Source organism: Bradyrhizobium sp. UFLA05-153, from assembly GCF_054185185.1.
In genome coordinates, this window is the sequence record NZ_JBBIAM010000014.1 from 57,672 (window position 1) to 114,424 (window position 56,753).

Genomic DNA, 56,753 nt, shown 5'->3' on the forward strand with positions numbered 1-56,753 from the left:
TGAGGGACGCCATGATGAGGCACAGGCGCTATATCGGAAAGCTCTCATAGCAGAACCGGAGAACCAGATGTTGCGCAACAATCTCAAGCTCTCGCTCGCGCTCGATGGGAAGACCGACACTGCGAGCGCCAGTTTGCAACCGCCGCCGCGCGAGCCTGCTACGTTGGCGCGATAGCGCGGCCTTCCGTGGAAGCTGCGGACGCTTGATGCCTGCGTCAGCTCGTTGTCAGCTAGCACGCCTATCAATCTGCGCGGGGCCTGACGAACCCAGGCTAACTGCAAAACACTTCCGATAGGAATGCGAACCAGCATGTATAACCGAAGCGTTGGCTCATCCGATATTCACTCCGCGCGTGTTGGCGAGGCTGACGAAATGAGACGAGCAGCAACCAGCGACGCACAAACTAACGCTGACAGCCACAGATTCGCGGAGATGTTTGCTGATATGCATTTGGCGGGACCGGATTCTTACGCCGGCTCGTCCGCGACAACACGGCCGTACTCCCTCGTTCCCAAACCTCCTATAGTGGAGATCTCAAGGTCGTCATTCGAGGAAAAAGTGCAAGACTTTCACGGCGATGAGATCGAATATATCGCCGCGAACCCACAGCAGTACTCACGATCCGTGTCCTTGAAGGCAGAGCGCACGGCATACGTTGCTTATCGCCACGGCAAGGGATCCGATTCGGAAAGCGCCCGATATTTCAGCTATCAGTTAGGCAACCAAAGTGTCGGACTTCTAAGAACGGATGGGGGATCCAGCATGAGCCGTCTGTTCGAAGGCGAAAGTTGGCGGGAACAGTTTCCGGGGCGAACTGAAACCACATCCACTGTAGATTTTCGAGTTACACATCCGCTTGTCGATAACGCAGGTGACATTCTGCTGGAACACCAACTGCGGCTCGACGGCGAACGGCCGTTGCTCCTCTCAAATCCTGTCAACCCGGAAGCGAAAGCCCGCGCGACGGCGTTGGGTTTTGTCGAAGTAAGTAACTCGACGATGCTGCTCGACCCTACCCAGCATCCCGATAAGTGGACGAAGAACGGCGACGGTGAATGGCAGCGAGCGAACAAGCCCGCACAATATCTTGCCAAGGCTGAGGAAAGTGAGAGCAGTGATGCCGTGGTGTCGGAGAGCGCAGCAAATACCTGGCAGGATTCGTACGATGATGACTTCATGTAAACCGGATGGGTCCGCAAGAAGATAAGCCACGCAATATCTGGCATGATGCCCATCGTCTCCTGCAGGACGTCCAGATGAAATAGAGACGTCGTCCACGGGCTCCACCCCGCGGCAAGTGCCTTATTGTGCCGACGAGAGAAATGGGTCGTGCTCACTATTGCCATCGGGCGTCGTCACATCGAGCGACCCTAGTCAAGCTGGGACGCAGAGCGCCGAGCCATCCGGGTTTGGTCGCCATGTTGAGGCGCTTTGAGTCCAGGCATGAGAACAACGTTACTGCCTGCTTGGGGGCAGCTCTCTCGTCCCTGCGCCTAACAGCGATGTGGGTGCACTCGCCAAGGACCTTCACGGCCCCAGCATTTAGGTGTTGAGGCCATTTCTTTCGCCTATCATCGCGGTCAGCGCTGCCGTCCCGGAACATAGTGTCGTTCTCGCTCCCCAATAAGAGGACAAATTCGCTCACAAGGCTGCGCGGCTCGGAGGATACTTGGTGCGGATCAACGATCCGCCTCGACCGTGGCAGCGCGGATGCGATTTCCTTTCAGGACGCCGACTTCACCCGGCCTCGACTTCAGCATGGCGCACCCTAAAGAGGTCTATTTCGGAACGTCAGCGCTGTTGCGCGCGAGCTTCCGAATGACCTCGCTGAAAGGCTCGGTCTTTACTGGCAACGATCTGCGCGGCCGGGACTTCTATCCGCCACTCTGCACGAGACGCATCTCAATCAGGCGAATCCGGCCGGCGCCAGTCTGCGCAATGCAAATCCAAGGGCGTCTCCATGAAGATCCGCAAGAGACGGATCTGGCGGCAATGTTTGTCCGGCGGCCGGAGCTGTTAGTTCTCGGCTATGGTGGCTATTGAAAGGGCATATGGCTATGCCGACCATGCTCCCTGCCGTCGGTGTCACGGCACTGATGAGCGCAATAGTACTGTTGACTGGAACGTGGAGCGTGCTGCCGTCACAAATTTGTAACTTTCCGACGCCGAACCTTTCTGCTGTTCCAATTCTTCCATATGCTGGGAGCCCTCGTAGATGGGGTAAGTCATGATCGAACGCACGCAAGCAGGTAAGGCGCCGCTTGATCGGCTCTTAGAGGCGGCCCGGAAGGAGCTGCTTGATTTCGAGCGGCGGGAGAACGAGTTTCGCAAGAAGGATCGCGAGGAACGCGCAGCAGAGCTGCGCCTTCCCTTGGACAGGATTAAAGTCCATTAATAGGAAGCCCGAGTTCACAAGATCCCCACATGACATTTCTAGCTTGATCGATGCGACGGGTGTGGCTGTCGCACTGCTCCCCGTCCCCTCGACGGCCTAGACCACCAGACCGGGCGGGGAGCTTGGTTTTGCTTCGGATGTCACCTGCTACCCTGAAACCACCATAGTCCCAGATCGCCGCTTGGACCAGGCGCATTGCTTGCACGGTTTCACCTCTGATTGCCCGAAGCGCAGTTCATCAAACAACGTGCAAGGGGAATGTTTGTTTCTCTTCGTGCACAGTCATGGCGGTGGCGAGTTAGATTTATGGAGCGCGACTAGCCACAAGGCAGTTCAGTTCGAGTTCGTCGCGGGTGCGGCAAGCGGCTGCGCCGCTGCGCGGCCGACGATGACGGTCAGGAGGCCCTGGCCCCAGAGGCGCTTGGCAGCCGCCTTGGCGTCATCCAGCGTCACGGCATCGACGATGGCGTTGCGCTTCTCGATATAATCGATCGGCAGCTTGTCCTGCTGATATTGCAGCAGCGCCTGCGCGAGCTTGGATGAGGTGTCGAGAGCGAGCATCTGCGAGCCCTTGAGGTAGGACTTGGCCTCGTCGAGCTCCTTCTGCGTCGGTCCCTCCTCGGCGATGCGGCGCACTTCCCTCTCGATGGCGTCGATGGTGTCGCCGGCGCGGTCCGCCCGCGTGCCGGTGCTGCCGATGAACACGGCCGAATGCTCCATCCACAGCAGCGCTTCAAACACCGAATAGGCGAGCCCGCGCTTCTCGCGCACCTCGCGATAGAGCCGGGACGGCAGTCCGCCGCCGCCCAGGATGTGGTTGACGACGTAGGCGGCCATGAAGTTCGGATCGCTGCGCTTCACGCCGGGGCCGCCAAAGGTGATCACGGTCTGCGGCACGTCGAGCGGCACGAAGGCGCGCTGCGGCGGTGCGGCTGGCTGGACGTCGGGGACCTGTGTGAGGTTCGCCTTGGCCGGCAGGCTGCCAAACGTCCTGTCGAGCAGCTTGCCGAGGGTTGCCGGGTCGACGTCGCCGACGACCGCGACCTTCAGCGTGTCCCTGGCCAGCACGCGGCCGACATAATCCTTCATGTCGGCGACCGTGATGGTCGGCACGCTTTCCAGCGTCCCGCTGGTCGGCCGGCCGTAGGGATGATCGCCGAAGGCGATCTCGGAAAGTTTACGGCTGGCGAGCGCGGTCGGATTGGTGGTGTCGCGGCGCAGGCCCGAGATGACCTGGGAACGGATACGCTCGACGTCGGCGGTGTCGAAATGCGGCGAGGTCAGCGCCATCCGCAACAGGTCGAAAGCCTCGTCCTTGTTGTCGCGGAGCATGCGCAGGCTGCCGCGGAAGGTGTCGCGGTTGGCGTTGAAGGAGAGCTCGATGGCGCGGCGGTCGAGCCGCTCGTGGAAGGTCTTGGAATCGAGATCGCCGGAGCCTTCGTCGAGGAGGTCGCCGACGAGATTGGCGACACCAGGTTTATCCTTGGGGTCCTGCGACGCGCCGCCGACAAACGAATACTCCATCGCGATCAGTGGCACGGTCGCGTCCTGCACGAACCAGGCTTCGATGCCGCCGGGCGAGGTCAGGTGCTGGATCTTGGCCGCGGCCTGTGACGGCGAGATGGACACCAAAGAGAGAGCCATCGAGGTGACGACGGAGAGCGCAATGCCGCGCACGCGGAGGAAGGGATAGGTCACGAACGCTTCTCCTCGCGCTTGGCGGTGGTGGTGTCCTTGATCAGGTAGCCGGTGACCGAGCGCTTCTTCTCGAGCCATTTTTGCGCGACGGCGCGCACCTGTTCGGCGGTCACGGCGCGGATGCGATCGGGCCAGCTGCGGATGTCCTCGATGGACAGGCCCGTCGTGAGCGCACCACCATACCATTGCGCCAGCACCGCTTGATCGTCCTGGACGTAGATTGCTTCGGCGATGAGCTGGGTCTTGACCCGCTCGAGATCCTCCGCGCGGATCGGGTTCTGCACGATGTCGGCGATCACGCCGTCGATGACCTGCTCGACCTCTGCAAAGCTGACGCCCTGCTTGGGAGAGGCCGCGATCGAGAACTGGCTCGGGTCGAGCGAGGTGCTCGAATAGCTGGCGCTGGCGGAGACCGCGAGCGGCTTGTCGACCACGAGCACGCGGTAGAGATAGGAGTTATTGCCGCCGCCCATGAGTTGCGCCAGCACATCGAGTGCCGCGCTCTCGCCGGGCGCCGCGGTCGCAGCTGAGGGCGCGAGATAAATGCGCTGCACGCTCGGCTGCTCCACGCGCGGATCGGATAGCGTGACGGTGCGCGGGGCGGCCGGCTCCGGCTCCTGCGGTCGGATGCGTTGTGCGGGAATCGCGGGCCGTGCCGGGATCGCGCCGAAATTGTGCTCGACCAGCGGACGCACGTCGGCGACCTCGACGTCGCCGGCGATCACCAGGATCGCGTTGTTCGGCGCATAGAAGCGACGGTAGAATGCTAGCGCATCCTCGCGATCCAACTTTTCGATCTCTTGTCGCCAACCGATGATCGGCCGTCCATAGGGGTGATTGAGGTAGAGCGCTCCCTCCATCTGCTCGTACAGCCGCGCCTCCGGACTGTTGGCAACCCGCATGTTGTGCTCTTCGAGCACGACGTCACGCTCGGCTAGCACATTCTCGTCCTTCAGAACCAGGCCGGTCATCCGGTCGGCCTCGAGGTCCATCATGGTCGACAGTTGTTCGCGCGGGACGCGCTGAAAATAGGCAGTGAAATCAGTGGACGTGAAGGCGTTTTGATCTCCACCGACGCGATGCACGATCTGCGAAAGATCACCAATCGCGTGCTCCTCCGTGCCCTTGAACATGAGATGTTCGAGAAAATGGGCGAGTCCGGATTTGCCCGGCGGCTCGTCTGCAGAGCCTACTTTGTACCAGATCATCTGCGTCACCACCGGTGTACGATGGTCCGGGATCACGACCACTTGCAGGCCGTTACCAAGCGCAAAGCTGGTGAGTTGCATGGAGCTCGCAAGACTCTCTTTTGACACGCCACCTATTACTAAGGCGCACGTCAGGACCCGCGCCAGAAGGCGAACGACTGATCGAGATGGGGACGTCGGAAGCCTTGACCGCAGTCGTAATAGAATTTTCACGAAAGCCAGATCGCGCCGTCGATGAGGCCCGGCATTGTTTTCAAAATGGTTCGTCAACTGCTGGATCGGCATGGCTTTTAACAATTCCCATTGCGATTGGTTCTGGGTAAGGAATGTGGTCATGATCGAAGTCAACTGTCGGATGCTCCATCCTTTTGGCTAACCGATCGACAGATCGACAGATCGCCTTGCTCCGGCAGATATCGTCGGTCAGGCGCCCCGCCAACGAACCCAAAGCATTAGTCGTGCCAAAGGAGAAACTGTTTGAATGCAACGTGCTCGTCTTAAGCAGCCTGTCAGCATCTTCACACATCGTCATGCATCGGACACGGTGAGCGCGCGTTGGAACAAGTGCGGCTATCGGGAGACTCCTCTTGCGAGAGCGCGGTTGGCCCCGTCTAGCCGCGTTGCTGGCACTGCCCACTACGTGTCCTCTGGAATGACATGACCAACTACATGGGGCCGCGATCAACGCCAGTTGAGAACTTGTGCAAGGTCCCCGCAGGATGCCGCTGTTCGGTTTGTGGTCAGCTCAGCGGTCAAGGCTGCAGAACGCTGCCATCGGCGCTTCACACCGCTTAAACCTACGGAAGCATAGAAATGGCGGCTGTGGCGCGTGCGCAGAACGGTCTTGAGACCAGGAGCTTGCATAGAGAAATCGACGCGCGATTTGCCACAGGTGACCGCGATCGAACGCCATCTTATGAAAGGCCAATCAGGCATTTGGGGTGCAGGAGAGCGTAATGGCAGATCTATCGAACGAACTGACTGATAATGTGACCGGCGCGCAAAGTATCAGTTCAAGGACCACCTAAATGATTTCTTGCGCAACATCGACGACACGCCGAGGGTGCAGCGGATCGTCGTTGCAGACCTCGAAGCGCGCGTTGACTTTCCGACGTTATATGCGGAGTGCAGAGAAACGGTCGGACCCGTGGTCGGCAGCGGCACACTACTATGGCCCCAGGACAACACCGTGCGCTGCGGGTTGCCCTGCTTCGGGCGTTGAGCAACGGCGAACTGGACATCTACGATTTTTGCAGGGACTTCTTGTACCGCGACAACAACCACGACATTTAATTTTCCGATGTGTCGCGGCAGATTTTCCTGCCGACAACGCGCGAACTGCTGCGCTACATCGAGGAGCATTTCGATAAGGTCGTGCCGGCATCGGATCGCACCGTCACGATCAACCACAACAGCAAGGAGTATACTGACGCCGACGCAGCGATGGAGAAGTTGGAGAAGACAATCCGCGAGGCCAGCGACTTCGACGATCCGCTAGAGAAAGATCAGCGCGAGGCCGAAGTTTCAGCCGGCCGGCGTCTGTTGAAGGCCACGCGGGTTCGCGTCAATGTACTGTTGGCGCTCCTGAAGCCGATCGTTACCCAGTATGGAACGAAGCTCAAGGACAGCCTGATCGGGATGGCTGTGCAGGCAACGATCGGCGTGCTCGGGCACCTCTTGGGGAAGATATTCTAGCCAGCGATTTAACGTAATGATCGAAAGCTGCGAGGACGTCGGTTTGTTCTCGATTCTGATATTGTAGCGCCTATCGAGCGTCGGCATGGATTCCTCCCAGCGCCACTACGGGCTGGTTATTTTCGTTGGCTGGGAGCGCCGTGCAACGAGGCGAACTAACGAATGTCGCTCGCAGCATCTTGAAGTGAAGGGGTTCGCCTTATAGTGCCCGACTTCTGGAATTTAGCGACCGGACGCGAGAGCTATAGCCCGCTTCGCCCCGACCAGTACCTGATATTCTGGACGCTGCGCGAAATGCGCAAGCGGCCATACAGCCGCGTGGCCGAGCCTTCGGCTCAAATGAAGTGCCCGATCGTTACCCGTGTAGACGGCAACATGGGCGCCCCAGGCGCTCTGATTCCGGTTGAAGAGCAGAAGGTCGAGCGGCTGATATTGATCGACCTCGATCGTATGTTCTGTATCGTCCCACAGATTGCTTGACCGCAAGTTGGGAACGTAACGGCCGAAATGCCGCAGCAATTCGTAGGGCGAAGTTTGGGCAGTTTGCCCCGCATTCAATTCCCAACAGCGTTGGCGAGTCTGCGTCGTGGTTCGGGTCATAGCGTATCTGCCAGAACCATTCGGGAATTTCAGGAACTAGATCTACAACTGACATCGACTTGGGGCATCTGCACAATGAAACGAACTAACTCCCGCAATGTAGCAGAAAAGATCCTCCTCTCCACAATGTTGTGAGGGTCTACCGAATGACTTGATAGCGCTAACTTGAGGAGATCAGTTGCGGCAAGCGTTTGAACCTCTACACGCAAAGGTTGATTGTATGGGAAATAAAGTGGTAAATGTATCTGCTCGGCTCACAGCGAGGTCGCATGACAGAACCTGTACCGCCCATGCTAGCGAAGCCCTCAGGCGATGAGCTTGCACGCGCAAAGATGCTGGCCGAAACGATGGCGGCAGTGCTTATGGACGAAGACGTTACGGACGCGGCAGTTGCCATTGCACTTCTGACATGCAGCGTCGTCAATTACTATGCGCGCGATCGTGCCGACGCCGCCGAACTATTGAGCAAAATCCGCCGAGTCGAAGATTGGCTCTTGGCGAAGGCGGGGCAGGCCGCTAAGCCGACACTGCAATAATGCTCCTCACGTCCTACCGCTGCGTCGGTCGAAGGAAACATTCGGCCGCGGTCAACCCGGGCTCAAACGTCCACAGATCACGAAAACATTTACTGATGGCGGAACGGTGAGGGAAGGATCCAGACGATTTCCGTTCATTCTGGCCTCGGAGGCAACCTGTTTCCAAAATTGACGTATTTAAAGGAGCATGGGTTGCAAGCGGTAGACAAACGTCTCTAACGGACGATTAAAGGCTTCCTTTAGAGATCGTGACCTTCGTGCTCAGGACTTCGATCAGGATCTCCTGGCCCTTGATCTACATTGAAAGCCTTGTGATTTGGCGGCGCCACGCGACAATTTCTCTTCTATCATCTTAGAAGTGACCCCGTGTCGCAGCGTGCGCTGTCTCTCAAAGGCGGCATCTTAGGACCTTCGATTAGGCAATTGCCGCAAGAGTGCCGCCCAGGCTAACGCCAAAACGAACCTTGCTCTTCCGGCGTCTCATTCAGCCAGATCAATGCCTCGCGCGCCTCAAGACGAAGAAGCCTCTCCTCTTTGAGGGCAGAAGAGGACAACTCCTTGGCGAGATAGAGAAGAAATCCGTCGTGATCGCGAAACGGCGCTTCCCGGGCTTCGAGAGCCAAAAGGGACTCCATATCCAGCGCAGGTATACTGCGCGAGAAAATCAACTCCATTGAATTAATCCGCGGCAGAGCTAGGTGACCTGTCGGAATGCGACGCGCGTTCACCACGGGTCCGGCTCGTTACGAATTCGACACCGACTTCGGAGCCGTCCAGCCGGACCAACTCGCATCTGCGGTAGACCAAACCCATTGTCGAAAGCAGCAAGAAGAACTGCCGCGCCTTGAGGACTTCCGGCGATCCATCTATCCGAAGCCGTGCTCCCGTTTGGGAAACATCAAGGAGAACGCAATCGCGGCGCCATTTGCCGTCGGCGCCTACCAAAGTTGCGCGATATCGATGATCGAGCTGAACGCGTTTGGCTTTTCGCTGATCCCAACTCATAGACTTAAAGCGACCTCGGCCGCCCCCTGAAATAATCTTCTGAAAAAACTTAGCCGGTGCCGTAGAGCCAAAACGGCTCCTCGACGGCTTAATCTTAGAAAAAAAGACGACGCGAATCGAACCAGTCAGCCTATTACCAAGCGCAAGTTAATAACCCTTACCAGCACGCAACTATCGACGAACCGACGCACAGTGCGTTGTGACGAACATCGGCGGCAGTGCGAAGAGAATTTGGTTTCGGCTATTGCATTCATTCGGAGAGATACGAGCACCTCCAAAAGGCGCTACGCACAAAAAACGCGCATTTCGAGAAATCGCGAAGAGAAACTGCGTCTCGATATTAGGAACGCTTTATCGCCAGCTCCGGAGTGCAAGGGCATCGAGCTCGCCGCGCGTAACAACACGCGAGGCGACTTTTCACTCGATCCTGCCAGCGCCTATGTGCCGCCCGATGAGCCGGTGCTGACGGCCTAAGATGCGATTTACGACCTGTTGGCGTCTACAGGGTGAGTTGGCGGATGATGCCGTTGGCGAGAGCTCGCGCAGCTCGGTGTGCTCATCGATTCGGAACGCGAGCCTGCGCCCCGCACGTGTATGAAAGTAATGTTAGTATTACCCTGGCTTACAACGGCTTCTGCATCTCGCCCGTCTTCGCCGACATCGCTTCATAGTTTTCGATTTGGCTTTCGTATCGGCCACAAACGATCCGATAGTCACAAGCAGAAAAAACGTCAGCCTATGCAGATTTCCGAGAGCGGAAGCACAGCGCGCGGTGATAGCGCTATCGGCAATCGACCTTGAACTTTGGTTTGTGGATGGCTCCAACGCCGAACAACAATGATCGCGTTTCTGGCTTCGAAACGACGGCCTCCTTGAGAAAAGCGCTATTTGAACATATGAGAGCTCGTGCTAAGCGAGCGCCGTTTCAAGCAGGCCGCGATTACGCTGGATGCGGTTGCGATTGAAGCAGGTCTGAGAACGAAAATCATCGTTTGTGATCGTCGCTCCTCGGCTGTCCTGGCTCGCCGCGTCGGCTGACTCGGGACATCTGGACAAGGATTCAAGCATGCGAGCTCGGCGCGACTTTCTGCTAGGGCTGCTCCGGCATGGAAGTTGCAGCGCTTGTGAGCGTCAAGCGGCGCGATCAGCCAGTGCGCATGCCCTCGCGCCTTGGCGTCGTTCAAGGGACTTTTTGTACCCGCAAGGATCTTTCGTGGTGAAGCTCACCTCCAAAGCGTGGCCTCCAACTATGCGGTACGATCGGATCGACGCCCGCATTCTGGAGATCCTGCAGAAGAACAATCGTCTTACGACGGAAGCCATCGGCGAACTCGCCGGCCTTTCTTCTACGGCGTGTCAGCGCCGTCTCAAACGGCTGCGTTCGGAGGGCATCATCGAAGCCGATATCTCGATCGTTTCGCCAAAAGCGGTCGGCAGATGCATCCAGGCGCTTGTGCTCGTCAGCCTGGAGCGAGAGAGCTCGGAGATCATTGACGGGTTCAAAAAGGCCATCAAGACCTCGGCCCAGGTTGTGAATGGGTTCTATGTGACCGGAGAGGCAGACTTCGTCCTCTACGTTACCGCGCGCACAATGGACGATTATGAACAGTTCACCCGCCGTTTCTTGCAGAAAAACCTCCACATCAAAGGGTTCACAACCATGGTCGTCATGGACCGGGTGAAGGCGGGCTTTGCCATTCCGGTGGAGCCTCCCCTCGCCGACTGACGACATGCTCATGCGAGATGTCTCGGGCCCCGGTGGCAGATGGTGGTCGGGCCTAGGCGAAGGGCGAAAAGGGCTTCGACTGATGCGCCAGCTCGATCTGTGGCTTCAAGATCCTGCTGTTGTGCAGCGACAGGCTAATATGATTGCTTGCCCCTACCGAATTGCATCGATGACTGAAGTCTCGACCTCCGACGACCACGCCGCCCATAGCGCGCTCACCGATCCCGGCCCTTACGCCGCTTTTGATCAGAAGGATGCCACTGGATATTCCAGCGTTGTGTCGCATTTTGCATGGTCTTGCCGCCTTAGCAGCGCGGCGGGGCAATATCTCGTTTGAGGTTGTCGAACCGAGAACGTCATGCGTCGATAGCTTATGCTGCGGAACTCGGTTTGGACATCGACGGAGTCGTCGACGTCGCCGACAAATTGAAGGCTGCAGGTGAATCATGTCCTATTATCCACCTCAAGAGCTGACTTTTCGACACGATTCGAGCATTTCAACAAATCATTCTTAAAAATCCGCACAAGAACCGGATTTATATGAACGGTTCAAAGAGCTCCGCCCAGGTCCGATGCGTTGTATCCGCCTCGCCTGGGGAGAGTTACGTCGACAAGCGTCAACTGCTCTCGTTACCAAAGCCACGAGGTCATCCAAACGCAGCCGACTTGCGACCGGTAATCCATGTGCAATGAGGAGGGGCTGGAAAAATCGCGGAATGTACAAGGACATCCCGACGACTAAGGGAACGCCGCTTGTCCGCGAATAGCGACAGGAGCGTTTGTAGGTCCACTAAAGAACGAGTCGCCGGGGTTATAAGAGCGCTCGATTCAACGACTCGATTTTGTAAGTTGATGCCCCTCATAGAAAATCAGCGGCCAGGTTTTAGGCCAAACATTAACGCCGCGAAGATTTCGCCGTGAGTACCGTTAGCGGTTTTGCGGTGACTGCAAACCGTTTTTGATCGGAATCAAATCGCCACCAACCGCTGCGCTGCCGGCAATGCTGGCGGCGCCGATCGCGATGCTAATCCTGGTGCTGGTGTTGGTGCTGCTGCTGGCGATGACGATGACGATGCCGGTGATCGTGGCAGTCATGATGATCTTCGTCACGTCGATTATGGCGATGATCATGCCGACGAGCAGCAGCATCGTGCCGATCATCATCGTGGCGCCGCCGATGATCGGCGCCGGCTTTGACGACCTCATTCTTGTCGAGCCTGACTGCTAGGCTCGCGCCGCGGTGTCTTTCTTAACGAAAAACGGCGCCGCGCTGTCTACCACTTCTTTCGGAAGCATCCCTAACTGCTCTGCGTCGAATGGCAGGTGAGTGAGATAGTTTGCCACTAGAGCACTCACGGCTTCCGCCTGCGCTGCATCTCGTTGGTCCCTCTCCGCACGCCGGGACAACCAAAGCTTATGGGCGGCCCAAACCCGCGGATCTGGAGCGACGATGCGCACCGGTTCGCCCTTTTCGTCGATCGCGACCGCCTCGAAAGCCGGAGAATTCTGCAGCCAGTCGAGTCCTTCGATTTGAACGGCTGTCAGGTCTTCCGGGTCCGAGCCGATCTTGTCCGGAGCCTTCTTCCAAGAAGGGCTCTGCATCGGCTTGATCAGATCGACGAGATAGCCGTCCCGGTTCACAGCCCGGAACGTCTGCTTGGCGCGTTCGAAGCTGGTGTCGACACGTTGGAGTATTTTCAGGAGCGAAGACTCGGAGACGTCGTCGTCCGCCACGAACGTAAGTGCGCGGCGCGCGTCGAGCAGAATATCGATGTCTTCCGTCGTTGCTAAGCCCGGATCGATCCTGACGCCGGAAGAGGCCTCATAACCGTAGATCGCGTTCGTTTCGAGAATCCGAATGCCTGAACCTAACATCCCGAAGCGGTCGAGAGCGCGCATGATCCGAGCTCCAATCAGCGGTACGCGACCCAATTCGAGCGCTCGATTGACTGCGGCTTGTCGCTCCATCGTGTCGCGCAAATTCTTCAATCGGCCTTCTGCCGCAGCGCGCTTAGCGTCGAAGTCAGCCTTCATTTTTTCGGTTTCGGGAGAGCGCACGCCGAGCGAGCTTTGCTTCCGGAGGCCCGCTTTGTTGTAGTAGCTCCGGACGAGGTATTCACGACCTTTGGACACCGCCCAAGTCAGGGAACCGCGATGAGCGTCGTACGCGCCCTTGGCGTCCCGCAGGGCCTGAAAGCGCTGCTGGCTGTTGACCAGCTCGCGGCGCTGATCATTGTTAAGTTCTCGAAAGCCCATGGTTTCAACGCTCGGATCTATTCTAGATCGCCGCTGTTGAAACCGTATTTCTCTAAAAAATCAAGAGTTTCAGCAGTTTCTCCAGAAACAGGCCAAAACTGTTGAAACTGGGAACTTTTACCTACTTCCCGGCGACCCTTCGTGCCGCCTTGGAGCTGACATCTAAGCGGGTATTCGGCGAAACCGAATGGGTAGGCCCCCCAGAGAACCTCGTGGCCAGCGCCGCCGCGATCCGACATGCGTTTTGCGACGTGATCGCCCGTCGCACGCTCGATATCGCTTCAGGCCATAACTGCCCCTTGTGCGGTTGATCGCCTTGCGACGCGGATACTTTTAACGGAATTCGGCTGCGCGAATGGACTCAACCACGGCCTAGTCGTCCAGCATTTCCGCCCGGCTCGTTTAAAAACACGCATCTGCCTCCTGGAAAGTCTCGTCGCGGTTGCTAACCGTCCGGTATCAGAACCGGATGAGAGCGGGCTCCAAGTCCATCGCCCATCGAGTCGCGCCGTGCCCCCTGACGGATAAGACTAAAGACGCGATGTCCTCGCGCCAGTGCGTCTCGTCGTTCAAGTCGAGATCGTACGTCCCCGCCCGAGCGGATTGAGCAGGCGGACGATCTCACAGGCCGCAACGAGGCCGATCAGCCATGCGGCGCTACGCAGGCCGATCCTTGCCACGATCTCGACGACGAAGGCACCTTGTCCGCCCAGGAACGGCGTAGCGGCGAACAAGGTGAGTTCGTACGCGGCGAAGGCACAGACGAATGCAAGCGCTAATGCCAGAGCCGTGCGGTTTTGCGGGAGCGCACCGAGAACGACCGCCGAGGCGGCAGTCGCTCCCAGCGCCGCCGCGCCGATGACGAAGCCCCAGGCGATCGTGTTTGCATCCACCGGATAGTGCAACGCGCCGAATCCGATCGTTTGATTGACCAGCCACGCCCCGGTGACGATGAGCAGAGCCGGACGCAGCCTCAACGTCGCGGCGACGATGACCGCAAATGCCGCAAACGGTGTCGCACAGGCGAACGTGAAGCTTGCAAGCGCGCAGGACACCGTCAGAAGCGCAAAGCAGAACATGGCGGCGTAGCGCCGCTCAACCGGATACAAGCGGAAACGGTCAGCATTGGGCGGCAGAAGGTTGACCATGGGCTAAATCTCCTTTCCGGCAATTCTAGCTGCATTTGGCGCCGAGGGACAACTTTTTGCCGGTCAATGCAGGGCTTCCATGAGATTTTCGGACGCGGAAAGGTCGATCCGATCATACGCGGCGAGCACTCCACCAGTGTTGAGGACAGTGGCTTGGTTGCAGCCACTGCCAGAGACGGTCGCCGATGCCGCCAGGAAGGTGCTCAAGCGCGTCGACTGGCTGAAACTGGCTCGCCAGGCCGGCGGCTTCGCCTTCACCGCGGCGACCGGCGCGTTCGACCAGGTCAAGGGACTCTATGAGTTCGCCAGCTCGTTTCTGTCCAAGCCGCAGGAGCACGTCTCGATCGAGGACCTGAAGAGCGTTGCGAACAAGGCCGGCGAGTTCATCAAGGAGGCGCCGGAGGAGAGCGACAATCTGCCCGAGCACATCCATGCGTTCCGCGATGAATTCAAGGAGTTGCTCGATGCCGCCGACATCGACCAGCTCATCGTCATCGTGGACGATCTCGATCGCTGCCTGCCGAAAACGGCAATCGCGACACTGGAGGCGATCCGGCTGTTCCTCTTCGTCGAGCGCACAGCCTTCGTGATCGGGACCGACCAGCTCATGATCGAATATGCGGTGCGGGAGCACTTCCCGGACCTGCCGCGCCGAGCTCGGGCCCGGTCAGTTATGCGCGGAACTATCTCGAGAAGCTGATCCAGGTCCCGTTCCGAATCCCCGCGCCCTCTGACAACGGGGAGCGAGCTTCGGAAGCCGCGCTAATGCGGACAGCCCGACGGCGAGACATGTGACTCACATGCTCGATATGCGCTGCCAAGAGCACGGGAACGAACATCGACTGACCAAATCAAACATCCCTGGACCAATGACCAGATCGAGCGCATGAACCACAGGTCAAGGAAGCGACTGTCCAAAGCTGCGATTTCTTTCAAGTATAATCTGCCGCTTAAACGGTGCGGACATCCTTGGCACGGAATTAGCTCTCTCATTGAGGAGGATGGCACGGCTGGTTACGCTATTGCTGTCCCCGGAAAGCACGAAGGCGCGGTGGTATCCGGCATCGCCGACGGGAGACCCTGAGAATGCCAGTGCATATGTCCAAAAGGGGCGAGGTGAATACCAACTCAACTGACTCGGCAGGACAACAACCGAGCACCACGAGTCCACAGGCCAGCTCACTAGCACACTCGCCCTCTGTGTTGATGGCACCCGAGGTTGGATTGCCCCCGGCAGAGACGAAAGGCGACGTGAGAGCGCGCGCGATCCCGGCAGGGGAACGGTGCAGAGCCTCGTCATTCGTTAAAGCGCGCGCTCAGCTTGCCGCAACACTGACCGGCGCGAGCGTTGCGGCGCTTAGGAACGACATCGAGCTGGCCGAGCAGCGATCAGCTCAATGGTCGACAGCGACAGGGTCTTCGACCAGCAGCGTCGATGGCGATGGCATTTTCGACGATGTGGTGGCATCGTCGTATGTAAAGCTGCAGCGTTTTCAGAACGATGCCAGCCATTGCAAGCCACGCACGGAAGACAAGACGAACGCAATATCGCACGTGCGTACCCTGGCGCGCGAACATTCTCCCGCTAGCCATTCTCTGGAACAATATCCTCTGGATCTGGCGCGCAGGGCCGGACGGCACATGCGCGGTCTGACGAACTCACCTTTCGTTTCGTTGGTCAAGGACGCCTCAAAACTGGTCGTTTCGCGAGACCATTGGGCGAGGGCAATCGCCAATAACGCGACGATGTTGTATAGCTACACGGTACCGAGGGCGACCATCTGGACGCCCGAAGGGATCATCAACAGCATTTCGCTCCGAATGGACGTCCAAGATAGGGACGAGATAATAGATGCGGATATAAACCTCATGGTGGCACTGAGCAAAACACCAATGGACGAGACCGAGGTATTGTTTCGCGGCGGGAATCTGGACGAGTATCGGACGGCCAGCGAACCGAATCCGTACACCGCCGGTCCAAGCGACAATCAAGGGGCTCGACGATCGGCCGAGGACGATTCGAACTGGGCGCGTTGCGTGCATGACGCCTCGGCTAGCCGCCGGTAACGCGAAAACCCACCGCAATTTGCCTGGTTACCGGGGGGAACGGGAAAGAGAACGCGATGCAGTCAGCGCAACGAGGGCTACCGTGTTCGGCAGGAACATTTGGCTTTCGTGCCGGTGTGTTGACCACGGCTGCCACGTGTGCATCTCTCCATCAACTGCCAAGGCTGGTAGTGGACTTCAGTCGCAATGCGTTGCTAGAGAAGTAGGCACCTAGCTCGATTGGATTATTCGGGGGGCCAGCGCTTGGGCAATCCCGAGCTCTCTTTGTCGATACGGAGAACTCCACTTGAGCTCTTGCGCTCTCGGCGTTTCGCCGAATGTCCATTGGCAGGGCGGCCAGGCCTTCAGCGAATCGGGCCGAAGAGCCTGTCAACGCTGAATTCGCGAACCCTGCAGCCGGTTGCGATGCTCAGCGATGAGGATGATGGATGAGATAAAGGTCGTTGCCAATCCACTGGGCCGCCTGATGACAAACCTTGTATTCGGCTCAGAATCATTCGGCACGAGTTGCCATTGGCGCAGTTCAATGTACAGACCATCCGGGATGAATTGATCCCCATCATGAGAATCGACGCAACGGCGTATCCGAAGTCCGGGAGGTCGTGCAGTGCTTCCAAACCGCCGTGCACGGAGGACGATGCCCTAGCTGTGGACGATGCCTCTCCCGCAGACCGCGAGGCCCTTTCGAGGCGCCCCTCCACAGCTCCGTGATGTTCAAGCCCAAGTTGCGGAATCAGAATAATTTCAACGCCTAGCGGATTATTTGGGGTCACCTCTCTTCTTCCTGTCCACTGCGCCGCATAGCGCCGACCGTGGATGTACACGTTTGTCGGCCGGAACGGCCTTGGCAGGAGTTCGTCTCTGTTGAGCGCGCGAAGCAGCACGCCAGGAGCTGATTGGGTGCCGTGCTGCCAGCCAAAACCGACGATATGTCCGAAATCCTCAACTCGCTGGCGACCGCCGGCGGCAACGTACTATCGAGACGTCCTCCAGATCGGAGAAGTATCTGCGACGCGCCGTGCTGTGGCGTGCCTTCCGGGGCTGCGATACTTTCCAGAAATGGCCTCACCAGTTCACAGTCCTCCTCACTCAAGACGAAGGCCTCGGGCGACACACCCGGTGCCGAACCGCCGTACACGGAGGCCAACTCCGCAGGCCTCGCGGCCGACGAGGGCTCAAAGACATGCGCCACAGGCCCAGCTTGACCCTCACGTGACTCTGATGTCGTGGGCGCATTCGACGCAGTAGTGGCGTGCCGCTGAGTGCCTGCCCCGGCGCTCGGGTCGGCGTCTTCGCGGTATAACTGGCGAAGGTACCTCAACGCGGACATGATCGCAGGGGTATAAGCCTTGTACTCTTTAGCATGCTGCGTCAATGCCATCTTGGATCGCATCATTCACAACGCTCACCGCATCGAGCTCAAGGGCGACAGCCTGCGGCGTCGGGCCGATGATAGGACAAAAGCGTGACCACCGTGCGCCCGATCGTCCCACCAGCCCACAGACCCTCCCGCGCGCGCCGCTGCGTCGCTCTTGCTCCGCGCTGCGCACGGGACCTTCCCATGGACCGCTGGGACGATCTTCAAACCCTCCCGCCCGTCTTGACCAAGAGGATCATTCCAGCACACATAACCCCCGTCAGTCGTGTTCGCCTCTGCAAGTGATCACCATCATCTGAGAATCCGTGATCACAATCGCCTGGAACCGCTGATCACCATCCCTAGAATGCGCACGTCCAAGACCGCAGGTCTTAGAAAATCAATTGTCATCGAACGGACAACGAAGGCAAAGCCGGGCGCGTCGTTCTACGCTTCCTCGAGCAGCGCTTGCTGATTAGATCCGAGTAGGCGCACGTAACTTTAGTGCGTACCAAGCGCACACCCTCATCCTGAGGAGCCCACGACAAGCGGGCGTCTCGAAGGTTGGCCGCGGGTGAGAGCCGGGCCTTCATGATCGCCCGGCGATGCGAAGCATAGTCCGGAGACGCGCGTTCCGCGCTCCTCACCATCAGGGTCTCGTGACGCAGCAAGTTTAGTCCCGCCCCGCCTCCAAGATCGCGCGTGCCAGCCGGGCCGGATCGGAGAAGCACAATTCGTGGCTCCCAGGTACCTGCACCAGGCGGAACAGGCCGAGCTTCTCCGACAGCCGGGGATGCCAGGGATAGCCATGCGGCAGCGCGGTATCCTCGGTGCAGTTGATGTAGGACTTCGCCAGCTGCATCTCGGCCGGGTTGCTCTTCAGCACGATCTTGTCGCTGAAGGTCTTGAGGGGATGCGGATTGAGGATGTCGTAGGCACGCTGGGCCAGTTCGAGATCGGCATCGTTGATGAACGCCTCGCGCCAGATCGAGAATGGCAGCACCACCGAGCCGTCGCCGCGCTCGGCGGCGATCGCCTCGAACAGGCCGAGATAGTGTGACGGCACCAGGTCGTTGAGCGACTCGCCGTTGTTGGGGACGAAGGCATTCCAGTAGATCAGCCGGTGGATCCGCTCCGGCACGAGGTCGGCGACCCCCGTGATGACCATCCCGCCATAGGAGTGGCCGAGCAGGATCACGTCCTTCAGATTGTTCTCGGCGAGATAATCGGCGATGGACTGGATCGCCTCCTTGAGCCCTGTGGTCTTGGCATCGCCGGGCCGGTTACCCTTGATTGTGGGCGTATGAACGGTGTGGCCCGCGGCCCGAATGGGGGCGGCGACGGGCTCGAGCTCGGCCCCGGTGTGCCAGGCGCCGTGGACGAGGACGTAGGTCGACATATTGTGGCTCCTCCGCAAGGATGGTTAGATCGGCGCGGCAGTCAGCGGATACCGAAAAGGTATTTGTCGCAAAAATATCAGGTATCCGCTTCTCCTTCGATCGTATGACGACTCATCTGTTCTCCCATAAATCTTTTGCCGTCGCGGGTCTCCCCTGGTCCGGAGCAATCAAGGGACAAAAACGAAATCGTTACCGACCGAATGACGGCAAGCGCGCCCCGCAGAAGTCGCCAAGCTGCTACGGGAATCTGGTCAAGTCAAGGATACGCAGACCATGCGTACACGAGCGAAGACGCAACGGGCGCAAAAAATGCGTTTCGCAAAGATAAATAATGAGACGATACGACGGAAAGGTACTTTGTGTGTGCCATTTAATTTTCTTGGTACGATGGATGACCCGATGGAGTTTGTCACACGAGTCTGCCAAGCGCCATTTGATCTCGGCCTGTCGCTCTTTTCGACCACCGAGAGGCAACAGTAGCACGTCTCAGATACTATGATCTTTGCCGTATCCAGGTTCCGTTTATTATGTTCGCTTAGACTGCTCTAACGGTTTCCAGGCGTTCGCTTTCGATCCGATCTTTCTGGGAATTCGCATATCCGCCTGTGGTTCGCTTGAACCACGCTGCAACTTCCTCCATTTCCAAAAGAGCGATTCTGAAAGACATTAGGATGAGAGGCGTTGCTCAGCCGGAGGGAAGGCCGTGGCTGCGCAATTGCCGAGTTCAGCCGCCTCTCAAACCCTTGGCGGGCGGCAACGTCATCCGGAACAGCGTCGGGGTCGCATCCATTGGCGCGTGTCAATCGCGGATCAGACGCGATGTCACTCCAAAATGCCGCCAACCGTAGTTTCTTCGCTCAGCCTAGCGCTTTGCGGTCGCCAACTCAGTTGCGGATTCCGCCAGCCGATGCCCTCGAGCATAGATGGCCAAACATGTTCCGGCACTCGCGCTGCACGTCTGTCATGATAATCTTTGCAGCCCTCAGGAACCATCTTCCGTCCCGACAGCTCGTTCTGTTCTCCGGTGAATGCTAGGCCTCGATTGGGGGTTTCAATGGCCGTTCTGGCCCTCCTCGAATTCCGCGTCAACTCGACATCTCATCGAGACGCCGCAAACTGCATCGCGCGGCCTTCCGGAACTACAGCATTGGAAATGTACGTTGTTGGCGGCCAGTCAGGTTCAGCAAAATCAAAATCGATTTCAATCGTTTCCCCGTTGCTTTGGACCACGCGCGCCAACGCATCCATCACGGCAGCGGTCGCCAAGTGAGAGTCTAAATTGCTGTACGTTCTTCTGCCGTCGATCCAGTCCTGAAACAATGCCGATTCAGCCGCATAAGAGAAGGAATTTCCATATGGATGCGTTATGCGCTCTTCGGTTAGGAAATCTTGAGTTCCAGCAATGAGTGCATTCGATCGTGATGTCACTATCCCGATGTTCTTCCCTCGCAAGTCTGATTGGCTTTTCCTTGAGGAGATAGGAATTTTCACAACATGCCCGTTGATGGAAAAGAGTGTCCCTAAACAGACGTCAACATCTGTGCAGTGCAGTCGACCGTTGACGTTGTATGGCACCTCCGGGAACGTTCCCCATGAGCGCATCCCCGGCGTCGTCTGTTCAAGAGCAATAGTTCCTAGACATAATGTTACCTGGGTGCGGCGAAAACAGAGTGCCAACGATGCGACGACATCGGTCTCCCCATAGTGAATTCCTGGATCAAAGCTCGCCATATGCTCACGGTAGTTATCCAGCTTATTCATTATGCCAAGAGGCAGCCGTTTCGCCTGATCTCTCGGAAACGCTGAGAAGCCACTGATGCGCAAACACAGTTCATCGTCCGCATACATCCGACGACTCATTTGCAAGAGGCGGGTTACAAGATCAACATAGTGATAGGCGCCGTGCATCAGCATGCCATAGCCGTACTTGTACGGGTGGTCTTCCCTGAGTGCGTATTCATAGGGAAGATTCCACACGCCGGATGCTGTTTTGAAGTTGATCGAAGTGACCGGAACGTTCAGCCTTTCCATCATCACCGCGAGTTGGGAACGAATCCGCTTTTCGTATATCTCGTGGTGACGATCCAGTACGATCAGACTGTGCTGGCCCTTACCGCCTTTTGCCCAGGCGAGTAGATTCTTTGTGCGCTGATAGATCGAGCCGCCGTCGAATACACCGTCGCGCATCGGCACCAATAAAGGCTTGGTCGTTAGCGTATCGTATCCCGCTGACATGCAATGCCGCAAATAGCTCTCATGCGCCTGAGGTTCTGTTGCGATGACAACCTTCAGAGTTCCGATACCTTCATTCGCACGATCCTTAAGGAACGGAGCAACATGGCTTAAGGTCGCATCGGGACCGCCATGCAAATCCGGATCGGGGACGAACATCGTATGCATTGGCTGCGCCGGCAACCCTGCCAGTCTACGCAGGACGGCATCACGTTGCGATTGAAGGTCAATGACTGAATATCCGGCGATAGTTCCGGATTGCATGGCGGCTCGAATGCATCGCGAGTACTTGTAGCCAGAAACGGGACCAAATCCCACAATTACAAGGTGATTTGACATTGATAAGGTCTGCCGAACCGACGAAAGGATGATCCGCTCACATCATCCACGAACGCATCACAACAAACGAGAAGAACTGCTGGTAGCGTCATTGTCCAGCTGCCAGGAATAGCAGCTTGTGTGCGCCTCTTGGCTGGGTCCAGGATGGGTATCGAACGTCACATCTCGGATTTGAGCTGGAATGCCGATGATGGGCACACACACATCCATCCCCTCACGACCTGACCTGGCGCCGCCTTGCCCAAGGCACGGCGTCACGATCGCCATCGCCTGTTACAATGCTGGCTCCTACTTGGCAGAATGCGTCGCATCCGTTCTTCGTCAGCCAATCCGAATACCGCATGAACTGATTATCGTAAACGATGGCAGTAACGATCCAACAACACTGCGAATACTCGCTAGCTTCAACACCAACAAAGCTATCCGTCTCATACATCACGATCGAAATAAGGGACTGCCCGCGGCTCGCAACTCCGGTCTATTTGCCGCCCGGTATGCTTATGCAACCTTCGTCGATGCGGATGACTGCCTGAACGAAAACGAAACTGCTCTGAAGAAGGGAGCGTACCTGGACCGCGCCGTGAACGCATTGAGCTCCGACCCCAGGCTCGCCTTCACACATTGCGCAACTCTCATGATTGGCGATTGTAGGGGGTTTACCAGCTCCGCCTATCCCCTCACTGAGGAGCTAGTGGCAGCCAAGCATCACGTGCCGGCGTCAATCGTTTATCGAACGGAGGATGCCGTCGCACTCGGTGGCTATAATCCCAAAATTGTCAAATGGACCGATTGGAGCTTCGGCGCCTCGCTGCTTTCTCATCGAATAGCGAAGGGATTGGATAACAAAATCGCCTACTTCTCGACTCCGTATTATCTGTACCGCGCCTATGTGGATCCACAGAGGGTTTCCCAACGGAGCGTATCGGAACTGGAGATGATTCGAGCGACCATCGAGAACTTCCGACCGCTATTCGACAAATACTACCCAAACCTGGACGACAATGAGAGGGTTCGGCGCATCTTCGCCGCGAAGCCGACCTTACTTGAATGCGTCGCGCACATGGCGAAATCAGACTTGGCTCGAGCGAGGCAATTCATCCGTGAACGCGAGCTCGATCGTCTGACTGGCGACCGCAGTATCGCACTTGCCCCATAGCCGCTCGCGGCACTGACGCTATGGTTTCACCACCGCACCGTGCCTTGCGCCCAACGGCCATCAAGCCGCTCTATTCGGTCCTGGGGAAACTCCCGGATACCGCTCAGCGGTGGGATGCGCCCAACGACCGACGGCTGATATGCTCCGTTTGCCGTCCCTGTCGGCAGCTCCTTGATCAGCGCCTCGCGGTTCATAGTTACATCTGCTATGTACAAGTGGGTCGGAATGAGAGATGACGCTCGCACGTTAACGATGGACTATCAACGTTCATGAAGCCTTCGGGTGCCAGACTTGGCCTCCTAACATATTTATTCATCTCCTTCATACTTGTCGGAGCCGGCATTGTCATTCCGGCCTGGGTCGCGTTCCACTACGGTGGCACCGGGTTTGTTGGACTGGTCCTTATCTTCACCAACGGCTCAACATTCGCATTAGCGCCCATCGCTGGCCATATCGTGGACAAGCACGACAAGCGAGCTGTCGCAACCGCCGGACAAGCGCTGCGTGCCATTGGATTCATGGGTTTCTCCCTACCCGAGTTGCTTCCCCATGGAGTCGCTTCGTCCGCCATCTTGATCGCTTCGGGCGCCATCGGAGGCTTCGGGTTCTCGCTACAGATGGGCGCCATCAGTGCGCTAACGCAAATGACCGTTGCCGCACATGACAGAGCGAGAGTGTCATTTCAGATATCGCTCGCAAAGCAGACTGGGATTGCAGCCGGCACCGGCCTTGCGGGGTTATCGATTGATAAGTTCGGCTCGTCTACAACCGCCATGTTGCTGGCGGTGCTGGCGTTAGTCGCTGTTTCCTGCTTAAGCTTTATGCGCCTTTCAGCGTTGCGCTCTTCTACGACTGGAAACACGATTGGATTTTTCGGAGCCTGTTGGCGGGCGCTGAGGTATCTTCGTCAAGACGCAGGTGCGCTCAATGCGACGATCGCCGTTGGCTTGGCATTCTCAATTATCCAGACGACCAATCTTTTGCTGCCCGGGTTCGTGGTACATGAACTCGAAGGCAGCACCAGTCTTTTTGGGACCTTGGAGATGATCGCAGCAGCAGCGGGATTCGCGGCCGTTGCCGGCTCAGCACATCACTCTTTGGCTGATAAACTAAGCGTAGCCGTTATCCCCTTGCTGGTTACAGCCGGACTGTCCCTCATCCTGTTCTCGTTTACAAATCAGAGAATGATAGCAGTTGCCGTTTACGCTTTGGCTGGGGTTCTCTGGAGTCTTTCTCGCGCGGCAGCAGATGCTGCGTTACTGACATTCGTAGAGACAGCGTTCATTGGTCGAGTGCAGGCCCTGACGACATTGATTACGGCCGTCGTCGGTCTTGTCGTCTATAGTGTGCCAACGATATTCGCGGCCTTTAGTGAAGCGCAGCTGTACGCCCTTTTCGGCAGCGTAATCGCGGCTGTCGCTACCGGCCTATACCTTTTCAGACCGTCCCATCGTCTAAGCTCTTTATCGGAAGAGGAAGTCCGAGAAGAGGACGAGCCCGAAGGTCCAAAACAAGTCCGGAAATTTCCGGTGGGTTGATCATGGACCCCGTGCCGGGCCAACGGCCCAGTCGCGCGAGAATTCACAATCTGATGAAGCCCAAGCTGATCAGATACGGCTTGTGTATCAAGTGAAGATGCGCTAGTCGGAAAACATGAGTATTCGCACGTCAATCCGCGGAATCGTAGGCTGTCCTCTGTTGGGGACGTGATCCGCCGCTGAATGACGGCGCCATCCGATCCTCACTTTGTGGATGGATCGGCATTCTCCATCCGCGTTACCGATGGAGAAAATCATGCTTGAAAAAGTTTTCGATTCAAAGAGCGCTGAGCCACGGCTGTACGCCGCTTGGGAAGCTTCGGGCGCCTTCGCGCCAACCAATGAACCGGGAGCAGCGCCGTTTTCGATCATCATGCCGCCACCGAACGTTACCGGTTCTCTGCATATTGGCCATGCGCTGAATAGCACTTTGCAAGACGTATTGATCCGCTTCGAGCGTATGCGTGGCAAAGCAGCGCTCTGGCTACCGGGCACAGACCACGCCGGCATCGCCACGCAAATGGTGGTCGAACGCCAGCTCGCACAGGAGCGGAACATCAACCGCCGCGAGATGGGCCGAGAGGACTTCCTCGCTGAGGTCTGGAAATGGAAAGGCGCCTCCGGCGACAAGATCGTTGAGCAGTTGCGCAGGTTAGGCGCTTCCTGCGACTGGAGCCGTGAGCGCTTCAGCCTCGACGAGGGCCTCTCGCGCGCGGTGCGCAAAGCGTTCGTCACCCTCCATAAGGAAGGCCTGATTTACCGCGACAAACGCCTGGTGAATTGGGACCCTCAGTTCCAGACCGCAATTTCGGACCTGGAGGTCGAGCAGCGTGAGATTGAGGGCCACTTCTGGCATCTCGCCTATCCACTGGCGGATGGCTCCGGCGAGATCGTTGTAAGCACAACGCGTCCCGAAACTATGCTAGGTGACGCAGCCGTCGCTGTTCACCCAGATGATAAGCGCCACAAGCATCTCGTGGGGAAAGAGGTCATTCTACCGATCGTCGGCAAGCTGATTCCGATCGTGGCCGACGAACATGCGGATCCCGAGAAGGGCTCCGGAGCGGTGAAGATCACGCCTGCCCACGATTTCGACGATTTTCAGGTGGCCAAGCGCCATAGCCTGCCGATGATCAATATCCTAGACGAGTATGCGCGCGTTAACGAAAACGCTCCGCAGGCCTACCGCGGGCTAGATCGCTTTACCGCACGCGCGAAAGTGATCGAGGAGTGTGACGCCCTCGGTCTGCTGCGAGGCACCGAGAAAATCCGCCATGCGGTCCCCCACGGAGATCGCTCGGGCGTGGTGGTCGAGCCTTTTTTGACTGACCAATGGTTCGTGAACGCCGAGGTGCTAGCGCAGCCGGCGATCAAGGCGGTTGTTGATGACGGCACAGTGTTCGCTCCTAGGCACTGGGAAAAAACCTACTTCGAATGGATGCGGAACATACAGCCTTGGACCATCTCGCGTCAGCTCTGGTGGGGTCATCGCATTCCGGCTTGGTTCGGCCCGGACGGCACCATCTTCGTCGAGGAGTCCGAAGAGGAAGCCAGGCTTCAGGCCAGCGCGCACTATGGCCGCGACGAGCCGCTCGTTCAGGACGAGGACGTGCTCGACACCTGGTTCTCTTCGGCGCTTTGGCCATTCTCGACGCTCGGTTGGCCCGACAAGACACCCGACCTCAAACGCTTCTATCCTACTCACACCCTCATCACGGGTTTCGACATCATACCCTTCTGGGTCGCCCGGATGATGATGCAGGGGCTCCAGCTTACGGGCGAAGCGCCCTTCAAGCGGGTCTTCATCAATGCTCTCGTGCGCGATGCAAGTGGCGCGAAGATGTCGAAGTCGAAGGGAAACGTCATGGACCCCTTAGATCTAGTAGACGAGTTCGGGGCTGACGCCCTGCGCTTCACGCTGACGGCCATGTCTGGAGCTGCACGCGACATCAAACTGTCCCGGCAACGCATTGAAGGCTACCGCAATCTCGCCACCAAACTCTGGAATGCGACGCGCTTCGCCCAATTGAACAGGTGCGCGCGCGAAACGTTTTCGCCGGAGCTGGCAACGATGCCGCTGAACCGCTGGATTGTTGGCGAGACGGCCCGGACCACGAACGTCGTGACCGGGGCGCTGATTGAGTGCCGCTTCGGCGAGGCTGCCGACGCCCTCTATCGCTTCATCTGGAATGTCTTCTGCGATTGGTACATTGAGCTGAGCAAGCCGGCACTGAACAGCGCAGACAATGCCGTTCGGGACGAGACGTGCACTGTTACGGCTTGGGTCTTGGACGTCGTCCTCAAGCTCCTGCACCCGATCATGCCATTCCTCACCGAGGAACTTTGGGCCAAAACAGCCCACCTTGGTGCGCCGCGCGACCACCAGGGCTTTATCATGACCGCGACCTGGCCTCAGCTCGCGGAGAGCTTGATCGACCCGGCTGCCGATGCCGAAATCCGACTGATCATTGATGCCATCTCCGAAGGCCGATCGGTGCGCCAGGAGCTGAACATCCCTCCCGCCGCGCGTCCGCTGCTCTTGGTGGTCGAGGCCTCCGAGACGCAACGCGAGGCCCTGACGGCTAATGCGCAACTCATTACCCGGCTGCTGCGCGTCGCCGACGTGCGGTTCGTCAACGCTGTGCCCCCGGGGGCGGTCTCCTATGTAATCGCCGGCGCGACGCTGGCGCTGCCGGTTGCCCAATTCATAGAGCTGACCACAGAGCGCACCCGCCTCACCAAGGAGATCACCAACCTAGGCGCGGAGGCTGGCAAGCTGGCCAAGAAGCTCAGTAACCCGGACTTTATTGCTCGCGCTCCCGAACACGTCGTCGAGGATGCCCGCAACCGTCTTGCTGCGGCCGAGGCTGGCCAGGGCAAGCTGGAAGCAGCACTCACCCGATTATTGGCCGTCCCGGACTGATCGACGCTGCGGTCGCAGGCGGGTTCGATATCCCTCGGCGGCCGTCCATCGGCCCCCACCCCCGCTAGCGGGCAACAATTCGAGCGCTCCCGGTACGGGAGCTTCGCTAAACCGCAATGTGTCGGGAAACTAACACCGTGGGAATCGCGCGACAGCGAAGAGCGGTGGCCCAAATCCTGCTTCCTGTGGCTCGCAGACAGCGCCCCAAGAATCGATCAGGATCGCGCCTTGCGTCCAAACTTGAGCTTGCAACGGCCCCCCCGACAGGGAACGAGAAACATGGACAGGTCATTCTCAAGAGAGGCGCACATTCCGGAGGGCAGGGTCTTAGAAATAACGACCACAACAGGCTGTATTGTCGGATGTAAATATTGTCCGCAACACAAGTTCGCAGAGCGTCAGAGGGCAGTTTCCGATGTGAAGTATCTTCCGCTTGAAGGATTTAAACGATGTCTGGCGCGTCTACCGACAGCGGTCGACATTCATTTTTCTGGCTATTCCGAACCATGGCTCAATCGGGATTGTACAGAGATGGTCGAGCAGGCTCACGCGTGTGGCCATGGCATCCGAATCTACACGACGCTTGTGGGAATGAGCGAGCGCGATCTACGCCGCTTACAGCCGCTGCGCTTTAAAGCGTTTGTTGTCCACGTATTTGATAGCGGCGAGCACATGAATAGCCGCCTTGTCAGGAAACCTTATCTCGATTTGTTCCGTCAATTGGTGGACGCAGACATTCCCTCGATACAATTCCTTGCCTTCGGCGAGATCCATCCTGATCTCGTCAAGCTCATCCCCGCCGAGGCGCTGGTTCGCAAGGGATCGCTGATTAGCAGGGGTGGAAGCGTCGACCCTAAGATCGCTGAACCACGAGCGCCGATAGCTGGAGTTCTCACATGTGCTGAAGGAAGGCATTATCGCAATGTTCTTTTGCCAAACGGCGACATCACACTCTGTTGCATGGATTTCGAGAGGCGCCATGTTTTTGGAAATCTTCTACGTGATGACTACAACGAGCTCTTCGAAGGGCAAGATTTTCGGCAGATCGTCGATCGTATGAACGGGGCGAGTGGCTTTCTGCTTTGTAGAATGTGTGAACACGCCAGGCCAAAGTTGCTGGATCACTGGCGCTGATCGCCGACACGTCGCGCATGCGCTGATCGATCTGCCGACCGACATGGTGTGGAGTTGCTTCGCGTTTTGTATATTCGGCCGAAACGCCCGTGACTTGAGCGCGTCGCAAGCGATTGGGCTCTATGCGCTGTGTGTGTCGCGCCGGGCCCGGCCTGCCAGTGGCGCTTTCTCGCGCGTCCTGGTTGGACGATTCCGCCGACGGTGTCACGCGGCCGGCCAAATAGGAGATCACTTCAATGCAATGAGCCTGTATTCAAAAAGGAGGACGTTCGCGTCACCCCGGCATAACTTCCACGTGGCCTGTCAAAGCGTGCGCTCTCGAGCGCGATCGCTACTACGATCGCGAAGACGAGAAGCTGTATGGCGGGCCAAGAACGACGGCTGAAAACGCATCCTTCGCAACCAGCTCAATCGACTTCTCGAACCGCCGTCGCGATTTGAAATCCGTGCGCCTACTAGCGGACTGGGTAGCCCTTTCGGCTCCCTGCTTGAGACAGGTTCTCTGACTTTCAGCTTTGGAACGTTCTTTATGAGCAGGTGCTCCGCTTCCCGGCGCTCGCAAGGGCCAACGGCGCTCGCCGCTGCGGTTCCGCGCTGCGCTTGTGCAGGCCGGGTGATGCCACTCGGCAGCAGCGCCCCTGCGTGCGCCACCCCCGTCCTTCTGGGGCTCGGCAAGACGTTTCGGCCCCGGAGTCTGCGCTAAAACGTCAACACGAAGGAGAATGAAGACGACCAAGAGGGCCGAATCGAAGACAACGGAATTGGTGGTGCCGCTCAACTGAAGAAATCGCCCAAGCGGACGACGCGCCGCGTCAACGCCCTCAAGCGTGATGTCTTCAAGGATGATGTTGCCCTTTTCAAGGACAGCGCCAGCGTCGATCGCAAGGAGCTGCAACGCATGCTCGCCAAGCTGCAGCTTGGGACGAGCCGCTGATGTCTTCCGTCGTCCACGAAGACTCGGACGAGACAGAGCAAAGACCGCCTGGCGCAGGCGAAGTCCCCGAAATGCTGAGCCCGAAAGCGTAGTCTGGCGCTTCGATCGACACGGAACAATTGCCGCAGCGGCCTGATTGCTGCAGGCTCTCGCGTGCGCTTCGACATCGCGGCGGATGTCGCCCGGCACCCCCGCGACATGTTCGGCTGCCCATCGCCTTTCGCTGGCCATGCTGCCGTGGGAGTTGGCCTGTCCCGTCATCGTTGCCGAGAGCAACAGAGCGAGAGCAGAGTTCGCAAGGATTGCCGCTGGCGCCTTCATGCTACGCTCCCGTGGCCTTGAGCATACGCAGCGCATTTAAGGTCACCAGCACGGTCGCACCGGTGTCTGCGAGGATGGCCGGCCAGAGTCCGGTAATCCTGACGATGGTGGTGACAAGGAACAGAGCAAACGCGCCCCCTCCAGGTCCCACTTCCTAGCGCAGAGCAACTTTTAGGCCAACTCTGGTATCGCTCGCCGACCTATGTCCAAAACGCCGCGTCTCCAATAGCCCGCTGACGGTGCGGGCAGTCACTGCACATCACGCGTGTGGTTACATGAGACCGAACATGCCTGAGTCTGCAATCAGACAAACCTGCTAGCTGAAACGACATTCGGGAGCGAATACATCGCGCGATTCCGCTGGTTCGCTTGGCCCAGTTTCTGCATCGAGATACGGCGGAAGCTAGATTTTTGGACGTTAGACATGGAGGCGCTATGCGCATTTGCGGCCTCAAATTGAGCCATGACGGAGCGATTGCTCTTATCGAGAACGGATGGCTTGTCTTTTGCGTGGAGCAAGAGAAGCGGAATAACAATCTGCGGTATCAAGCTATCGAAAATCTTGATGCTGTTATCTCCACCTTGGCGGAACACGGACTGAATTCGCGCGATGTTGATCAGTTCGTGATCGACGGCGGCAGGGACGGTCATTCTCAGGTGCTCAGTGGTACTGAGTCGGTCATTCTCAAATGGGGACCGTATGTGGAACCCCATGCGGAAGGGCTTCTCACTTCGTACGACGGATCTGGTCCGATTCTCGAACGCAAAGCATTTCCCTATAGAAGCTATTCACATGTCTCGGGCCATGTGGCCTCCGCATCACGCCGAATGTCCAAGTATGTCAGAGACACCTGGAGGCCAGCACCGCGATTGCGACGGCGCTCACCCCAGCGATCGGCTACGAGCGTCCGGCCGAGCTGGCGAAGAAGATGCTCATCTCGAGCAAAACAATCCGGGAGGTGCTCGACGACCAGTCGGATCTTTCCCCGGATTTGATCGCCCAAACGACTGATCCGCATCGTCTTACAAGGCCGACGCGAACGCGAGCGGCACCATAGATCGCGATCACTGACGCAAAGAGAATTACGGGGTGACGAATGCTGATCGTCGCCCTGCAAAATTTGTCACTCGAAGGAGCATGTATGAAATCCAGAGCAGCCGTCGCCTGGGAAGCCAAGAAGCCGCTGTCGATAGAATCGATCGAAATCGGCGGTCCGCGACAGGGAGAGGTGCTTGTCGAGATCAAGGCGACGGGCGTTTGTCATACCGACGCCTACACGCTGTCGGGTCTGGACCCGGAAGGTAACTTTCCGGCGATCCTCGGCCACGAGGGCGCGGGAATCGTGCGCGAGATTGGCGAAGGTGTAGCCTCGCTGAGGCCAGGCGATCACGTCATTCCGCTCTACATGCCGGAATGCCGGCAGTGCAAGACCTGCCTGTCGCAGCGCTCCAACCTGTGCACTTCGATACGCGCTACCCAGGGCCAAGGTCTAATGCCTGACAAGACGACCCGCTTCTCCTGCGACGGACGTGAAGTCTTCCACTACATGGGCTGCTCGACCTTCTCAAATTTCACGGTGTTGCCGGAAATCGCTCTGGCGAAGGTCCGCGAAGACGCTCCCTTCGACAAGATCTGCTACATCGGATGCGGCGTTACGACCGGAATCGGTGCCGTGATCTACACAGCGAAAGTGCGTCCGGGATCGAACGTAGTGGTCTTTGGCCTCGGCGGCATCGGTTTAAACGTCATTCAAGGCGCGCGAATGGTGGGTGCCGACAGGATCGTTGGCGTCGATATAAACCCAGCGAAGGTCGAAATGGCCAAGAAGTTCGGTATGACGGATTTCATCAGTCCGTCCGAAGTCGGTAATGACAAGGTCGTGCAGGCGATCCTGGACTTGACGGACGGGGGCGCCGACTATTCCTTCGATGCCACCGGCAACGTGAACGTCATGCGACAAGCGCTCGAGTGTTGTCATCGTGGTTGGGGTGAATCGATCATCATCGGTGTCGCGGAGGCCGGCAGGGAAATATCGACCAGGCCGTTCCAGCTCGTCACCGGTCGTGTGTGGAAGGGCACCGCCTTCGGCGGAGCGCGCGGTCGCACGGACGTGCCGCGGATCGTGGACTGGTACATGGAAGGCAAGATCAAGATCGACGATCTGATCACCCATACGATGCCTCTCGACAAGATAAACACAGCCTTCGATCTCATGCATGGGGGCAAATCTATTCGATCTGTCATTGTCTATTGATCGCGACCATTGCGCTTTACGAGGAGGGAAGTATGACGAAAAGACTGTTTCGGTGAAGAAGCGGGAGAAAATGTGGGCGAAGCTCGGCGGCAAGGCGCGCAAGAAGGCGGATATCGATATGCTTCCCGGCCGGAAACATGCACGACGGCGGGGTGATTGAGAGGGGGCGCTTAACATGGACTTTGACGATCTTATTTCAGAGATCCTGTCATCACTCAGCCGGCGCGGCAGGCAAACCGGCGAGGCCGAGCATCAGTTCTATGAAGGTGCGGTGATGGTCGCCTATCGCATGCACCTGTTGCGGACAGAGACGACCATGGAGGTCGCCATTCACCCGGACGGGATGCATGGGCGCCAGTTTGATTTCGTGGGCTGGCTGAAACGTCAGGGCTTCGAGCAAATCACCCGAACCGGCACGACGAGCTATGGTGGTGTCTTCGCGGACGGGGCGAGAAGATCATCGTCAATCCTAAATCCGGCCAGGGCGACGTTGTAGCAACCAAGGGCAGCACCATCATCTCAGCGGAATGCAAAGGCGGGATCATCAACACCCGCCACGCGGGCCAGAACTCGAAGCTCGACCGAGGCCTTTGTGAGACGGTCGGATTGCTGATGGCAACGCCCTCCCCTGGGCGGCAGATCGCCGTTCTACCTTGAGCTTGCGCGCCTGCCTGCCGCCGCTCATGAGATGCATGAGTTCTGCGCGCTCGCTTTGGCTCAATTCGACCCGATAGCGTACGTTCATCCGTGCCTCCTCCTGTTGAGGCATGGATCACCAGCTGAATCGGATGGCCGGCGCGAGTCGCTCGGGAAAAACCTTCACCGCCAAGCAGGGCCAATATCAGGCCTATATCCACCTGTACACGCGGCTACACCGCCGTCCCCCGGCCGAGACCGACATGCAGGAATACTTCCGCGTCAGCCCGCCATCGGTTCATCAGATGGTGCTGACGCTCGAACGAGCAGGATTCATTCGAAGGCAGCCTAGGACACCCCGCAGCATCGAACTGCTCGTTGATCCCAACCAACTGCCGGACCTATTCTGATCCAACGCTCAACCGGTCAAATTCACCGTGCAGAGGTACTAGTTGTGCGAGTATCTTATCGAGATCGCCCATTTTATTATCTTCAAAGATAGGCCCGTCCAACGCAAGTAGCCTTTGCGCTTGTGAGCAATGGGTACAACACGACCTAAAGAATTCACCGGTTAAGTGAGAGAGAGATGCCTCCAAGCGTTTTGAGATTGTCGAATTCATAGCCGACGCGGATAGTTGGTTCGGGTCGAACCAGTCAGATGCGACGAGAAATCCCCAACCTCGCAAGAATGAGGGAATCAACGCGCTGTAAGTATGAACTTGCTCAAAGACGCTCTTGAGCGTTCGCGCCAGCATTGCATGAGCGCCGCCGTCAGCAAAAGAAAACCTCAGCGCCTGAACGGCAACAACGCCGCCAGGCCTCAGCCGCCTTTTGATACGCAGATAAAATTCCCGCGTGTAGAGAGCCAGCGCCGGGCTGTCGGAAACGAGATCGCTCAAATCGATGACAATGACATCATAAAGGTCTTGGTCGTTTACGATGAACTCTCTACCATCCAAGAAAACGATCCTGCATCGGGGATCGTCGAAAGCTCCTCGATGCCAGTCTTTCAGATATTTCCGGCACATATTAATCAGTTCGCTGTCGAGATCAACCATCGTTGCTGTCTCGACCGACTTATGGCGTAGCGCCTGCCAAATGGTCGCTCCTTCTCCCCCGCCGATAACCAGTACATTCCTAGGTGCTGGATGAGCGAGCATCGCGGGTTGGACCAAGAGTTCGTGATACAGTTCCTGATCCAAAGCAGCGCTTTGGATCATGCCATCCAAGAAAAGAGTGACGCCATAATTCGCGGTTTCCGCAACGCATACAGCTTGAAAAGGCGTATGGCTGAGATGAATGATGCGGCGCAGACAATAGCTGTATCTATCGAAGAGATCGCTGTCTTCCGAGAACGCAAGGTAAGTCGGATGTTGATTGTCTCGCCTTGACACCACGGGTTTGCGCGTATGCGAGGAAGAATTCTCACTCATCATTCGAGACCTTACGCTTGAAGATCAATGGAGTTTTGCAGTGCGGACGACAAATCCCGATGCGGTGACTTGACGAGATTGGCGCGAAACTATGTCTGTCTGTCAAGACTATGAGGGTGAGCGGCAGTAGCCCGATGCGAGAGGTCCGGCGGGCCGAACTGATCGGCTCCCTTGGTGCGTTGTGCCCCTACTGTCGATGGGCCATGACCACGGATCGCATCCCCTCCCGCGACCACGTCTGGGCGCGGCGCACCCCTTATGGGCTTTGGTCGTAAGCTCCACTTGCCTGACCATTACCTCTTCTCACACTGCGGACGTCAGATCGCCTAGGCTGGAAAGCCTCGATCAAAACCGCGACTGCACTTTTTGCATCACCGCTGCCACAGACAAAAACATCAGCAGCCACGTAGCCGCTCTCAGGCCAAGTATGTAAGGTCATGTGCGATTCGGCCAGCAACGCTACTGCCGAAACGCCGTGACTTGGGAAGAACCTATGCACATGAAGGTGGATCAGCGTCGCTTTCGCTGCGCGAACAGCTTTTCGAATTGCGTCTTCCGCGATGGACGGATCGTAAAGGTGGTTCGCTTCCCAAAGGTCAAGCAGGATATGAGGTCCACCAATAGAGTTTACCGGTCCAGCATCAATCGCCCCGTCATCAGTCATTTTGCATTCTCAATTGAATTTTCGATCCGATAGTCCTTTTGAAGACGCGGGGCAATTGCCAACGGAAGACGAGCGACAGGATCGCAGGGCGACACAAGTTGAGCGAATGGGGCAATCATTGAGAGAGTGTGACGCAGCGCGGTGAAATCAAACCGCATCGATTCTTCTCCCCCTCCCGGCCGCGCTTTGCGCGCACGACATGTGCCTTCCGAAACAGCTCAACTTAGCTGATAGTTGAAGAGCAAGAAAACTATCAACTCTGGTAGTATGGCCGTGCCTAAGTCCGATTGGCGCTGCAGCGCCCAGGCAGCCGGCGGGTGCTTACAGAAAGGCGATCAGTTTCCGACGAGCACATCCAAATGGATTGTTGCGAGCCGTTTTTGGCGTGTGAGGCTGTCCTCTATGGCTCGGCGATGGTCTTCCACCGACACCGGCTTCTGCATGAACGTGCCCCTCGAGATCTGCGACGAACGGCATCATCGCTGATGCGAGGGTTGGCTCAATACTCTCATGTTCGGCAATTTGGAAAACCATGGCGCGCTGACGACAGGATCTGACCTTGCGGAGCATAACGCGGTAAAGGTCCACTTCCTTCACAGCCCAATGCGTGCGCTAAGATTCAAATTCGTGGAGCATGTCAAGCGCTGTACGATTGAGGTAGATCGTGCTGTTTTGGAGCGGAGGCACCTCGGCATGGAGTTGCATTCAATTGAAACTCAACTCCCCGCGCGGTCCGTTAAGCTGACGAACAGCGCAATCTCGTCCGGCACTTCTTCCTACATGATCAAGCAACCAAGAGGTTAGCCGGCCTACCAATTCCGGCAGGTTGTTAGCGGCGAGAGCGAAGCGTAGATGCTAGCCTGGAGATAGCGCATGTTCTACGTTTACAAGTACGCGCGCGCATGCCCGGCCGGGTAAATGGACCTTTGCGTCGCAGCACTCGAAGTTGGAAGACGCCGAAGTGGCAGCGCGGAGGCTTTGCCCACAAGGCGTTGACATATGCACGGAACCAACCACCGAACCGCGACATGGCTTCCTCGGCTCCGTGCAGGGGCTTGATTGCTCCGCAATGATCGCGCGGCGGAAACTCAAGTAAAAGCGGATAAGGGATGGAGACTCACCAGCCAATTGCCCATCCTCGACATGCTTAGCTGGGTCGAAGCGTACGCGCCAGCCTCAAGCATGAGACAGTCACTTGCTCGATATTCGCTTCAATCGCGACAATGCGACGCCGAGCCGCTTGATCACGAGCGGAACATGATCGCAGCATTAAACGGCGCTCCCGAACGAACAGTAGGTGCAACTTGCCCAAGATGACAGAAAGCCGACCTCATCGCGATGGAAGTGACGGTGTCCTCGCGTGCGCGCTCCGACGAGCGTAATTGACTTTTATCGCGAAGATTGTCGGGACAGTGCGACTGATGACATCCCTGCAAGGATGGCGACCCTTGCGGCGTGCGGCCGTCGCGTCTCGACAAGCAAACAAGCAAATGGGTGATCTGGATCTGTCCAAGGAGGATTTTCGTGTGAACGGCGATCAACTTTCTGTGGCCACGTTCGCATCATCACCGCGGCAGGACGCCGCGCCAAGTTTGGGGATTCGTGCTCTGATGCTCGGCGACCGCATCAATGCGGCGGGCCTGGAGATCGGAACGATGGTGTCGTCGACGCCGGCCGCGTTCCGGGTCCACGCCGGGCTCGCCGTGATCTTCCGCTACGGCATCGTGGTGCTGATCGGCCTCTCGCCCTCCGAAGAGAGGGTTCTGGTCGACACCCTGAAGCCGCGCGTGATCGGCGAATTCAGTCCCTACGAGGAAGAGACCGCACAGGCGCAGCTCTGCAACGATGACGCCTCTGAGACTATCCAGCCTGGCGGGCCAATCTGCATCGCCAAATTCTCCGACGACCGGCTGCTCCTGATCGCGGACGCGATCGCCAAGAGCACCGCGCTTGCCCGCGACGAGCGCCGTGTCGGCGCCGTGTTCGACGTCATCGAGCCGTTTGCGCGAGAGCTCGCCCAGCGCGGCCGCACGCCGCGCCGACGCAAGGGAATCCTGCAACTGATTGGTAACGTGCTGTTGGTGCAGCAGCGCGTCGCTGGCCGTGTCGCCGTCGCGGAGAAGCCTGACGTGCTCGGGGAGAGGCCCGGGCTCGACCGTCTCTATTCGCGTCTGGAGGACGAATATGAACTGCTGGAGCGTCTCGACACGCTCGAGCGCAAGCTCAAGGCAATCTCCGAGACTGGGAATGCGCTAACGGATATTATCGACACGCAACGCTCTTTTCGCCTGGAGGTCGCCATTGTCGTGCTCATCCTGATCGAGGTCGTGATCGGGTGCGTCCAGATCCTCACTGGAAGTCACTAGCGATTACGTTCGCTCAATCGCGAAGTCCTGAGCGTGTACGAGCATGAAGGGTCGCGGATACAACTGGATCAGTGTCCGCGCAACTGGCGAAATAGCAAATGGTTACAATGAGTGCCACATCGCCGGTGCGCTACCGACAGTCACTCGGACAGTGGAAATATGTAATCCTGATGCAGTACGGTCGGCGTTCTAGCGCCATCACTGCGCCGCGGGGTGAGACCCAGATATCCGTAGCGAACGCGAACATGACAGATCTGCTTGATCCGATCTTCGAGGGCGGAGCGACGCGACTTGTAATGATAGGTCGATCGGTCGAGCTCGAGGGCTTCACAAGCCTTACGGATCGAGACCTGCCACTCACAGCAAACCTCGTCGACCAGCTTGCGCTTCCGGCCAGGCCTCATAGCTTTCGGCGGATCACGTCCTGCAGCATCTCCCTGTCGAGCGACAGATCCGCCACCAGCTTCTTTAGCTTGGCGTTCTCATCCTCGAGCTGTTTCAAGCGCCGCATCTCGGTCGGCAGCAGTCCGTCATACTTCTTCTTCCAGTTGAAGTAGGTCGCCTGGCTGATCCCGGCCTTGCGGCAGATCTCCGATGAACGCCTTCTGGGCGTCCGAAAATCTTGAGGCCTTCATCGTCGTCCGGTCTTCCCAGCCGAGGGGATTCGGCAGGCGCAAACTCTAGCCAAAAATGGTCCAGTTTGCCGGCCTCAGATCACCTCAATGTCAGCGGCTCAAACGATGCGATCTTCGGCTCCGGAAGTAGGATCTACCTCAAATGCCGATGCCCTAAATACCTACATCCAGGGCGACCACAACACGATCCATGTGCGGGCCGGCAGCGTCTATCGGGTCGCAGGGTCGAGCAATACCGTCATCGTTGACAGCGTCGTGAATGCCCATGATGGCGACAAGCTTCCGAGCTACAATGGCATCAGCGATCTTGTCGACGTGCACAATGTTCCCTTCGATACGACGATGACGGCGACAGCCGTCCTGAATGCTGCTCACACGGCCGGCGATCTGATCTTGTCCAGTCATGGCGCTCCTGTTGCGACCATCCATCTGGCGTCGGCCCAGAACGTCGGCAACTTCACGGTTCGCTCCGATGGTGCGGGCGGTACATTGATCGTCGATCCGCCCGTGAAAGATGGCGAGGACCTCCCCACTACGCCTTCGGAAAATGGCGACGGCAATCCACTCGATAGCCTCGCCGGTCAGTTGGTTCATGAGGATGCGTTCCACTTCAACTTTGCCGCGCTCCGCGAGGCAGCAAGCAACCTGCTAAGCCGCGTATCTGCCCGCGCACGTCAAGGACATTAACGCGAGCGCGGCTGGACGAATGATCGTCCAGCGGCACGAGGCATGGCTCAAAGTGTTACCCGATGATCCTTCGAGCTTTGGGCCTATGTATCCGCGCTCGACCATGGAGATCGCCTCGAACTTTTGGCGCATTGTGTTTCGTTGACGGTGGATACGGTCAAGAAGCCAAAAGCGGTGTTCAACGAAGCCGCCGCGACCCAGCTTGCCGAGGCGGTTGGGCTCGACATGGTGCAGCATTGGACGCCTACGGCGGCGAACTATCTGGGGCGCGTTTCGAAAGATCGCATCCCTGAGGCCGTGCGCGAGGGCGCGTCTCCTGAAGCCGCCGACAACATCGCAGGCCTTAAGAAACAGGCGATGGCTGAAGCCGCCGCGCAACGGCTCAAAGGCAAGGGCTGGTTGCCGTCGGTCCTCCGCATGCCCAAGCCTGAAACGCCGGAGCCGATGGCCGTAGCCGCCGAATAGCCGGGTGCCGGAGCCGCCGTGTTAGCGGCTCCGGACTCGTCTTTAACTCAGAAACAACAAGAGGAGAGAACTCCCATGCCGACCTACCAAGTTCACTTCAGCACCGATGCGGAACTACCCATCCATGATATGTCAGGAGACACGCCCGCCCACGCACTTGCGGTGGCGCGCGCCTTCGCTGCGGAGGATCAACTCTGAGACGGTGTCTGGCTTTTGCAGGCGCGTTGCTGCCACGTTTTCTTCCGGAGCATCTGGCGTCACGGAGTCTCGTTGTGCGTCTGCTTTCGGAAACAGCTCGCTGCATATGCCCATGACCTTGAGGTCAATTGAGTTCTCGGTATTGGCGCCACGGCCCGTCGCTACGATGCCGATGGTCCAAACCGTGAGCCACGTCCGAGCTGAAAAGGTTAGTCTGGGTTTTTCGGACTGTTGGATTGCGGGGCGCTCACGGCGCCCTGCAATTGGTTCATCTTCGCTATGCCAAATGGCAAACCAGCGATCTTGGAAGAAACGAGCAACACGGCGAGCCCGTATCTCTTCCTGTTTGCTCATCGCCAAACGGATAAGCCAAATGAGGACCATTGAGGTCAAGATAAGGCCTAGCAGGCGAGCGCCGCAACTCACGTCAGATCAGCGCTCGTCACGCGTCGCATTGCAGGAGGCGCCCAATGAAGCCGCCGAGGAACTGCGCGGCGAAGAACCGCGTGATCCGCATTTCGCCGGAACGGCCGCCGCCCAGCTGCCATGTGCGACATGGCGATCGAGCGTGTTGTAGCAAGTGTTGACCGCTCCTCCGGCGCACCAACGGCCGTAGATGCCCATTGATGGATCGAAGATCTTTCTCGGCCACTCGATCCAATCAACCTCTTTCGCAGCTTCCGCCCAAAATCCTTCCGGATCAGCTAGCGCACGCGCAAGACTTTCCTGATAATGGCTCACACCTAAGCCCCCAATGATTGACGGCTTGCTCATTTTGATTCCTTCACAACCACGTTGAGGGTCTGTACCGTCTCGGAGATTGTGTGATGCTGCGGATCCGCCCAATAGAGTCTTATTGTGTGCCGACCAGGCTTGGCAGGGAGATCGAAAACATAGAGATAGCGGCCATCACCAAGCTGGATCAGTTGGTCTGCCATTGGCATGAGCTCGGTTTCGTCCATCGCAACATGCAGATGAACGCTCGGATTGGCAGAGCTCATGGTCATTTCTGCGATGTTATCGTCGGCTTGGAAAACGAAAGCAACACGCTCGCCGATGGTATTACCCGATTGCGGCAGGAGGATCTTCAATGCGGGCAGCTCGCCGGTATTTCCCGATCTCGCAACAGGCGCGCCGTCAGACCCGTGCATATGGTGCATGCCCGGCTCATGGTGTTGTGCGTGGGCTGGAGCCGCGACCAGAGCGCCAGCCACAAGAATCATGCACCAAATGAACTGTTCGAATCGATCGCCAAACCGGTTGGGACGGGATGATATTTGCATGCTTTCCTCCTTTGTTTGCGAGCCCTGAAAGATTTCCACTAATTCAGTGCACATGTTGAGCGGGTGGCGGGAGAATTTTGGACTCTCTATTGAGAACTCGGACCTGCGAGATCAGCTCGTCGGAATTTTGCCAACCACATTCGTCCTCCTCTTGCAACCAGCGCGCACGGATGTATCCGAACCTGTCGATTAGGAATTCCATGGAATGTCTTCCCATTTCCAAACGCTTGGGATCTCCACGATTTGTAGTGCTCCGGGAGAGCAGATCGTAACTTTCTCTAACCTCTTGTGCTCCATGCCGGACATTCGGGACGCCCGCCGCCAGCTTTGCGTCCGGCGACACGATAATCGCCCACAATCGTTCTTTCCGGAATCTTTTCTGCTCAAGGCGTAGCTGTTTAATGCGCATTGCGTCGGACTTTTCGGGAAACACGAGCAACACATTGCTTTGCTCACGGAAGTCCTTCAGCTCCCTCTCCGCCCCATTCTCGTCCTCTAAGAAAAAGTTTGGAGCCCCCAGCCACGGATGATCGGGTACGATTTCAGGCGACAGGAGGCGCGCCTGAAATCCCTCTGAAAACGTCCGCAGGAAGTTGATCACATCCCAGCGGGCCTGTTCGTCCAATACATCAGCAAATCCGGGCATGCCGCTTTTTGGAATTCCATGGCTAAGCCACCAAAACATGTCGCCGGCCGTGTGCAGCGCAGTATGCGGTTCGCTCAAATTCGCGGGCGGCTTGGGAAGGGTCGATGCCGCCGGACCATCGCCAAGCCCTCCGCTGCCGTGGCAAGCCCCACAATTCTGGGCAAATAGACGCTTTCCATTGGTTATTGATATCGTCGAATAGGCAACCGACGGGCGGCGGTAAGTATCGGGATAGGCTTGCACGGATATCTGCCACAGACCGCCTGCGACCGAAATAACGGCGGCGGCGCCTGCTGCAACTGCTTTTACCTTTTGCGGCTTTCTCAAACAAACGAGTAGGCCCCAGAAGAGTGACAATAGTGCTAGTGAGAAGGCGCCCGCCGCGATAACGGGCGTCGGCCACGCCGGCCACGTGGCTTCGATTGAAAAGCGAAACGGCAGCCACCAGATGGGCTGATCATGTCGTGCTGGTATGACTGAAGAGAGCGCGGCTGCGCAGCCGACGATCAGAACACCGCAAAAGAATTCAGTTGCTGCCCATCCAGCTCCTGCAAGAAAAGCCGCGGGTTTTGCCCCTACGGTTTCCATGACGGGTAGGAAGCGCGTGCGAATCCGATTGGCCACCAACAGGATGCATGCAAGTAGAGCAAGCTTCGTTATAATTAGTTGACCGTAGGTCGTGCCAAGCCACTCGCCAGCCGAACTAGCGGAGCTAAACGCGAGCACCAAACCTGATGCGACGACGACGACCACGAAACCGATTGCTAGTTGGGAGAAACGTCGCAGCGTCGCTGCGACATAGACGCGCCGAGTCTCCGTGGGGGTGACAGCGACCGAAGCCACCAGCCAGATCCAAGCCGGTAAGGCCCCAAGCCAAGCAGAAACCGCGAGCACGTGAAGTTGATAGGTCGGAACGAGCCAACGGCTGTTGTCTTCCCCGGCGGCGTGTCCAGCAAGTGGACCAATCAGCGCGATCAGTGCTGCTGTCCCGGCTGTCACGATTGAAGCTAAACGTTGCTGCTCCCTCGACCAGCCGCGAATTAGGATCGCTGTCGGCAGCAGCAAAAGAAGAGAGAGCGCTAACCTTGCAAGCGTGATCCGACCGTAATGTGTGTCAAATCCGAAGCTTTCCAGCGTCTGGCCAACCGCTACTATCTCCGGTAGTCCCATATCGGTCGCAATCGCGACTTGAGCGATAAATAACCCAGCGGTAGCGAAGAGGTGAATGCCGGCCGCCCAGAGAAAGCTCACCTGCACTCGTCTTTGCCAAGCGGCAAGGAACGGATCGGAAGACGGCGCTGCCAGCAACAGAAAGAGTACTCCGCCTATGACCCATGCAAGCGCAATGTCAGCGATGGCCTTGCACAGAGCTGGAAACAATACCGTCATTCCGCATGCCTAACGTTCCTCGACGGTGAACTGATAGCCGTAGTCCACCACATGCCCGTCTTGCGAGAGCACGCGGTAATGAACTGAATAGCTGCCCGGCCTCATGTCAGATACTGCCGTTACCATGCACTTCGGATCATTGCCTGCTTTCAAATCGCCGAGCGTTAGCGACTGACCGTTGGCGTTCTTGAGCTCCACTTTCGAAAACTTGAGCTCTATGCGTTCGTTGAAGCACAGTTCGATCTGCTGCGGCGAATGAGCTAACACTGCCCGGCTCGCGGGATCGGACTTCACGAGAGCGGCATGTGCAGAGGCAGCCGTTGGCAGGCACACGAGGCCAACGCACAGCAACGTGATGCCAAGCGCTGATACCGGACGCCTGCTTGCGGACGAGAGTTCTTTTACCGTCCCTTGAATCAGCCTAGTTCGCGCCCTGCCGGTGCCGGCGGTCAAGTTTGGCGTGCCAGCATGATCGAGTGACGGCCCCGTCGCTACTCGGATGTAATCGCTCTTGTTTCCGTGTTTTTCGTGAGACATGAGTGTGACCCTTATTGCCGGACAGCGGCCGACAAAGTGCTAGCCTAGCTTTCCTTGCGCAACGTGGAGTACCAAAACAGGGTGGCCCCGGCTGCCAGCGTTCCTAGAACGATTGCGAAACTGTCCCTATATCGGACCCAAATCCCGTTGCCGTAACCAACCGAAAACGGAAATCTCGATACGTACTTCGGTCCGTCGCCGACTGTCACGAGGCCCACAAAGCGCCCGGATTCGGGGAACGTGTACTGAAACGATAGTGAGCCTGTCGGATATTGTTTTGGCGGGATTCGAAGGACGGCCTCGCTGTCTACGTCGTTGCCGGCGTCTCGCAACAACCGCACCTCGATGGGCAGATCACGTAGCACATCGCCGACGGCATCCAAGACGATGACCGTGCGGCCGATCTCCGGAATGTCCTCGCAAAATTCCTGATTCCCCTGCTTGGCCGGCTGGTATCCGGTAAAATGCATCATATAGGGCCCAGCGCGAAGCTTGCACACGTCTTTCTCCATCGATACTCCCCCGTGTGCAATCGCTGGCCGCGCCCCACCGCAGTCTAGGATGAGGAGCAAAGATGGAATTCCAAGCACTGCGGCTTTTACGATGTTCAACCCGCACCTCCTTTCGGATTCTCAGCCGTGCGGTTGTCGGGATCGGTGAATACAGGGACCATGGGGCCGCTGACGTTTGAGATTGTCCGTTTGCCGTGCTCGTCATAGAAGAACAACAGTCCTCCCAACGTGTTGTCCGGATCGTTGATCAGGCTACTCAAGCGCTCCGTCTCCCATGCCGCGTCGGCCGCTTCGATATCGACTGTCTTCGTTTCACCCGGCTTGAACGCTCGGCTGTCGCTCACCTTAAGCCCATTCGGAGGAAGCAATTCCTTGGGGTAATTCGGATCCACCGTCGCCATTGCCTGGCTAACCTCATGGTTGATGAAGCGCTGATTGGAAGTTAAGAACTCGCCAAGCTGCGCTGACGTGCTCCCATTGTTCGTCAGTGTCACGTTCATACGAAGCGAGCGGCCAGGGACGTCATAGTTTGACTTGTTGACCACAACTTTGACCTGCTCAGGCACTTCCGGTAGGGGCTCGACGGTTGCGCGGGACCCCTGCAGCGGCACGGTCCTTGGATAAGCGGTGTCGGTCGCCTGAAAGCCGAAGAATACGATGAGAATCGTCGCCACGAGCAAACCGGCCCCAAATAGGCGATCGGTGCTGGTAACGAGCTGAGATCGATCGCCGCCTTTTTCCGTCAACGCGCGAAAACGCGGCAGCAGGAGCGGCCGGCGCAACCACCAGACAAGCCACACGATGGCGATCGCAACCCACAAGCCATGCCAGAAGAACACCCTGCCAAGGCCCCAGGTTTCGAGATTGTCGATAGTCTCGCCACTGAGAGTTTTGATTGGAAGCTTGAAGTCGCTTTCGTTCCCCGTCACCGTCAGCCAGTTTCCCGGTCCGAGCAGCGGCCCGGCTCCCATCACGTTGATCATCGGATGGACGTGATGGTGGCCTGGCACTCGTCCTTTGAGCACTGTTTTGAATTCATAGTCCCGGTTCAACTCCAGTTTGGTGGACTGAATTGCTGGGACGCCATTAATGTAGCTCTCGGTTCGGGCTAGCACCGGGCCCGGCGTCCCGTTTCCCAGAAAGGCCGCTTCGGGAAGGGGTAGGTTGACTGGCCAGATCGGGAAGAGTCGGAACTTGCCGGTGACAACGATTTCACCGTTCACGGGAATTTCGTTCGTGCTCCACTTCACATCGTAAAAATGAGCCGTCCGCATCCGCAGAAACGGCTCCTGATTGCGCTCACCATGCGCCAGAGCAGCATCTGGGACGAAGGTCAGTATTCCGATCTGCATGATCGCCGCCGCTGCCGATAAGATTACACGCACGCATGAGCTTTTGCGGAAACAGAATGTTCTCATTTGGAGTCCTCCACAGTCCCAGCAGGATCATTCGGCTGCGACGAAGCGCCCTTGCAGGCTGGTGCCGTCTATGGCTTTTTGGGCTGTCTCAGCTGGCTCATCCTTATCGGTGAGCCCCATGAAATTTTTCAGGGTGTTTGGCGTCGTTACCACACGAGCGAGGAGCATTCCGATATGCCACCACGCCAAATACATCAGTATGGATACGAACGCCGAGAAAAAGGACGCGATAATGGCTGAGTGGCCACCAAAAGTTCGAAGCGTGCCCCGCTCTATCAGCCGGATATACTCAGGCAGGGCGGTGCGGGTGAAGGCATAGCTGATGTAATCGCCCACGGAAACAAGCTGCCCCATCACTTCTACGGGTAGCCGATATGGCGCCAGCCAAAACCAGTTAGCCGGGTAGAAAAGCAGTGCGAATGCAAAGGCGCCGGACATCGCCGTGAACAAGAAATTCCCGGTCAGCAAAAGAGCGACATCGAGGACTAGTGCGCCAGGTATCAGCAGCGCTGGAATGACCTCGCTCATCGGAAAGTACGACCACAGGTGGAAACCGAAATATCGATTTATCCACTGACCGAACAGGAGACAAACGACCGCAAATGTAGCGGCGACTGGAAGTCTAAATTTCGTCCAAAACACATACTGCAAAGCTGCAGGGAATGTTATGGCCACAATCGGAGTCAGGGTGACCCACCACTGTCTGTCTTTCCAATCGATCCACATATCCCAGTCCCCTGCGGTCAGCATGTAATGAAGGTGGAATGCGCCGGAGACGGCCAGAAAAAGGATGGCGGCGACGAGAAGGTCAAACACTCTTGAGATTCTTGCTGACTCTTTAGGCCATTCGAGCCCATACAGTCTCACAGACGTTCCTCCTTGCATGGCTTCCTCCTAATTCTTTTACCGAGTTGAGATCGACCTTCCTGGAAACCGACGCCCGACATGATTACAAGACGGCATGCTTTGCACATGCCGGGCTGTCAGCGATTAATGGTTCATAAGTGGTTTCAGCGCTGGGTGGCGACCGAAACTTCGTCCTCTCGGGAAAGCCGCCCGATCACTTCAAGCATGTGCATCGCGATCTGGATCAGGAGCCCACCCAACGCCAGCACACTCCAGCCCATCACGACAAAACCCCAGTGCAAGGGATAGGAGAACACCTCTTCCATCAGGAAGAAGGCATGGCCCCACTCGTTGTAGCCCAAGTTCGGCAATATTAGAAACGGACCTACAACCGCGAGCACGAATGGAATTGAGATCTGCGTTGCGAACTTCGGCAGCCTCGTCATCGCGTACAGAAATGATCCCACGCCAAACAGCACGTAGAGTGGCATGGTGCCGTAGAACAGCACGATGTGACTCGGCGTGAAGCTTGTATCCCGGACCACAACCTGATGCCATGAGGCGTCCTGCTCGGCAAAGAAGCTGGTAGCGAACCAGACGCAAAAGGCATAGACGAAGATGAACAGGACCAGATTGAAGTAACGCCGGAGCTCTTCCCGCGATTTGAGCGCGCCAAGATTGCGGTCTCGCGTGAACCATAGATACGCCCAGGTCACCACCCAGAGCAAAGGGATGACGCTAAGCTCAACCTTCAGCAACGTCATCCAGGCGGCATCGAACGCGGGCTCAGTCGAATCCAGGCCGGCACTCCAAGCATAGACCTGCTGAAAGATGCGCCAGAACACCATCAGCGCTAGCACCGCCAGAGTGACTCCTGCTGCAAGTTTGAAATTCGCCAACGGCTGAGTACGGTCCTCAGCGGCAGACTTGGCGTTATGAGTCATCGTGATCGACATCTTGTCTCCTCCTTGAGATTGCCTCAGGTGTGGTGTTGTTTACGAGGGTAGTGCTCACTCCGATCGTTGACCGCAAGGATAGGATCTGTCTTCAAGCTCCCAGCTTTCTGGTTACCTCCTTGCGAACGGCGCACGCATACATGTTGATTTCGAGACCGACCGGTAATTCGACGATTTTTGGGGCTTTCCAGCTCATATCGATTTGCTCCTGGCTAGATGAATGCGGCGCAAAAAGTCGCGAGGACACGAGGTCCTCGCAGTGGGGGAGAACTCACCGAGTGCGCGGCAAGTGCTCGGCGAAAAAGAAACCCATGATCACGCCATCCCTGCCACCGCGCGCTGTGCCATCACCCTGATGAGATTGGCGCGATAATCCGACGATCCGCAGGAATATGATCTGACTCTTGCCTCGCCCGCTGCTGCTCTTGCAAAGCAGCGTATTGATGCATCCAAGCGTCCATATTGAACGATTCGTTATAGTTGGACTCCACACCACTCTCCCTAGATGAGGTAAATCTTCATAGCTGACCCGGAGCTAAGCCGTTCGCTCAGTCGACGACCGCAACAAAGCCAAAGAACGACAGTCCTCCCCCTTCTCTCTGTTCGCTCATTACCCGCACCCTCCTTTTGAAAGAGCGGTGCGGCACGTCGGGTTTGAACCTGGCCCGTATAGACGCAAGACGGTCCGCTTTCATCTCAAAAAGCCGTCCTGCTCCGGCTTCAATTTGGAAATTGGCCGCGCGTTCGGTCTCAGGTTACAACCTCACGCCACGTACGAATCAAGCCTTGACGGCTGTGGCGAGGCTGATTTGTGCAAGTGTCGAGAAAGCGGGTTCGCCTCGCGCTTCTTTCGTCGGAATCCGCAGAGGATCATTAACTTGAGGCTCGACGCGTGCACATACCTCAATCAGCCTCGCCATGACCGGCAGCAGCGTGTGGCCGCCGGCGAGATGCTTCGAATCTTTGCCCTTGGTGAACAGGCTCGCCGCTTCGTCGACCGAGGAGGCGCGATGATAAGTGGTCTGGTACATCTTCGTTGCTCCCTCTTTAAGCCGAGTGGATCGTGCGCCACACCCGGTCCGGGGTCGCGGGCATTTCCAGGTTGCTCTTGCCGATCGCATCCGTGATCGCGTTGATCACGGCACCTCGCCGCAGCCCTTGATGCCGAGCGGAATGCCCGGGCACAGCGTCGTGGTGTGGCTGAGCTTGAACGACGGCAGGTCATCGGCGCGCGGCATGGTGTAATCCATGAAGGAGGCCGTCACCGGCTGGCCGTTCGAGTCATAGACCGCATGCTCGAGCAGGGCCTGCCCGATGCCCTGGGCAAGGCCGCCATGGACCTGGCCGTCGTCGATCATCGGCCAGCGATGATCTCGCTCAGCGTGCCGGCGGAAGGATCGTGACGCGCTGCTGTCGTTCTTAGACTTCCCGGCGAGTATTGGGGTCATTTGCGCACCTCGAACCCGATCGAAAGCGTGTTCGCCACGGTGCGCGCCACCGAACGGTGCATAGCAAGGGAGCGCTCTCACCGAACACCGCCAGACTGGTCTTCAAATTGATCGGTGCCGCATCGAAGACTTGACGTCGGCTCAGCGGCGCAAATCACCCGCCGAGGGTCATCGCAGGTGTCAGATTCACTGACGGCATCGAGGTCACCTCTATGCCCGAACCACGCCGCCTGATCGGGCTCGTCACCCAAATTCAAACATAGCTCGCTGTAGATGCCTCTGTTACTGAAGATCACGGACAGTTAGCGAGCAGAAGAAGATTGTCGGGTTGAATGTCGTCCGCCGCCGTCTTGATGTACTTTTGCCCATCGTGCGTGGCCCACACCACATCAACCCTGCGGCCGTTTTCTTCGACATAGAACTCCCATTCGTCGCTCTCGATATCTTTGATGGCCTGATCGATGGATCGCTTCCACGGCGTCCCGTCGGGGTTAGCTCCCCCAACATGTGTGATTCTTTCGTGAGGGTTCTTTCTGTCCGTCTTGTTGACGTAGCGAATGCGTGCGCGTTTAGCCATTCTCGTCTCTCCTAATCTCTCCTAAATCTGCAAGTCCTGAGGGACCAGCATAGACCAATGGTTGGATTCGGCTGCCACCAATCCTGGTAGGTGCGGTGCTGCCCTGATTGCCTTCCAGACTATCGGTGCTCGCACCACCATCGATCCAATCATTGCCGCCCAGGCCCTGGATAAAGTCTCTGCCGGGCGTCCCATGCAAGTGATCGTCGGAGTCTGTGCCGCGGATTACATTCATGTCGTTCTCCTGTGTTGTGTCTGCTAGGCCCCTTTGATCTGCTTAGGGCCGACCAGAAGCGAATACATTTTCGATATCGGTCCAGCTGATCGCGCTATGCCCTGCATTGAAACGTGCGGGGCTTTCAGGACCAGGGTCACGGGGACCATATTTGCCGGCCGACGAGGTCGAGCGATCGCTCGACAATGCCAGATCAATGGCCTGACGCTTCTCGTTGCAGGTAGGCGACCGACCTTGACGTTCCATTCGACACCCCCGGCTCGGTGAGGTTGCTTCAGGTGTCCTGTCATTCGGAAGAGGCTAGTGTGAGAGTGCCGGCCGCGGCAAAAAACGAACTAAGCCCCCTCACGCAGCCTAGTACCTCGGCACAGTGATTATGACTCTTTGGAAGAGTTGGGATAGGCGCGGCCCATTTTGGCGCGGGCCTTGTCCGTGGTGAACATCCATTTGATGCGGGAGCGTGCGGCATTCCTCTGCCGCTCCCAAGCGGCGATTTCGCGGCGCAGTCGCTTGGGGTCGTCGATCCTGCGATCGAGGCACTGTCCGCGCAAGACGCCAATCTCGATCTCGACCATGTTGAGCCAGCTTGCGTGCTTGGGGGTATAGTGGAACTCGAGCCGGCGCAGGATCCGTCTGGCTTCGACAGGCGGGAACGCCTGATAGAGGGCGCCGGCAGAGTGGTTCGATAGATTGTCCTGGGCGACCCGGATGGTCTCGGCGTCGGGATAATGGATGTCGACGAGTTCGCGCATGCATTGGGCGTAGTCCTCTGCCGCACGTCGCTCGGTGACTTTGACCTTGCGCCAAGGGCGATGCACGTCGAGCAGGACGAAGAGATTGACGGTGCCGTTGCGACGATACTCGTAATCGTAACGTTCGAGCCCGCCCGGCTCGGCAGGGATCGGCTGGCGCGCCTCGCCGATGAGTTGCACCGGGCTTTCATCGAAGATTCCATGGGGAGTGGATAGCGACTAGGCCTGAGACCAGACTGAGGTTGCTGAATCCATTCAACCTGGAGACGACGATGTTGCTCGATCATCATTCCGACGGACCGGCCGCTATCCGCACGCAATTTGGGGCAATTTTTGTGTCGTTGGAACTGAGCCGTTCGACTTGGCTGGTTACCTCCCTGTCGCCGGGCAAGAGCGAGAAGATGTCCAAACACAGCGTGAAGGCCGGCGATATTGCGGAACTCTTGAAGCTGTTCACGGAGCTAAAGCGCAAGGCGCACGCGCGAACGGGTGAGAGCTATCCGATCATTACGATCCAGGAGGCGGGGCTGGATGGGTTCTGGCTTCACCGCAGTCTCCAGCAGGAGGGCATCGAGAGCCATGTGGTGGATCCGGCCTCGATCGCGACTCCGCGCCGGCGCAGGCGGGCCAAGACGGACAGGCTGGATGGCGAGACGCTGCTGCGGGCGCTTTTGGCCTACAAGCGCGGAGAGCCGCGGGTCTGCGCGATGGTCGTCGCTCCCTCTCCGGAAGAAGAGGACCACCGCCGGATTTGCCGCGAGCGGCGGACGTTGATCGCCGAGCAGATCGAGCATGTGAACCGGATCAAAGGCCTTCTGTTCGCGCAAGGGATATCTGATTACGCGCCGTTGCGGCGCGACCGGTGGGCGCGCCTTGAGGCCCTGCGCACGGGGGACGGGCGCGCACTGCTGCCGCATCTCAAAGCGCAGATCAGTCGCGAACTCGATCGGCTCGAACTGTTGCTCGACCAGATCAAGGCAGTGGAGGCCGCGCAGGATGCTCTCCTGGTCGAGGCGGGAAAGCCAGCCGGCGAGAAGATGGGCGCACCGGCCCCAGTCAAAATGCTGCTCGCCTTGAAGGGAATGGGCGCCAACTTCGCCGGGGTTCTCTGGTCGGAGGCCTTCTACCGCCCCTTCGCCAACCGTCGTCAGGTTGCTGCCTATGCCGGTCTTGCGGCCACGCCATGGCGGAGTGGCGGTATCGAACGCGAGCAGGGCGTGTCGAAGGCCGGCAATCCGCGGCTGCGCACAACCATGGTCCAGCTCGCCTGGCTGTGGGTGCGCCACCAGGAGCAATCGGCTCTGACGCAGTGGTTCAAGGCGCACAGCGAGCGCGGCCGCAAGCGTGCGATCGTGGCGCTGGCCCGCAAGCTGCTTGTGGCTCTGTGGAAGTACGTGACCGCTGGCGTCGTGATTGAGGGAGCCGTGATGAAGTCCGTTGCCTAACAGAAGCGCTCTCCCTCGCAAACTCAAAACCAATCTGCCGAGGCTCGATCAGCCTCGGCCGATCCGGGCGGACGAACCGATGGTGTGTATGGCCTCAAAAAGCCGCATCGAAGAATGGTCTCGTCCTCTCGAGCCTGCCCGCCGCAAGCGGAATGTTGGTGCAGTTGCCTCGCGTGACGACCGAATGTGAGTTTGATCTGGCAAGTAAACCAGATTGCCAAAAACCGGCTCGACCTTGGATCGCCATCGAAAAAAGGAGTTATCTTGGCCAGCCTACGCCCGACCACATCAGCCTGATGGCGTGCTCGATCAAGTCAAGGCCAAGCCGCTGCGCGGCGGCCCTACGGACCGGCCGTGACTTGATCTGCGCGCGCCATCTCCAAAACTCCAAGGTCGGGACGAAGAGCTGGCCTGCAATCGAACAAAGAGCTGACCGACCACCTTGACACCTCAATCCCCATGTGAGCACACCACCGGGTGCTCGGGGTCGGGCGCCTCGGCGTAAAGATCGTGCACGTCTTCCATGCGGGCGACGTATTCGCCGTCGACCAGCGGAATGCACCACATGTCGCGGCGCCAGGGTTTGAGGTCATTTTCGGCCAGGCGCCGCCGAACCGTCTCGCGGGACAGGCTCTTGTGCTCGGTGAGCTCGACCATCGCGCTTGCCAGCAGCTTGAGCGTCCAGCGGGCACGGCCCTTCGGCGGACCGGCGGTCGCCACCAGCAGAGCTTCTTCCTTACCCGTGAGTTTGCGCTCCGCGCCCGGGCGCGGCTCTTCGCTCAGCGCCCGCTCCAGATTGCCTTCCACGAAGCGGCGCTTGGTCCGGTACACGGTTGAGCCGCCCGCGCCGACGCTCCTGGCGATCTCCTCGTCGCTGGCCCCGGCATAGGCAGCCAGCAAAATCTGGGCTCGCTTGAGCTTGCGGGACGCATGCTTGCCGCCGCCCAGCAGCGTCTTGAGTTCGGAGCGCTCGATTTGGCTGAGGTCGACCCGGTAGCGTACATTCATGGCACGCCTCCTTGTTCGAGGCACGCACCAACAACTGAATCGGATGGCCGGCGTGAGTCCTTCGGCAAAAACCTTCACGCCCAAACAGGTGCAGTATCTTGCCTTCATCCACCTCTACACGCGGCTCCGCCGCAGGCCCCCGGCGGAAACCGACATGCAGGAATACTTTCGCGTCAGCCCGCCTTCGGTTCACCAGATGGTGCTGACCCTGGAAACGAGCTGGTCTCATTAGACGGCAGCCAACCCCCCGCAGCATCGAGATCCTAGTCGATTCCAAAAGCCTGCCGGAGCTAATCTGACCGTCCCCAGATCCAACCGGTCAAAATCACTGTGCAGAGCCACTAGGATTAGGAGCTGGTGCCAGAAGCTACCTCGGCCAATATCACTATAGCACAGATTATGCCGTAGACGGGCGCGCGGCTTCGCGCATCATCAACGCATTCTCGGATCGACCGTTCGATTCTGAGGCGATAGCATCACACGGAATTAAACTGACGTCGAAAGATGTTGCGCGTCGTTACACTCTGCTTGGCCTCACATTGTCAGCTTTAAGCAGAAAGAATTACGCTGCGATATTCGGACGAGCACTAGCAGATGATTTTGGTGAAGAACTCAAGGCGCTCGAGTCTTTGCGACTCGTCAATTTGGCAGATGATGATGTTTGTCAGCTTACTCAAAAGGGGTTCAAATATTCAAGCATTATAGCTCGGATGTTTTACTCCGACACGATGGTTAGTCTTGAGGAGCAATATCAGGCGGTTTGAGGTTCAATATGAAAGAGGCGGTGAATTCACCTTGTTGGTGGGATTCCGGCTACGCCGACCACAACGTTTCGTCTATGGGTGGTCCTAGCCTCGAAATCTTCGAGATCGCGAGGGCGCAATGCTCTCTATCTGGCCCATTTTGATCATCAGGTGATCGCGACTGACATCTCTGAAGCCGCTATCTCCAAGCTGAACCGGCTCGCAGGCGATCTTGGCGTGAACATTACGAGCGGAGTTGTTCGCGTTGAAGATTTCCGGCCGCCCGCTTACCTCGACGTCCTTATAGCGCATTCCGTATTGCGTTTCACGGAACGGAGCGTCTGGAAGCCGCTCGTCACGACCTTCATCGGCAGGACTCGGCCCGGAGGATTTCCCCGCGGATAACCTGTCAATCGGCCCTTTAATTGCCTGCCCAGCACGGGACATGCAGGAGGTCTTCAGCCACTGCGTAGATAGACTTGTGCACGGGCGGCGGGCGCCATGATGGCACGTTGGAAGGTCTCCGGCAGGAGTACAAGAGCAGACCAAAAACGTGCTTCGGCGGCCTTGACACCATCTATGGACCACGCCCGCATTGCAAGAGGAATCGACAAAGGGATGAAGCGGTTTGCGCCAATCTATCCGGCTTCGATTTGAGGCTGTCGCCCCGAGCCATTATGGATATCCGCCCGCTTCTGTCCTCAATAACTCGCCGGCCTCAAGGAGGGCCATGGAGTCGAACCAGGCTTCAGAAGTGTCGGTGGAACCGTTTCTCCATTCGTCCTTTCCGTCTCGCAAACCTCGGCGGGATAGTGTGCTATTCCCGATCGGATTCTAGATCTTCCTTCCTTCCCGGGTCGGACGTCCTACGCAGCGTGGCCCAGGAAGCTCGCTTCGTAGTCACGGCCTTTTGCGAGCATGGTCCAGGCCATCCGCGCGAGTTTTGCGGCTAAGGCGACAACCAGTACATTCGAGTGAAGCCGCTTCGATGCTGCCTCCAGCCAGGCTCCGAAGCCGTGCCTGGCCCAGGTTTTGCGCTGCAGCAGTACGGCTCTGGCTCCCTGAATGAACAGTGTTCGTAGATAGCGGTTGCCGCGTCTTGATATGCGACCGAGAATGGTTCGATCACCGGTCGAGATTTGTTTCGGTACCAGACCAAGCCATGCCGCAAAGTCGCGGCCCTTCTGGAACGCATCACCAGTTCCGATCGCGGCGATCATCGCGCTTGAGATGATTGGCCCGACGCCCGGCGCACTCATCAGGCGGCAACAATGCGTATTTTGCTCCGCGATCTCGTTGATCTCCTTGGTGACTAATGCGACGCGACGGTCGAGATAGCGCCAGTCCTCGGCCAAGTCCTGGATGAGCCGAACCACCTGAGGTGACAGGCTTTCCGAAGGTATCGAGAGGATTTGGGGGAGTGCCAATCGGAGTGCTGCCGCTCCCTGCCGCACTGGTAGCCCTCGCTCAAGTAAAAAGCCCCGGATTTGATTGATGACCGCCGTCCTCTGCGTCACCAATCGACTGCGAACTCTGTGGAGTGCTTGCAGATCAAGTTGTTCGGCCGACTTCACTGGGACGAACCGCATTGTCGGGCGCTGCGCGGCCTCGGCGATCGCTTCAGCATCCCGAAAGTCATTCTTGTGACCTTTGAGGTATGGTTTGACGTACTGTGCCGGCAACAGCCGTATTTGATGGCCTAATTTCTCGAGCTTGCGCCCCAGATGATGTGCGCCTGCACACGCCTCCATTCCGATCAGACAACGCGGAACATTGGCCAGCGACTGGTCAAGCTGATTTCTCGACCGCTTCTTACGTAGCGTGATTGCGCCTGTGGCATCGAGACCAACGACGTGGAATGTGTTTTTCCCGAGATCGATACCGATCGTGACAATGTTCGTATTCGACATGGCTTGCGCTCCTGCTGCTGCCCCGCCGGGCTCTACGTTGCCGCTGAGAGCGGGCGTGGTCCATGCCATTAACTCATGCGAACTTTCTCGTCGGAGCTCACGCTTCTCGAATGCTCAAGCGCTTCGGGGGCGTGAAATATATCGGCAGCAGAACAACTTATCTTCACTGTTCCAAATCGTATAGCGACGATCATGCCGGCTTCGGTGCCATCGTTGTCACCTTACGGCGAGAGGCTCTGTCAGCTTATCGAAAGCTAAATGTCTTAGGCTCTAAAATGTGTAATCGTGGACTGAGTCTGCTCAGTCTCGTTAGGGGTAGGATGGATCCTTTTGAGGCAGGACAGATTCAGCGCGACGGTGGCATCCCTTCTGCATCTTCCGCACAAGAGGGCCGGCAAAACGAGGCCGCGGCGCAATGGCAAGGAGTCGTGACGGGCTATGCAGCAGCAGATTCAGTCCATGCGGAGGAATTGGGCTGCTGAACCTGAGGTGGGCCCGCTTGAGGATCGCGAAGAAGCAGTCAGGCGAGTGAATGCTCGGGGTGAGGCCGGACTTAATCTCGAATCGTTGTTCCTTACTGGTCTGCCCAGGCTTCCGAACGATATCGTCGTACTCGATGTTCCCTTGAACCGGCTTACGAGTCTGCCCGATAGCCTCCCTGCTTCGCTCCGGCGTCTCAACATCAGTGCCAATCAACTGACCAGCCTGCCTGCGCTTCCGACCGAGCTCAGAGGCCTCGACGCGAGCTCTAACCGGCTGAGAAGCCTGCCTGAGGTGCTACCTGCTGCGCTCCAGTTTCTCGACGTCCGCCACAATCAATTGACTAACCTGCCCGAGCTCCTCCCTGCGCCGCTGCAATTTCTCCACATCTGCCACAATCAGCTGACGAGCCTACCGGAGGTCCTTCCAGCTTCGCTCCAGTTTCTCGATGTCAGCGACAACCGATTGGCGGGTCTGCCGGAGGCCATCCCTGCTACGCTCCAATTTCTCGACGCCAGCGAAAACCAGTTGACGAGTCTGCCCGAGGATCTGCTGACGCGGTTGGGCGCTGATGCCAGCATAATTCTGACTGAAAATTCCCTCACGGAGCAAGTGCTGACGAATTTGGATACAATTCTAGGGGCTGAGGATTACGTCGGTCCGAGCGTCCAGCTTTCGCGCGAGGACGAAAGTGAACTGTCCGCGACAGACGACGAGCAGGCCGAAGCTCTCACTGAAGCAGTCGCAGACTGGCTCAGGGGCAGTCCGAAGGAGGGCGACAGAGAGGTGCTGGCAGCCTGGGAGACTTTTGCAGAAGAGCCGGGCGCCCGGGAATACGCGCTTTTCCTCGACAAGCTGTTGGAGTCCGTCAACTCTGGTAATGAAGAATTCCGGCAGTCGGTGGCCAATGATCTGCGACAGGCGGCGAAAAACCCGCAATTGCGTGCGCAGTACTTTCAACTGGCCCCTCGACGCCAACCAGAGCTGCGAGGATCGCAGAACTTTAACCTGGAACGGCATGAAAACCGCACGGCTCATCGCGGACGTCGAGAACGGCCTCTACGACAACACGGCACGTCTTCCCGATCTCGTGCATCTGGGGCGCGTCATGTTCCGCCTAGACGCGCTGGAGGGGATCGCGCGCGAGAAGGCTCACTCGCTGCGCTCCGTCTACGACGTCGAAGACATCGACGCCATTGAGGTCTATCTTACGTATCAGAACAAGCTTCGCGATCGGCTGGCACTGCAACATGTCGCGCCGGACATGCGCTACTTTGACGTCTCCGGCGTCACAGAGGCGGACGTTGACAGTGCAGAAACATCCGTGCGGAGTAAGGAGGCGGAGGAGTTCGCCGGCTATTTGGCGACGGACTGGCAGCCTTGGGACAATGTTGTGCGCCGCATCGCACCTGAAGACCATGCCGCGACGCAGGAGCAGCTCATTGATGCGATGGGGCAGGAGTTCGACAGCCGACTGGAGCAACAGCTCGCCGACAAAGGCCTGGTCGTGGTTGAAGCTGAGCTCGTCGACGATGCCAAGCGGGAGTTAGGGGCCGCGGT

53 protein-coding genes and 10 pseudogenes (2 of these 63 cut by a window edge) are annotated in these 56,753 nt (G+C 57.8%); 32 read left to right on the plus strand and 31 right to left on the minus strand.

Going from position 1 to position 56,753, the window contains the following annotated elements:
- The 4 genes from Q2941_RS11060 to Q2941_RS11075 all read left to right on the plus strand — a co-directional run.
- Window positions 1-175 carry the final stretch of a tetratricopeptide repeat protein gene (locus tag Q2941_RS11060; RefSeq protein ID WP_458192485.1) on the plus strand. The gene continues 224 nt to the left of window position 1, outside the view, so the window shows 175 of its 399 coding nt (coding positions 225-399); its start codon lies beyond the left edge, outside the window; it ends in the stop codon at window positions 173-175.
- A 384-nt stretch (window positions 176-559) separates the two neighbouring features.
- Window positions 560-1,183: an effector protein NopP gene (locus Q2941_RS11065; RefSeq protein ID WP_458192486.1), complete on the plus strand. Its 624-nt coding sequence runs from the start codon at window positions 560-562 to the stop codon at window positions 1,181-1,183.
- 636 nt (window positions 1,184-1,819) lie between these two features.
- Complete coding sequence (locus Q2941_RS11070; protein ID WP_458192487.1) at window positions 1,820-2,044, plus strand: hypothetical protein; 225 nt, start codon at window positions 1,820-1,822, stop codon at window positions 2,042-2,044.
- 184 nt (window positions 2,045-2,228) lie between these two features.
- A complete protein-coding gene (locus Q2941_RS11075) occupies window positions 2,229-2,396 on the plus strand; it encodes a hypothetical protein (protein ID WP_458192488.1) in 168 nt (55 codons plus the stop codon).
- Window positions 2,397-2,729: 333 nt separating this feature from the next.
- On the opposite strand, the gene Q2941_RS11080 is transcribed toward Q2941_RS11075, so the two are convergent.
- Together Q2941_RS11080 and Q2941_RS11085 are read right to left on the minus strand one after the other, a co-directional pair.
- Window positions 2,730-4,094: a M16 family metallopeptidase gene (locus Q2941_RS11080; RefSeq protein WP_458192489.1), complete on the minus strand. Its 1,365-nt coding sequence runs from the start codon at window positions 4,092-4,094 to the stop codon at window positions 2,730-2,732.
- Entirely contained in the window at window positions 4,091-5,383 is a 1,293-nt protein-coding gene (locus Q2941_RS11085; RefSeq protein ID WP_458192490.1) for a M16 family metallopeptidase, read from the minus strand. Before Q2941_RS11085 ends, Q2941_RS11080 begins: the two co-directional genes overlap by 4 nt.
- 1,221 nt (window positions 5,384-6,604) lie before the next feature.
- On the opposite strand from Q2941_RS11085, the gene Q2941_RS11090 reads away from it, so the two are divergent.
- From Q2941_RS11090 to Q2941_RS11100, 3 genes are all read left to right on the plus strand, one after another.
- Window positions 6,605-6,997: a hypothetical protein gene (locus Q2941_RS11090; protein WP_458192491.1), complete on the plus strand. Its 393-nt coding sequence runs from the start codon at window positions 6,605-6,607 to the stop codon at window positions 6,995-6,997.
- A gap of 204 nt (window positions 6,998-7,201) precedes the next feature.
- Complete coding sequence (locus Q2941_RS11095) at window positions 7,202-7,477, plus strand: hypothetical protein (RefSeq protein ID WP_458192492.1); 276 nt, start codon at window positions 7,202-7,204, stop codon at window positions 7,475-7,477.
- 359 nt (window positions 7,478-7,836) lie between these two features.
- Window positions 7,837-8,133 carry a hypothetical protein gene (locus Q2941_RS11100; protein WP_458192493.1) on the plus strand — a complete coding sequence of 99 codons (297 nt, stop codon included), beginning with the start codon at window positions 7,837-7,839 and terminating at the stop codon, window positions 8,131-8,133.
- Window positions 8,134-8,579: 446 nt separating this feature from the next.
- On the opposite strand, the gene Q2941_RS11105 is transcribed toward Q2941_RS11100, so the two are convergent.
- Window positions 8,580-8,807 (minus strand): hypothetical protein, encoded by a 228-nt coding sequence (locus Q2941_RS11105; protein WP_458192494.1) that lies wholly within the window; start codon window positions 8,805-8,807, stop codon window positions 8,580-8,582.
- A gap of 4 nt (window positions 8,808-8,811) precedes the next feature.
- Entirely contained in the window at window positions 8,812-9,138 is a 327-nt protein-coding gene (locus tag Q2941_RS11110) for a PilZ domain-containing protein (RefSeq protein WP_458192495.1), read from the minus strand.
- A 1,249-nt stretch (window positions 9,139-10,387) separates the two neighbouring features.
- Here Q2941_RS11110 and Q2941_RS11115 point away from each other — a divergent pair.
- From Q2941_RS11115 to Q2941_RS11125, 3 genes are all read left to right on the plus strand, one after another.
- Window positions 10,388-10,864 carry an Lrp/AsnC family transcriptional regulator gene (locus Q2941_RS11115; protein WP_458192540.1) on the plus strand — a complete coding sequence of 159 codons (477 nt, stop codon included), beginning with the start codon at window positions 10,388-10,390 and terminating at the stop codon, window positions 10,862-10,864.
- A gap of 82 nt (window positions 10,865-10,946) precedes the next feature.
- Window positions 10,947-11,201 (plus strand): hypothetical protein, encoded by a 255-nt coding sequence (locus tag Q2941_RS11120; protein ID WP_458192496.1) that lies wholly within the window; start codon window positions 10,947-10,949, stop codon window positions 11,199-11,201.
- 663 nt (window positions 11,202-11,864) lie between these two features.
- Complete coding sequence (locus Q2941_RS11125) at window positions 11,865-12,092, plus strand: hypothetical protein (protein WP_458192497.1); 228 nt, start codon at window positions 11,865-11,867, stop codon at window positions 12,090-12,092.
- On the opposite strand, the gene Q2941_RS11130 is transcribed toward Q2941_RS11125, so the two are convergent.
- Window positions 12,089-13,120 (minus strand): GSU2403 family nucleotidyltransferase fold protein, encoded by a 1,032-nt coding sequence (locus tag Q2941_RS11130; protein ID WP_458192498.1) that lies wholly within the window; start codon window positions 13,118-13,120, stop codon window positions 12,089-12,091. The two genes, Q2941_RS11125 and Q2941_RS11130, sit on opposite strands and share 4 nt — an antisense overlap.
- Window positions 13,121-13,689: 569 nt before the next feature.
- Complete coding sequence (locus tag Q2941_RS11135) at window positions 13,690-14,268, minus strand: hypothetical protein (protein ID WP_458192499.1); 579 nt, start codon at window positions 14,266-14,268, stop codon at window positions 13,690-13,692.
- Window positions 14,269-14,425: 157 nt separating this feature from the next.
- On the opposite strand from Q2941_RS11135, the gene Q2941_RS11140 reads away from it, so the two are divergent.
- From Q2941_RS11140 to Q2941_RS11155, 4 genes and pseudogenes are all read left to right on the plus strand, one after another.
- Complete coding sequence (locus tag Q2941_RS11140) at window positions 14,426-14,968, plus strand: KAP family P-loop NTPase fold protein (protein WP_458192500.1); 543 nt, start codon at window positions 14,426-14,428, stop codon at window positions 14,966-14,968.
- 67 nt (window positions 14,969-15,035) lie between these two features.
- Window positions 15,036-15,186, plus strand: a pseudogene (locus Q2941_RS11145) (IS481 family transposase); the annotation flags it as partial.
- Window positions 15,187-15,519: 333 nt separating this feature from the next.
- Complete coding sequence (locus Q2941_RS11150; protein WP_458192501.1) at window positions 15,520-16,335, plus strand: hypothetical protein; 816 nt, start codon at window positions 15,520-15,522, stop codon at window positions 16,333-16,335.
- A 1,382-nt stretch (window positions 16,336-17,717) separates the two neighbouring features.
- On the plus strand, window positions 17,718-17,804 hold the full coding sequence (locus Q2941_RS11155; protein WP_458192541.1) for a hypothetical protein: 87 nt from the start codon (window positions 17,718-17,720) through the stop codon (window positions 17,802-17,804).
- A gap of 263 nt (window positions 17,805-18,067) precedes the next feature.
- Here Q2941_RS11155 and Q2941_RS11160 read toward each other — a convergent pair.
- From Q2941_RS11160 to Q2941_RS11170, 3 genes and pseudogenes are all read right to left on the minus strand, one after another.
- A pseudogene (locus tag Q2941_RS11160) lies at window positions 18,068-18,193 on the minus strand (4-hydroxybenzoyl-CoA thioesterase); the annotation flags it as partial.
- Window positions 18,194-18,365: 172 nt separating this feature from the next.
- Complete coding sequence (locus Q2941_RS11165) at window positions 18,366-19,091, minus strand: alpha/beta fold hydrolase (protein ID WP_458192502.1); 726 nt, start codon at window positions 19,089-19,091, stop codon at window positions 18,366-18,368.
- A 1,099-nt stretch (window positions 19,092-20,190) separates the two neighbouring features.
- The gene (locus Q2941_RS11170; RefSeq protein ID WP_458192503.1) at window positions 20,191-21,588 is read right to left on the minus strand and encodes a hypothetical protein; all 1,398 of its coding nucleotides are present in this window, start codon (window positions 21,586-21,588) and stop codon (window positions 20,191-20,193) included.
- A 256-nt stretch (window positions 21,589-21,844) separates the two neighbouring features.
- Here Q2941_RS11170 and Q2941_RS11175 point away from each other — a divergent pair, with 256 nt between their 5' ends.
- The 4 genes from Q2941_RS11175 to Q2941_RS11190 all read left to right on the plus strand — a co-directional run bounded on the left by Q2941_RS11175 (window position 21,845) and on the right by Q2941_RS11190 (window position 28,414).
- Window positions 21,845-22,819, plus strand: a complete 975-nt coding sequence (locus Q2941_RS11175) for a glycosyltransferase family 2 protein (RefSeq protein ID WP_458192504.1) — start codon at window positions 21,845-21,847, stop codon at window positions 22,817-22,819.
- A 269-nt stretch (window positions 22,820-23,088) separates the two neighbouring features.
- Window positions 23,089-24,357: an MFS transporter gene (locus Q2941_RS11180; protein ID WP_458192505.1), complete on the plus strand. Its 1,269-nt coding sequence runs from the start codon at window positions 23,089-23,091 to the stop codon at window positions 24,355-24,357.
- A gap of 256 nt (window positions 24,358-24,613) precedes the next feature.
- Window positions 24,614-27,280, plus strand: a complete 2,667-nt coding sequence (locus tag Q2941_RS11185) for a valine--tRNA ligase (RefSeq protein WP_458192506.1) — start codon at window positions 24,614-24,616, stop codon at window positions 27,278-27,280.
- A gap of 279 nt (window positions 27,281-27,559) precedes the next feature.
- A complete protein-coding gene (locus Q2941_RS11190) occupies window positions 27,560-28,414 on the plus strand; it encodes a radical SAM/SPASM domain-containing protein (protein WP_458192507.1) in 855 nt (284 codons plus the stop codon).
- 334 nt (window positions 28,415-28,748) lie between these two features.
- Here Q2941_RS11190 and Q2941_RS11195 read toward each other — a convergent pair whose 3' ends face one another.
- Window positions 28,749-29,669: a hypothetical protein gene (locus Q2941_RS11195; RefSeq protein ID WP_458192508.1), complete on the minus strand. Its 921-nt coding sequence runs from the start codon at window positions 29,667-29,669 to the stop codon at window positions 28,749-28,751.
- A gap of 435 nt (window positions 29,670-30,104) precedes the next feature.
- On the opposite strand from Q2941_RS11195, the pseudogene Q2941_RS11200 reads away from it, so the two are divergent.
- The 6 genes and pseudogenes from Q2941_RS11200 to Q2941_RS11225 all read left to right on the plus strand — a co-directional run.
- Window positions 30,105-30,488 (plus strand): annotated as a pseudogene (locus tag Q2941_RS11200) (carbamoyltransferase N-terminal domain-containing protein); the annotation flags it as partial.
- 50 nt (window positions 30,489-30,538) lie between these two features.
- Window positions 30,539-30,727, plus strand: a complete 189-nt coding sequence (locus tag Q2941_RS11205) for a hypothetical protein (RefSeq protein ID WP_458192542.1) — start codon at window positions 30,539-30,541, stop codon at window positions 30,725-30,727.
- An 84-nt stretch (window positions 30,728-30,811) separates the two neighbouring features.
- On the plus strand, window positions 30,812-31,924 hold the full coding sequence (locus Q2941_RS11210; protein WP_458192543.1) for an S-(hydroxymethyl)glutathione dehydrogenase/class III alcohol dehydrogenase: 1,113 nt from the start codon (window positions 30,812-30,814) through the stop codon (window positions 31,922-31,924).
- Window positions 31,914-32,084, plus strand: coding sequence for a hypothetical protein (locus Q2941_RS11215; RefSeq protein ID WP_458192509.1), 171 nt, complete (start codon window positions 31,914-31,916; stop codon window positions 32,082-32,084). Before Q2941_RS11210 ends, Q2941_RS11215 begins: the two co-directional genes overlap by 11 nt.
- A gap of 15 nt (window positions 32,085-32,099) precedes the next feature.
- Window positions 32,100-32,420 carry a hypothetical protein gene (locus Q2941_RS11220; protein ID WP_458192510.1) on the plus strand — a complete coding sequence of 107 codons (321 nt, stop codon included), beginning with the start codon at window positions 32,100-32,102 and terminating at the stop codon, window positions 32,418-32,420.
- A 271-nt stretch (window positions 32,421-32,691) separates the two neighbouring features.
- Window positions 32,692-32,970, plus strand: a complete 279-nt coding sequence (locus Q2941_RS11225) for a LexA family protein (RefSeq protein WP_458192511.1) — start codon at window positions 32,692-32,694, stop codon at window positions 32,968-32,970.
- On the opposite strand, the gene Q2941_RS11230 is transcribed toward Q2941_RS11225, so the two are convergent.
- From Q2941_RS11230 to Q2941_RS11240, 3 genes are all read right to left on the minus strand, one after another.
- On the minus strand, window positions 32,962-33,996 hold the full coding sequence (locus Q2941_RS11230) for a spermine/spermidine synthase domain-containing protein (protein ID WP_458192512.1): 1,035 nt from the start codon (window positions 33,994-33,996) through the stop codon (window positions 32,962-32,964). The genes Q2941_RS11225 and Q2941_RS11230 overlap by 9 nt on opposite strands.
- 253 nt (window positions 33,997-34,249) lie before the next feature.
- The gene (gene speD / locus Q2941_RS11235; RefSeq protein WP_458192513.1) at window positions 34,250-34,657 is read right to left on the minus strand and encodes an adenosylmethionine decarboxylase; all 408 of its coding nucleotides are present in this window, start codon (window positions 34,655-34,657) and stop codon (window positions 34,250-34,252) included.
- Window positions 34,654-34,815 (minus strand): hypothetical protein, encoded by a 162-nt coding sequence (locus Q2941_RS11240; RefSeq protein ID WP_458192514.1) that lies wholly within the window; start codon window positions 34,813-34,815, stop codon window positions 34,654-34,656. The genes speD and Q2941_RS11240 overlap by 4 nt, the downstream gene beginning before the upstream one ends.
- A 1,368-nt stretch (window positions 34,816-36,183) precedes the next feature.
- Here Q2941_RS11240 and Q2941_RS11245 point away from each other — a divergent pair.
- On the plus strand, window positions 36,184-37,023 hold the full coding sequence (locus Q2941_RS11245; protein ID WP_458192544.1) for an RMD1 family protein: 840 nt from the start codon (window positions 36,184-36,186) through the stop codon (window positions 37,021-37,023).
- Window positions 37,024-37,247: 224 nt separating this feature from the next.
- Here Q2941_RS11245 and Q2941_RS11250 read toward each other — a convergent pair.
- A pseudogene (locus Q2941_RS11250) lies at window positions 37,248-37,658 on the minus strand (transposase); the annotation flags it as partial.
- Window positions 37,659-37,745: 87 nt separating this feature from the next.
- Between Q2941_RS11250 and Q2941_RS11255 the strand changes: the two are divergent.
- Complete coding sequence (locus tag Q2941_RS11255; protein ID WP_458192515.1) at window positions 37,746-38,345, plus strand: hypothetical protein; 600 nt, start codon at window positions 37,746-37,748, stop codon at window positions 38,343-38,345.
- Window positions 38,346-38,519: 174 nt separating this feature from the next.
- On the plus strand, window positions 38,520-38,810 hold the full coding sequence (locus Q2941_RS11260) for a hypothetical protein (RefSeq protein ID WP_458192516.1): 291 nt from the start codon (window positions 38,520-38,522) through the stop codon (window positions 38,808-38,810).
- Between the two features lie 132 nt (window positions 38,811-38,942).
- On the opposite strand, the gene Q2941_RS11265 is transcribed toward Q2941_RS11260, so the two are convergent.
- From Q2941_RS11265 to Q2941_RS11335, 15 genes and pseudogenes are all read right to left on the minus strand, one after another.
- Entirely contained in the window at window positions 38,943-39,401 is a 459-nt protein-coding gene (locus Q2941_RS11265; protein ID WP_458192517.1) for a hypothetical protein, read from the minus strand.
- Between the two features lie 150 nt (window positions 39,402-39,551).
- Window positions 39,552-39,782 (minus strand): annotated as a pseudogene (locus tag Q2941_RS11270) (acetyl-coenzyme A synthetase N-terminal domain-containing protein); the annotation flags it as partial.
- Window positions 39,779-40,291 (minus strand): hypothetical protein, encoded by a 513-nt coding sequence (locus tag Q2941_RS11275; RefSeq protein ID WP_458192518.1) that lies wholly within the window; start codon window positions 40,289-40,291, stop codon window positions 39,779-39,781. The gene Q2941_RS11275 and the pseudogene Q2941_RS11270, both read right to left, overlap by 4 nt.
- 43 nt (window positions 40,292-40,334) lie before the next feature.
- Window positions 40,335-42,326 carry a c-type cytochrome gene (locus tag Q2941_RS11280; RefSeq protein ID WP_458192519.1) on the minus strand — a complete coding sequence of 664 codons (1,992 nt, stop codon included), beginning with the start codon at window positions 42,324-42,326 and terminating at the stop codon, window positions 40,335-40,337.
- Window positions 42,327-42,335: 9 nt separating this feature from the next.
- A complete protein-coding gene (locus tag Q2941_RS11285; protein ID WP_283021216.1) occupies window positions 42,336-42,863 on the minus strand; it encodes a copper resistance CopC family protein in 528 nt (175 codons plus the stop codon).
- A gap of 44 nt (window positions 42,864-42,907) precedes the next feature.
- Complete coding sequence (locus tag Q2941_RS11290; protein ID WP_458192520.1) at window positions 42,908-43,375, minus strand: hypothetical protein; 468 nt, start codon at window positions 43,373-43,375, stop codon at window positions 42,908-42,910.
- Window positions 43,376-43,470: 95 nt separating this feature from the next.
- The gene (gene amoB, locus Q2941_RS11295; RefSeq protein WP_458192521.1) at window positions 43,471-44,793 is read right to left on the minus strand and encodes a bacterial ammonia monooxygenase, subunit AmoB; all 1,323 of its coding nucleotides are present in this window, start codon (window positions 44,791-44,793) and stop codon (window positions 43,471-43,473) included.
- Between the two features lie 27 nt (window positions 44,794-44,820).
- The gene (gene amoA / locus Q2941_RS11300; RefSeq protein ID WP_458192522.1) at window positions 44,821-45,678 is read right to left on the minus strand and encodes a bacterial ammonia monooxygenase, subunit AmoA; all 858 of its coding nucleotides are present in this window, start codon (window positions 45,676-45,678) and stop codon (window positions 44,821-44,823) included.
- A gap of 125 nt (window positions 45,679-45,803) precedes the next feature.
- Entirely contained in the window at window positions 45,804-46,595 is a 792-nt protein-coding gene (amoC, locus tag Q2941_RS11305) for a bacterial ammonia monooxygenase, subunit AmoC (RefSeq protein ID WP_458192523.1), read from the minus strand.
- Window positions 46,596-46,686: 91 nt separating this feature from the next.
- Window positions 46,687-46,791 carry a pyrroloquinoline quinone precursor peptide PqqA gene (gene pqqA, locus Q2941_RS11310; protein WP_283021219.1) on the minus strand — a complete coding sequence of 35 codons (105 nt, stop codon included), beginning with the start codon at window positions 46,789-46,791 and terminating at the stop codon, window positions 46,687-46,689.
- Between the two features lie 721 nt (window positions 46,792-47,512).
- Window positions 47,513-47,626, minus strand: a pseudogene (locus Q2941_RS11315) (FAD binding domain-containing protein); the annotation flags it as partial.
- A gap of 16 nt (window positions 47,627-47,642) precedes the next feature.
- Window positions 47,643-47,956, minus strand: a pseudogene (locus tag Q2941_RS11320) (molybdopterin cofactor-binding domain-containing protein); the annotation flags it as partial.
- Window positions 47,957-48,335: 379 nt separating this feature from the next.
- On the minus strand, window positions 48,336-48,620 hold the full coding sequence (locus tag Q2941_RS11325; protein WP_458192524.1) for a DUF3892 domain-containing protein: 285 nt from the start codon (window positions 48,618-48,620) through the stop codon (window positions 48,336-48,338).
- Window positions 48,613-48,855 (minus strand): hypothetical protein, encoded by a 243-nt coding sequence (locus Q2941_RS11330; protein ID WP_458192525.1) that lies wholly within the window; start codon window positions 48,853-48,855, stop codon window positions 48,613-48,615. Before Q2941_RS11330 ends, Q2941_RS11325 begins: the two co-directional genes overlap by 8 nt.
- A gap of 374 nt (window positions 48,856-49,229) precedes the next feature.
- Window positions 49,230-49,802 (minus strand): annotated as a pseudogene (locus Q2941_RS11335) (IS630 family transposase); the annotation flags it as partial.
- A gap of 77 nt (window positions 49,803-49,879) precedes the next feature.
- On the opposite strand from Q2941_RS11335, the gene Q2941_RS11340 reads away from it, so the two are divergent.
- Window positions 49,880-51,052: an IS110 family RNA-guided transposase gene (locus Q2941_RS11340; protein WP_458192526.1), complete on the plus strand. Its 1,173-nt coding sequence runs from the start codon at window positions 49,880-49,882 to the stop codon at window positions 51,050-51,052.
- Between the two features lie 465 nt (window positions 51,053-51,517).
- On the opposite strand, the pseudogene Q2941_RS11345 reads toward Q2941_RS11340, so the two are convergent.
- Window positions 51,518-52,060 (minus strand): annotated as a pseudogene (locus tag Q2941_RS11345) (helix-turn-helix domain-containing protein); the annotation flags it as partial.
- Here Q2941_RS11345 and Q2941_RS11350 point away from each other — a divergent pair.
- Both Q2941_RS11350 and Q2941_RS11355 read left to right on the plus strand, forming a co-directional pair.
- Window positions 52,059-52,292 (plus strand): LexA family transcriptional regulator, encoded by a 234-nt coding sequence (locus Q2941_RS11350; protein WP_458192527.1) that lies wholly within the window; start codon window positions 52,059-52,061, stop codon window positions 52,290-52,292. The pseudogene Q2941_RS11345 and the gene Q2941_RS11350 sit on opposite strands and share 2 nt — an antisense overlap.
- Window positions 52,293-52,902: 610 nt before the next feature.
- The gene (locus Q2941_RS11355; protein ID WP_458192528.1) at window positions 52,903-53,208 is read left to right on the plus strand and encodes a class I SAM-dependent methyltransferase; all 306 of its coding nucleotides are present in this window, start codon (window positions 52,903-52,905) and stop codon (window positions 53,206-53,208) included.
- A gap of 461 nt (window positions 53,209-53,669) precedes the next feature.
- On the opposite strand, the gene Q2941_RS11360 is transcribed toward Q2941_RS11355, so the two are convergent.
- Window positions 53,670-54,713: an IS110 family RNA-guided transposase gene (locus Q2941_RS11360; RefSeq protein ID WP_458192529.1), complete on the minus strand. Its 1,044-nt coding sequence runs from the start codon at window positions 54,711-54,713 to the stop codon at window positions 53,670-53,672.
- 459 nt (window positions 54,714-55,172) lie between these two features.
- Here Q2941_RS11360 and Q2941_RS11365 point away from each other — a divergent pair.
- Window positions 55,173-56,081 (plus strand): annotated as a pseudogene (locus tag Q2941_RS11365) (NEL-type E3 ubiquitin ligase domain-containing protein); the annotation flags it as partial.
- 19 nt (window positions 56,082-56,100) lie between these two features.
- Window positions 56,101-56,753 carry the 5' portion of an NEL-type E3 ubiquitin ligase domain-containing protein gene (locus tag Q2941_RS11370; protein ID WP_458192530.1) on the plus strand. The gene runs 76 nt beyond the window's last position, so only the first 653 of its 729 coding nucleotides appear in the window; the start codon lies at window positions 56,101-56,103; the stop codon falls past the right edge of the window.

Excerpts from the sequence above, each read along its gene's own strand:
- Q2941_RS11070 (WP_458192487.1), top strand. The coding sequence starts at position 1,820 with ATGACCTCGCTGAAAGGCTCGGTCTTTACTGGCAACGATCTGCGCGGC.
- Q2941_RS11075 (WP_458192488.1), top strand. The coding sequence starts at position 2,229 with ATGATCGAACGCACGCAAGCAGGTAAGGCGCCGCTTGATCGGCTCTTA.
- Q2941_RS11085 (WP_458192490.1), bottom strand. The coding sequence starts at position 5,383 with ATGCAACTCACCAGCTTTGCGCTTGGTAACGGCCTGCAAGTGGTCGTG.
- Q2941_RS11100 (WP_458192493.1), top strand. The coding sequence starts at position 7,837 with ATGTATCTGCTCGGCTCACAGCGAGGTCGCATGACAGAACCTGTACCG.
- Q2941_RS11105 (WP_458192494.1), bottom strand. The coding sequence starts at position 8,807 with ATGGAGTTGATTTTCTCGCGCAGTATACCTGCGCTGGATATGGAGTCC.
- Q2941_RS11110 (WP_458192495.1), bottom strand. The coding sequence starts at position 9,138 with ATGAGTTGGGATCAGCGAAAAGCCAAACGCGTTCAGCTCGATCATCGA.
- Q2941_RS11115 (WP_458192540.1), top strand. The coding sequence starts at position 10,388 with ATGCGGTACGATCGGATCGACGCCCGCATTCTGGAGATCCTGCAGAAG.
- Q2941_RS11120 (WP_458192496.1), top strand. The coding sequence starts at position 10,947 with ATGCGCCAGCTCGATCTGTGGCTTCAAGATCCTGCTGTTGTGCAGCGA.
- Q2941_RS11125 (WP_458192497.1), top strand. The coding sequence starts at position 11,865 with ATGCTGGCGGCGCCGATCGCGATGCTAATCCTGGTGCTGGTGTTGGTG.
- Q2941_RS11130 (WP_458192498.1), bottom strand. The coding sequence starts at position 13,120 with ATGGGCTTTCGAGAACTTAACAATGATCAGCGCCGCGAGCTGGTCAAC.
- Q2941_RS11135 (WP_458192499.1), bottom strand. The coding sequence starts at position 14,268 with ATGGTCAACCTTCTGCCGCCCAATGCTGACCGTTTCCGCTTGTATCCG.
- Q2941_RS11165 (WP_458192502.1), bottom strand. The coding sequence starts at position 19,091 with ATGTCGACCTACGTCCTCGTCCACGGCGCCTGGCACACCGGGGCCGAG.
- Q2941_RS11170 (WP_458192503.1), bottom strand. The coding sequence starts at position 21,588 with ATGCAATCCGGAACTATCGCCGGATATTCAGTCATTGACCTTCAATCG.
- Q2941_RS11175 (WP_458192504.1), top strand. The coding sequence starts at position 21,845 with ATGCCGATGATGGGCACACACACATCCATCCCCTCACGACCTGACCTG.
- Q2941_RS11180 (WP_458192505.1), top strand. The coding sequence starts at position 23,089 with ATGAAGCCTTCGGGTGCCAGACTTGGCCTCCTAACATATTTATTCATC.
- Q2941_RS11185 (WP_458192506.1), top strand. The coding sequence starts at position 24,614 with ATGCTTGAAAAAGTTTTCGATTCAAAGAGCGCTGAGCCACGGCTGTAC.
- Q2941_RS11190 (WP_458192507.1), top strand. The coding sequence starts at position 27,560 with ATGGACAGGTCATTCTCAAGAGAGGCGCACATTCCGGAGGGCAGGGTC.
- Q2941_RS11195 (WP_458192508.1), bottom strand. The coding sequence starts at position 29,669 with ATGAAGGCGCCAGCGGCAATCCTTGCGAACTCTGCTCTCGCTCTGTTG.
- Q2941_RS11210 (WP_458192543.1), top strand. The coding sequence starts at position 30,812 with ATGAAATCCAGAGCAGCCGTCGCCTGGGAAGCCAAGAAGCCGCTGTCG.
- Q2941_RS11220 (WP_458192510.1), top strand. The coding sequence starts at position 32,100 with ATGGACTTTGACGATCTTATTTCAGAGATCCTGTCATCACTCAGCCGG.
- Q2941_RS11225 (WP_458192511.1), top strand. The coding sequence starts at position 32,692 with ATGGATCACCAGCTGAATCGGATGGCCGGCGCGAGTCGCTCGGGAAAA.
- Q2941_RS11230 (WP_458192512.1), bottom strand. The coding sequence starts at position 33,996 with ATGATGAGTGAGAATTCTTCCTCGCATACGCGCAAACCCGTGGTGTCA.
- speD (WP_458192513.1), bottom strand. The coding sequence starts at position 34,657 with ATGACTGATGACGGGGCGATTGATGCTGGACCGGTAAACTCTATTGGT.
- Q2941_RS11240 (WP_458192514.1), bottom strand. The coding sequence starts at position 34,815 with ATGCGGTTTGATTTCACCGCGCTGCGTCACACTCTCTCAATGATTGCC.
- Q2941_RS11255 (WP_458192515.1), top strand. The coding sequence starts at position 37,746 with ATGTCAGCGGCTCAAACGATGCGATCTTCGGCTCCGGAAGTAGGATCT.
- Q2941_RS11275 (WP_458192518.1), bottom strand. The coding sequence starts at position 40,291 with ATGCAAATATCATCCCGTCCCAACCGGTTTGGCGATCGATTCGAACAG.
- Q2941_RS11280 (WP_458192519.1), bottom strand. The coding sequence starts at position 42,326 with ATGACGGTATTGTTTCCAGCTCTGTGCAAGGCCATCGCTGACATTGCG.
- Q2941_RS11285 (WP_283021216.1), bottom strand. The coding sequence starts at position 42,863 with ATGTCTCACGAAAAACACGGAAACAAGAGCGATTACATCCGAGTAGCG.
- Q2941_RS11290 (WP_458192520.1), bottom strand. The coding sequence starts at position 43,375 with ATGGAGAAAGACGTGTGCAAGCTTCGCGCTGGGCCCTATATGATGCAT.
- amoB (WP_458192521.1), bottom strand. The coding sequence starts at position 44,793 with ATGAGAACATTCTGTTTCCGCAAAAGCTCATGCGTGCGTGTAATCTTA.
- amoA (WP_458192522.1), bottom strand. The coding sequence starts at position 45,678 with ATGCAAGGAGGAACGTCTGTGAGACTGTATGGGCTCGAATGGCCTAAA.
- amoC (WP_458192523.1), bottom strand. The coding sequence starts at position 46,595 with ATGTCGATCACGATGACTCATAACGCCAAGTCTGCCGCTGAGGACCGT.
- pqqA (WP_283021219.1), bottom strand. The coding sequence starts at position 46,791 with ATGAGCTGGAAAGCCCCAAAAATCGTCGAATTACCGGTCGGTCTCGAA.
- Q2941_RS11325 (WP_458192524.1), bottom strand. The coding sequence starts at position 48,620 with ATGGCTAAACGCGCACGCATTCGCTACGTCAACAAGACGGACAGAAAG.
- Q2941_RS11330 (WP_458192525.1), bottom strand. The coding sequence starts at position 48,855 with ATGAATGTAATCCGCGGCACAGACTCCGACGATCACTTGCATGGGACG.
- Q2941_RS11340 (WP_458192526.1), top strand. The coding sequence starts at position 49,880 with ATGTTGCTCGATCATCATTCCGACGGACCGGCCGCTATCCGCACGCAA.
- Q2941_RS11350 (WP_458192527.1), top strand. The coding sequence starts at position 52,059 with ATGGCACGCCTCCTTGTTCGAGGCACGCACCAACAACTGAATCGGATG.
- Q2941_RS11360 (WP_458192529.1), bottom strand. The coding sequence starts at position 54,713 with ATGTCGAATACGAACATTGTCACGATCGGTATCGATCTCGGGAAAAAC.